This is a genomic window from Cupriavidus consociatus, from assembly GCF_017814975.1.
GTDB lineage: Bacteria > Pseudomonadota > Gammaproteobacteria > Burkholderiales > Burkholderiaceae > Cupriavidus > Cupriavidus consociatus.
This window is the reverse complement of record NZ_JAGIQA010000024.1, coordinates 55910-113580: the sequence shown is the minus strand read 5'-3', so window position 1 is coordinate 113580 and position 57671 is coordinate 55910. Positions and strand designations below refer to the sequence as shown.

The window sequence follows — 57671 nt, the reverse complement described above, 5'->3', positions numbered from 1 at the left end:
GCACCGAATAAGCGATGCCGTTGCCGGCGGGGAGAGAGTCGCGATTCATGTTGTGGTCTGGCGGGCGGCGTACGCCACACGCGCGCCGCCCGCTGCAATGCGGATGGTTCGCTATGTTAGTGAGCCCGCGCGGATCGTGCTGGCGACGGATTTGCGGCCCTGCGGGCGGCGTGGGTATCTCCCGACGGCAAGGATTGAGCCGCGCGCCGCTTGCCCTTACCATTCAGCCCGATGCGAAGGAACGATCGATGACTCTCAAGACACTGGACGGCGCGCTGGCCCTGCTGACTCACTTCACCGTGCGCCAGCCCACCTGGGGCGTGCGCGAACTGGCCAAGCACAGCGGCGTGCATTACGCCGTGGTGCACCGCGTGCTGGCGACCTTTGCCGCCAACGGCTTCCTGGTGCAGGACGCGGCCACCGGCAAGTATTCGCTGGGGCTACGGCTGTTCGAGCTGGGACAGGTGGTGCGCAAGAGCTTCTCGCCGGACGAGATCGTGCGCCCGGTACTCGAAAAACTGGCCGCGCAAAGCGGCGAGACCGTATTCCTGTCGTGGCTCGACGGCCATGAAGGGCTGTGCGTGGGGCTGGTGCAGAGCCAGCACCAGCTGCGTTTCTCGATCGAGCTGGGCGAGCGCTTCGTGCTGTACGCGGGAGCGCATGCCAAGGCGATGCTCGCCTTCCAGGACGATGCCTTCCGCGACGAAGTCTACCGCCAGGGCATGGCACGCATGAGCCCGCACACCACGCTGGACCGCGAGCGCATCGAGCAGCAGCTGGCCGAGGTGCGAGAACGCGGCTGGGCGCATACCCGCGAGGAAGCCGCGGCCAGCGTGGCCGGGCTGGCGCTGCCGCTGTGGTCGCGCGACCGCAGCGCGGTGGTGGGCTCGGTGGCCATTGCCGGGCCGCAGCAGCGCCTGGACGAGGCCGCCGTACCGCGGCTGCTGGAGGCCTTGCGCGACGCCAGCGGCCGGCTGGAGGACGTGATCGGCTTCGTGCGTTGATCCGACGCTATGGCCAACGCTATGGCCAACGTTATCGCCATCATTCAGGCGATTCGATCAGCCCAGCAGCGCCTTGCCCACATCGCCGCCAAGCACGCGCTGGCCGATCGCATGGCCCAATGCGCGATAGCTTTCCCATTGCGCTTCATCGAAGAACTGGTCGATGGTGCCTTCCTGCGGGAAGGCCGGATGCGTGGCGCCATAGTGCCGCACGTCGGCCGGCGCCCATGACACCAGCCGCGGCTTGAGCAGCACGATGCGGCAGACCTGCGCGCGCGGCGCCGCGCAGGCCGGGTCGGTGCTGTACACGTTGAGCAGCACCGCGCATTTGTCGGCGGCAGGGCCGCTGCCCGCCGCGCCCGGCAGGAAATCGTCAGGCACGCCGAAGACGCGGCTCAGCACCGGGTGCGTGGCGGCCTCGGTATCGACGACGATCTCGAGGCCATGGTCGATGCGCGCGAGGCGGATCAGGTTGGCGAGGTCGCCGAAGCGATAGTCCCGGTCGCCGCCACAGTCGCACAGCACGATCAGCGCGACGTCCCGGCCCGGACGCAGCAGTTCGTAGACACCGGTACTGTCGAAATGCCCGCCGTCCGCCAGGTATTGCCAGCCGCGCCGCGTGCCATGGAAGCGGGCGCTCAGCTCGCACCCCAGGTAATACTGCGTGCGGAACATGCCGGCGGCCAGCCACGGATGCGTTGCGCGTTCGGGATGGCGCCACCGCTCGCCCTCGCGTCCGCCCTGGCGCGCATACCTGGCCGGGTACGACGGCCACCACGTGCCCAGCCGCAGGTTGGCCAGGCCCAGCAGCAGCGAGGTCCCGAGGGTGGTGGCCCGGCCCAGCCCCGTTGACACTGCCGCGCCCGAGATGGCGATCCAGTCGCCAACCGTGAGCGATTGCGCCAGCTTGCCCGACGAGGGCCATGACGCATCCGGACAGCACTGCCAGCCGTCGATGGTGAAGCGCGCATAGGCATCCGGCGCGATGGTGGTTGCGGCGCCGGGCTGGGCCACGCTGGCGCCGGGCGCCAGGCACAGCGGCTTGCCTTTGCGGTCGCGCTGGACCAGTTGCTCGGCCGGATCGACGGTCAGTTTCAGCGTCACGTTGATCAGGTGCAGCGGCGCCAGCACGCGCGGATCGTAGTAGGCGTTGAGGCCGAGCTGGTCGCCGGGCACGGGCTCCGCCACGCTGAAGCGCGCGCGCCGGCGGCGGTCCGCGACCGGATCGGGATCGGGCGCGGCAAAGCGCTCGCCATTGGACGCGCCAAGGTAGGCGCGCGTGAGGCGCGCCGCGTAAAAGGGCTGCAGCGTGGAAAGGTTCAGGAACCCGGTAAAGCGGCCGGCGACCAGCGCCAGCACCAGCGCCACGACCGTCAGCGTTGCCAGCGCCGGCCCGGTGTAGGCCGTGCCGTACACCAGCCAGTCGACCGGCTCGCGGCCATCCCAGCGCACCCACAGCACCAGCCACGACCACAGCACGAACAGCAGCAGCGCCAGCACCGCCGCTGCCGTGCCGGCCAGCAGCGAGACCGGCAAGCGTGCCCACAGCGCGCGCCAGGCGGTCTCGGCGCTACCCTTGCGGCCTTCGTCGAGCCAGCGCGCGCCGTAGCGCACCAGCCAGACCAGCACGCCAAGCACACCCGCCGGCAGCGCCGCGCCCCACGGATGATGCGCGGCATGGGCATACAGGTAGGCGGTCCGCGCGGCGGTATCGGCCACGCCCAATGCCGCCAGCCACAGCGTCAGCGTGAGCGCCGTGCGCAGCGCACGCGTGGCGCGCACGCGATAGCCGGACACGGTGCGCGGCTCGCCTTGCAGCATCACCAGGCAGCTCAGGACGCCCAGCCACGTCAGCGCGCCCAGCGCGGCAAAGAGCTGCGCCGGGACCAGGTTCGCACCAAGCCATTCCGACCAGCGCGCGGCGGCCAGCAACAGCAGGCCGAGCAGTGTCGCCACCAGCGGCGCGGGGCTGAGAAAGCGCGCCGGCGCCTGCGGGTCGTTGGCGCGCGGGTAGACCAGCCAGTACGCCAGGCCGGGCGGCACCGCGCCGATCACCGCCGTGGCCAGCGGCAGCCACAGCCAGGGGCTCCACCAGATCGCGCACTCGCCCTGGTTAAAGGCCTGCCGCGCATCGTGCAGTAGGTCCATCTCATAGCGTCCGAAGCCGTACCACGCTCCCGCGGCGCCATGCAGCAGCAGCGCAAGCATGGACAGCAATACCAGCAGCGCGCTCCCGATCACGAAGTGCATGGCCACCCAGTTGCGCATCACCAGCGCGGCGGCATAGAGGTTGTCGCCGGCGCCCGTGGGCGACAGGTAGCGACCGTTCTCGCGCAGCCACGCGACCGCGCCGCGGCCGGGATCGGCGGCATAGGAGGCCGAGGTGTGGATGCGCCCCGGCGGCTCGCATTGGAGCGTGTGGTAGGCCTCGGCCGCAGCCTGGACCGGGCCGGTGTCGCGGCGCAGGCGACCCGGCACGAACAGGCTGACGAAGAAGGCCCCGAGGTAGCCGCCGCCGCTGACGGTGGACAGGTAGTCGAACCGGGCCAGCAGCGAAGCCAGTCCGGGCACGGTCTGCGCCGCGGCAGCGGTGCTCGCTGCGGGAGTTGGAGGCGCCTCGCTGTTCGAGGCGGTGTTCGTGGCGGTGTTCGCGGCGGCGGCGGCGGTGCTGGCCGGCATGGCGGTGCCCGCCATCGCCTGCATCACGCCCAGGCAGAACGTGGCGCTGCGGATGCCGCCGCCCGAAAGCGCCAGCGCCCAGTTGCGCTGGCCCTCGTGCGTGCGCGGCCCGATGCCGAGCTGGCGGCGCCGATGCGCGATGCGGGCCGCTTCGTCGCCGAAACCGTGGTCTTCCGCAGCCATGGGCGCCTCCCCAGTAGCAGTCGGTCTGCGCCAAGTATAGGCAACGGCGCATGGTCGATATTCGCCCAGGCAGCGGAAGCGTCTGCGTGTTAACCCTGATTGTTGCGGGTCCGGGCGAGGCCTAGCATTTCTCTCTATCAGAGACGTTGTCTCTCAAATAGAGACACAAAGCACTCAGTCATGCTCAAGACCCTGGACGGCGCCCTGGCGCTGCTCACCCATTTCACCGCTCGGCAGCCCAGTTGGGGCGTGCGAGAACTGGCGCGCGAAAGCGGCGTGCACCACGCCGTCGTGCATCGCGCACTCGCCACGTTTGCCGCCAATGGCTTCCTGACGCAGGACAGCGTCGGCCGCTATGGGCTGGGGCTGCGCTGGTTCGAGCTGGGGCAAGTGATGCGCAAGACGTTTTCGCCAGCGGAAGTGGTCCAGCCGGCGCTGGAGGCGCTGGCGCAGGAAAGCGGCGAAACGGTTTTCCTGTCCTGGCTGGACGGTCACGAAGGCCTGTGCACAGACATCGCCCAGAGCCAGCACCAGTTGCGCTTTTCGATCGAGGTGGGCCAGCGCTTCGCGCTGGACGCCGGCGCGCATGCCAAGGCGATCCTGGCCTTCCAGCCGGAAGCGTTCCGGCGGCAGCTGACCGGCGCCGCGCCGGCACTGGCCGCGCAACTGGCCCAGGTCCGCGCCGACGGCTTTGCCTATACCTGCGAGGAATCCGCGGCCACGGTGGCCGGGCTGGCATTGCCGCTGCACCACCGTGACACGCGGGCGGTGGTGGGATCCCTTGCCATCGCCGGCCCGCTGCAGCGGCTGACGCGCGACGCCGTGCCCCGGCTGCTGGAAGCGCTGCGCGCGGCGCGCAAGACGATCGGCCCGGTGGCGGGCTTTCTGCGATAGCGGCGCGCCCACGCAACGCGCGCGCACAACACACAAAACCAGACAACACTACGGGGAGCGGTGGAAGACATGACCATGCCAACACAACTGAACGCGCCGGTGGCGGCGCAGCCCGCGACGCGGTCGCGCTTTATGGAGCCTTTGCTGCTGCTGGTATCGGTGGCGCAGTCGGTATTCGGCGCCATGATCGGCATGCAGCTGATCGTGTCGCTCGGGATCTCGGCCAATACCTCGATCATCGGCGCGCTGATCGCGATCGTGTTCTCGCGCATCCCGCTGGAGATCACGCGGCGCTTCCGCGTGCTGGAGCGGCAGAACCTGGTACAGACCGCGATCTCGTCGGCCACCTTCGGCGCCGCCAACTCGCTGATGATCCCGATCGGCGTGCCGTATGCGATGGGCATGCCCGAGCTGGCCACGCCGATGCTGATCGGCGCGGTGATCGCCATGTTCGTCGACGGGGCGATGCTGTACTTCCTCTTCGGCAGCAGGATCTTCCCGGCCACCGGCACCTGGCCGGCGGGCATCGCCACCGCCGAGGCGATCTGGGCCGGCGACCGCGGCGGCCGCAAGGCGGCGTTCCTGGGCCTGGGCATTGCCGTGGGCGTGGGCGGCGCCTGGCTGGGCGTGCCGATGTCGGCGTTCGGCGCGGCGTTCCTGGGCAACCTGGCGGCGCTGACCATGTTCGGCATCGGCCTGCTGGTACGCGGTTATTCGGTGGCGGTGACCGGGATCGATATCGCCAAGGCCTATATCCCGCATGGCCTGATGATCGGCGCGGGCATCGTCGCGCTGTTCCAGGTGGCCATGGAAATCCGCCGTGCGCGCAACGCCCCGGCGGCCGATGCGCGCACCATCGAAGTTCCGGCCTCGCGCGCCAGCCGCATCCTGTCTGGCGGCTTTGTCATCTACCTGGCGATCGCGCTGCTGATCTCGCTGCTGGCCGGGCATGTGTCGGACATGTCGCTCGGCATGCTGGTCGTGTTCGTGCTGTACGCCGCATTTGCCGCCTATGTGCACGAGCTGATCGTCGGCATCGCGGCGATGCACTCGGGCTGGTTCCCGGCCTTCGCGGTGGCGCTGATCACGCTGACCATCGGCATCCTGATCGGCTTCCCGCCGACGGCGCTGGCGGTGCTGGTGGGCTTCTCGGCCGCCACCGGCCCGGCCTTTGCCGACATGGGCTACGACCTCAAGACCGGCTACCTGCTGCGCGGCGAGGGCCGCGACATGGAAGCCGAGATCGCAGGCCGCAAGCAGCAGTTCCTGGCGGCGATGGTCGGCTTCGGCGTGGCCGCGGTGGTGGTGATCGTGTTCCACGGCACCTTCTTCTCGCAGGGCCTGATTCCGCCGGTGGACCGTGTCTATGCGGCATCGATCAAGGCCGGCTCGTCGGCCGAGATCGCGCGCAACCTGGTGATCTGGGCCATCCCCGGCGCGCTGCTGCAATGGCTCGGCGGCTCGAAGCGCCAGCTCGGCATCCTGCTTTCCACCGGCATGCTGATCGCCTCGCCGCTGGCCGGCTGGGCGGTGCTGGCGGGCCTGCTGATCCGCTTCGTGGTGCAGCGCCTGCGCGGCGACAAGCACCTGGCCGAGATGAGCGCCTTTGCCGGCGGCGTAATCGCCGGCGATGCCCTCTTCAGCTTCTTCGGCTCCGTCACCAAGCTGAAGAAGTAAGCCCTGCACCAAGCCATCCCGGGGCGCATGCGCTGCGTCCCGCCTGTCATTACCGAGACGTTTCATGGATATCCAAGCAATCCGCGCCGACACTCCGCTGACGGCTTCCACCATCTATCTCGACACGGCCGCGGCCTCGATTCCGCCCGACACCGTGCTCGACACCGTGCGCAGCTACCTGCTCGATACCGGGCACGTCGGCATCTACCTGCCGGCGTTCCGCAAGGAGACCTATGCACGCGTGGAAGCCGTGCGCGGCAAGCTGGCCGGACTGCTCAACTGCGCGGCCGACGAGATCGCCTTCACCAAGAACGCCACCGAAAGCATTGCCATCGCCGCGCGTGGCATCGCCTGGCAAGCGGGCGATGAAGTGCTGGTGGCCGACACCGAGATGCTGAGCAACCTGCTGCCGTGGCGCCGGCTGGAGCAGTCGCATGGCATCGTGGTGAAGATGGTCGCGGCCAATGCCGAAGGGCTGCTGAGCGCAGAGGCATTCGAGACCGCGATCACCCCGCGCACGCGCCTGCTGACGTTCTCGCACCTGCCCAACTCCACAGGCGCCGTGCAGCCCGCCGCGCAGATCTGCGCGGTCGCGCGCAAGCATGGCGTGCTGTCGCTGGTCAATGCCGCGCAGAGCGTGGGCATGCTGCGTTCCGACGTGGCGCAGCTGGACTGCGACTTCCTCGCCGGCTGCGGGCGCAAGGCGCTGCGCGCGACCGAGGGCTCGGGCTTCGTGTACGTGCGCCGCGCGCTGATCGGGCAGGTCGAGCCGATGCTGGTGGGCTGGTGGAACGGCGCGTACGACCGCAACACCGGCGCGCTGTCGCTGGTGGCGGGCGCAAAGCGCTTCGAAGCCGGCTGCCCGATCGTGCCGGCCATCCTCGGCATGGGCACCGCCATCGACTACGCCACCGCCATCGGCATCGATGCCATCGAGGCGCGCGTGCGCGACCTGACCGAGTACGCGGTGGCGAAGTTCGCCGCGATTCCTGGCTTCGAGCTCTACGGTCCCACCGACGTGACCCAGCGCATCGGCATCGTGCCGTTCAATGTGCGCGGCGTGGACCCGGCGCGCATCGTGGCCGCGCTGGAGACGCAGCAATGCATCATCGAAGCGGGCAACTTCATGGCCGATTCGATCCTGGCGCGCTACGGCGTGTCCACCATGGCGCGCGTGTCGCTGCACTATTTCAACACGCACGAAGAGATCGAACGCGTCGCCGCACTGATCCGCGCCGCCATTGCCTGAACCCAATATCGAACTGACGGAAACCAAGACATGACCCAACGCATCCTCCTGATGAGCAGCTCTCGCAAGGACAACCTCGGCTACCTGGAGCACGCCGGCGAGCAAATCCACACGCTGCTGCAGCGCGAGCCGCGCAAGGTGTTGTTCGTGCCGTTCGCGGGCGTGAGCTTCAGCTTCGATACTTATGAAGGCATGGTCAAGCCGGTGTTCGGGAAGCTCGGCTACGCGCTCGAGTCGATCCATCACAGCGCCGACCCGCTGCGCGCGGTGCAGGAAGCCGAGGCCATCGCAGTGGGCGGCGGCAATACCTTCGCGCTGCTCAAGCGCATTTATGACGCCGGCATCGTCGACGCGATCCGCGCGAAGGTGCGCGCGGGCACGCCGTACGTCGGCTGGAGCGCAGGCAGCAATGTGGCCTGCCCGACCATCCGCACCACCAACGACATGCCCATCGTGCAGCCGCCCTCGCTGCGCGCGCTGGGCCTGGTGCCGTTCCAGATCAATCCGCACTTCATCAGCGGCAAGCCCGCGGGGCACAACGGCGAAAGCCGGGAGGATCGGCTGGCGGAGTTCCTGAACATCAATGCGCCGGAACAGGTGTTCGCGCTGCCGGAAGGTTCGGCGCTGTACTCGGACGGCACCACCGGCACCGTGCTGGGCGAGCGCAATGCGCTGTGGTTCCCGGCCGATGGCAAGGTCGAGGTCATTCGCGAGGGCGAGCCTTTCGCGCTGTCGCAGATCACCGGGCCTGCAGGGATGGAGGACTGGCCGGGTTTTGCGGCTTGAGTGTTTTCTCCCCTCTCCCATTCATGGGAGAGGGGCGGGGGTGAGGGCGGGAGTCTCCACGAAGTGAGACCCTGCGATGCGTGGCAAGCGCCGGCCCTCACCCCCGGCCCCTCTCCCGCAAGCGGGCGAGGGGAGCAAAACAAAAACAGCAACACGGGCGCTCGATCAGCAGCTAGCCATCCCAGGCCGGTCACGGCCACGACAAACAACAAAACCCCGCCCCGCGAGCCGCCCAGCGCCGCCCGCGCGGCCCCCTTTTTTGCCCTTCGGAGGAGAAAACACAATGAGCCAAACCCTTCGCCACGCCGTGCGCCTGGCATTGCCGCTGCTGCTCGGCCTGCCCGCCGCCGCGATGGCGCAGTCGGGCGTGACGCTGTACGGCGTCATCGACACCGCGCTGACCTACCAGACCCATTCCAACCCCGCCGGCGATGCGCAGGTCGGCATGCAGCAAGGCGGCGAAGGCTTCCTGTCGGGCAGCCGCTTCGGCCTGAAAGGCATCGAGGACCTCGGCGGCGGGGTCAAGGCCGGCTTCGTGCTGGAGAACGGGTTCCTGGCCGACACCGGCAAATTCGACCAGCAGGGCCAGCTGTTCGGCCGCCAGGCATACGTGAAGATCGGCAACCAGTGGGGCGAGCTGGCGCTGGGCCGGCAATACACCACGGCCAACACCATGCTGTACTACGTCGATCCGCTCGGCGTGGGCGCGGCGCCGTCGAACTCGTGGATGGTGTACCTGACCGGCCAGCGCTATGACAATGCCGTCAGCTATACCGGCAACTTCGGCCCGGTGTCGCTGATCGCCGAATACGCGCTGGGCGAGACCGCGGGCAACACCCGCGCCACCTCGTCCATGTCGTTCGGCCTGAAGTACGCCGCCGGCCCGATCACCGCGATCGGCGACTTCCAGCAGACCCGCGACAGCCAGAGCCGTACCGCGAACATCTACCTTGCGGGACTGAAAGCCGCGATCGGCCGCGCCAGCCTGTTCGCCAACTACATCCACAGCGACCGCGAAGCAGGCTTCGATTCGTCCAAGGGCGGCACCGACACGGCCACCATCACCAGCATGTCGACCGCCGCCACGCCGACCAACCGCGCGGCGATCAGCTCGGTGTTCGGCAGCAGTCGCCGCGACGACTTCTTCACGCTGGGCGCGAGCTATGCCGTGACCGGCAACGTGACCCTGACCGGCAGCGTGATGCACAACCGCACCCGCGCCGACAGCTTCAGCGGCAACCGCACCACCGCGTATGCCGTGGCCGACTACGCCTTCAGCAAGCGCACCGACACCTACCTGGCGCTGGCCTATGACCGCGTCCACGGCGACTGGTCGGGCCTGTTCGGCAACAACACCACCAGCTGGACCGGCGGCAGCGGCACGCCGCTGGATGGGCGCGACAGCCAGGCCACCGTGATGGTCGGCCTGCGCCACCAGTTCTAACGATTCAACCGACGCCGGGCCCGCGCCACGCGGGCCTGGCACATCATCTGGAGAAAGCCATGGCCCTGCAGCAGACGCTGGTCATTCACGAAGCCCTGGACAGCCCGCACGCCAACGGCGCGGTCGTCAGCGAACTGTTCGCGCCCTACGCCGGCGCCGGCGTGACCGTGCAAGTCACAACGGTCAATAACGCGCCGCCCGAGAACACGGCCAACACCACCGACTTCATCACCATCGTGATCCCCGGCAGCGCCGGCAAGCGTGGCGGCGGCAAGGCGCCGACGCTGGGCGTGATCGGCCGCAACGGCGCCATCGGCGCGCGTCCGGAACTGGTGGGCCTGGTGTCCGATGCAGACGGCCCGATCGGCTGCCTGGCGGTAGCGCTGAAGCTCGCGCAGATGAAGGCGCGCGGCGACCACCTCGCCGGCGACGTGATCGTGACCACGCACCTGTCGACCGATGTCTCGATGCAGCCGCACGACCCGGTGCCGTTCATGGGCATGCCGGTGTCTTCCGACACCATGAACGACTACCAGGTGCTGCCGGAAATGGACGCGATCCTGTCGATCGATGCGTCCAAGGGCAACAGCATCATCAAGCACCGCGGCTTCGCCATCTCGCCGACGGCGATGCAGGGCTATATCCTGCGCGTGGCGCCGGATCTGGTGGCGACGATGGAATCGACCACCGGCTGCCCGGCGGTGACCTTCCCGATCTCGCAGCAGGACATCACGCCGTACCACAACGGCCTGTACCACTTCAACAGCATCATGCAGCCGCACGTCGCGACGGCGGCGCCGGTGGTTGGCGTGGCAGTGACCGCGCAGTCGGTGGTATCGGGCAGCGCCACCTCGGCCAACCACGAGATCGACATCGCCGAGGCGGTGCGCTTCTGCGTGGAAGTGGCCAAGCGCTTCGGCGTCGGCAAGTGCCAGTTCTTCTATGCCGCCGAGTGGGAAAACATCCGCGCGATCTATCCCGACCTGTCGGTATTCCAGACCGCCGGCAAGCGCTGAGGCTTGCGGCTCAACGTGCCGCCACCTTGCCCGGATCCGGATGCGTGACGACAGGCGGCACGGTCTCGCCGTGCCGCCGCTTCCACTCGTCGAAGCCGCCGGCGAGCGCCCAGGTTTTGGGATAACCGGCAACACGCAGGCGTTCGGCCAGCAGCGCCGCGGACATCTCGTTCGGGCAGGCGCAATAGACCACGATGTCGGCCTCGGCAGGCGGCACGCCCAGCGCGTCGAGGCTGTCGAGCGCGCCCTGCATGTCGAGCACCATCGAGCCGGGAATGCGCTCCATCGGCATGTCGCCATGGGCCCGCACGTCGATCACGACGGGCAGCGTGCCGGCCAGGCGGCGCGATTCCAGCTCATCCACGCTCATGCGCGGCACGCGCTTCGTGATGCGCAGCAGCCGGAAGCGGCGCCACGAGCGCCACGCCAGGAACCCCAGGAACGCCACCACCACCGCCACCACGGCCATATGCCCGTAGGTGCTGAAGCCTTCCAGGATGGTATCGATAAAGTCGCTGAACACCACGCCGATCAGCAGGCCGCTGCCGGCCCACACCAGCGCACCGATTGCGTCATAGAACAGGAACACGGGCAGCGGCGTGCCGGTCATGCCGGCCATCGCGGTCGACAGCGCGCCGGCACCGGGCAGCAGTTTCGCGACCACCAGCGAGCGCGGCCCCACGCGCAGGTACAGCGACTGGGTCTGGCGGATGCAGGAATCGGGCGAGATCGATACCTTGCAGATGGTGCGCAGCATCGGCTGCCCAAGCCGGCGGCCGGCGAAGTACCACCCGGTATCGGCAATCAGGCAGGCGACGATCACCGCGGCCAGCACCGCGCCGATCGACGGACCCGTTTCCTGCATGCCGAGCGCGCCGGCGACGAACAGCATCGGGTACGCCGGCACCGGCAGCCCCGCCTGTTCGACCAGCACGTTCAGGAATACCAGCATCAGCCCGTGGTTTTCCAGCAAGGCTTGTAACTCTCCCACCGTCGTTCCCCCGTTGGTTCAGGTTGCCAGTGTGCCAGCCGGAGGCAACCGATGCACGGTTGGCTTTTGCATGGAAGCATCAAAATTACTGATAACACGTCACTTACGTTGTCCTACAACTTGACTGCGCGAATGTACGAGGCATTCTGATGCCCAAAGGTTGCCGAAATCGCACTTCGTCCGGACATTCACTTGGATGGCGGCCCCGGTTCGCCACATGTTCTCCCGGTAAACCCGCGAGTGTCCTTCAAGCCTATTGCCTTCGTATCGCCGTTGTCGTACGATGACTGATAACTCGGATCGCCCGCCAGCTGGCAGGTAACCGCCATCACCACCCAGGGCCGCCGGCCCGATCAGGATTTCGCAATGCTCGCACCCAACGAACTCAAGCAGATCGTCTCCGAAGGCCTGCTCTCCTTTCCCATTACCGACTTCGACGCCAAGGGCGACTTCAACGCGAAGTCCTATGCCGCCCGCCTGGAATGGCTGGCCCCATACGGCGCCACCGCGCTGTTCGCCGCCGGTGGCACCGGCGAGTTCTTCTCGCTGACCCCGGCCGACTACACCGCCGTGGTCGATACGGCGGTCAAGACCTGCGCCGGCAAGGTGCCCATCCTGGCCGGCGCAGGCGGCCCGACCCGCACCGCCATCGCCTATGCGCAGGAAGCCCAGCGCCTGGGCGCGGCCGGCGTGCTGTTGCTGCCGCACTACCTGACCGAAGCCAGCCAGGACGGCATCGCCGCCCACGTGGAAGAGGTCTGCAAGTCGGTCGACATCGGCGTGATCGTCTACAACCGCGCCAACTCCAGGCTGAACGCCGACCAGCTGACCCGCCTCGCCGACCGTTGCCCCAACCTGATCGGCTTCAAGGATGGCGTGGGCGACATCGAGTCCATGGTCAGTATCCGCCGCAAGCTGGGCGACCGCTTCTCGTACCTGGGCGGCCTGCCTACGGCCGAGGTCTACGCCGCCGCCTACAAGGCGCTGGGCGTGCCGGTGTACTCGTCGGCGGTGTTCAACTTCATCCCGAAAACCGCGATGGACTTCTACCGGGCCATCGCCGCGGACGACCAGGAGACCGTGGGCCGCCTGATCGACAACTTCTTCCTGCCGTACCTGGCCATCCGTAACCGCAAGGCCGGCTACGCCGTCAGCATCGTCAAGGCCGGTGCCCGCATCGTCGGCCGCGACGGCGGTCCGGTGCGCGCGCCGCTGACCGACCTGACCGGCGAAGAGATGGAAATGCTGGGCACGCTGATCAACAAGCTCGGCCCGCAGTAATCCGTCCTGCCATAGCACAGCGCCAGGCCGGCCGCGGGGCACCTTGCCCTTCGGCCGGCTTGTCCGCTTATGCCACCCTCTGCCACCCTCAAACGCTGAAAGGAATCCTTCCATGCACATCACCGGCGACATGCTCATCGGCGCGCACGCCGTGCGCGGCGACCAATCTACGCTGCAGGCTATCAACCCCTCCACGGGTGAAGTCCTGGGCCCCGACTTCCACGGCGGCGGCCAGGCCGACGTCGAGCGCGCCTGCGCGCTGGCCGAAGCCGCCTTCGATACCTATCGCAATACCTCGTCCGAGCAGCGCGCGGCATTCCTGGAAGCGATCGCCGCCGGCATCGAGGCACTGGGCGACACGCTGATCGAGCGTGCCCACCAGGAAAGCGGCCTGCCGGACGCGCGCCTGCAGGGCGAGCGCGGCCGCACCGCCGGCCAGTTGCGCCTGTTCGCGACAGTGCTGCGCGAAGGCCGCTGGCAAGAGGCCACCTTCGACGCCGCGCTGCCCGAGCGCACCCCGCCTCGCCCCGACCTGCGCATGCAACGTATCGCCATTGGCCCGGTGGCGGTGTTCGGCGCCAGCAACTTCCCGCTGGCGTTCTCCGTCGCCGGCGGCGACACCGCCTCGGCGCTGGCAGCCGGTTGCCCCGTGGTGGTCAAGGCGCATTCGGCGCACCTGGGCACGTCCGAACTGGTCGGCCGCGTAATCCAGAAGGCCGTGCAGGACGCCGGCCTGCCGGAAGGCGTGTTCTCTCTGCTGGTGGGCGCGGGCAATGTCGTCGGCACGGCGCTGGTATCGCACCCCGCGATCCAGGCGGTCGGCTTCACCGGCTCGCGTTCGGGCGGCATGGCGCTGATGCAGGCAGCCAACGCGCGTCCGCAGCCGATTCCCGTGTATGCCGAGATGAGCAGCATCAACCCGGTGTTCCTGCTGCCCGCCGCACTGCAGGCGCGCGGCGCCGAGATCGGCCGCCAGCTGGTCGATTCTCTGGTGCTGGGCGTGGGACAGTTCTGCACCAACCCCGGCCTGGTGATCGGCATCGAAGGCCCGGCGCTGGACCAGTTCCGTGCCGCGGCACTCGACGCGCTGGGCGGCAAGCCGGCGGCGACCATGCTGACGCCGGGCATCCATGCCGCCTATGAAAAGGGCGTGGCGCAGCTGTCGTCGCTGGATGGCCTGCAGCGCATCGGCGACGGCGTGGCCGCCACGGGTGTCAACCAGGCCTGCCCGGTGATGTTCGAAACCACCGCCGCGCAGTTCCTGGCCGATCACCGCATGCAGGCCGAAGTGTTCGGCCCGTCGACCGTGCTGGTGGTGTGCCGCAACCTGGAAGAGATGCTCGCGCTGGCGCGCCAGCTCGAAGGCCAGCTCACCGCCACCATGCAGCTCGACGACGCCGACCATGAGGCCGCGCGCCAACTGCTGCCGGTGCTGGAGCGCAAGGCCGGGCGCGTGCTGTGCAACGGCTATCCGACCGGGGTGGAAGTGGCTTTTGCGATGGTGCATGGCGGGCCGTTCCCGGCCACGTCGGACGTGCGCTCGACCTCGGTGGGTGCTACCGCGATCGACCGGTTCCTGCGTCCGGTTTGCTACCAGAACCTGCCGCAAGGTCTGCTGCCGGCTGCGCTACGGGGATAAGCGCAACCGCTTGCAGTGACTGGCCCCGCCTTGTGCGGGGCTTTTTGTTTTGAATCGCCGGCGCAAGGACAAACGGCCCGCGTTCAACACGCGGGCCGTTATGACATCGCAGCGCCCCTGCGGGGCGTCGGGGGCAAATATCCCTGCGTATCAAGCCTCCAGCTTGATCCCCGCCTGCTTCACCACCCCCGCCCAGCGCGCCTGCTCGGCAACAAAGAACTTGCCGGTCTCGGCCGGCGTCATCGTCACCACTTCGGCCCCCTGCGCCACCAGTTGCGAACGCAGATCCGGCGCGCGGATGATCTTGATCAGCTCGGCGTTGATCCGTGTCACCAGCGCATCCGGCATGCTGGCCGGCGCCATCACGCCCTGCCACGTGCCCGACTCGAAGTTGGGCACGCCCTGCTCGGCAATGGTCGGCACGTTCTGCAGCAGCGGCATCCGCGTGCGCTTGGACTGGGCGATCAGCTTGAGCTTGCCCGACTGCACGTGCGGCAGCGTGGCCAGCATGCCGTTCATCAGCACCTGCGCGCTGCCGCCGACAGTATCGGCAATCGCCTGCGAACCGCCCTTGTACGGGACGTACTGCCACTTGGCGCCGGTGGCCTGCTCCACGGCCACCCCCGCCAGGTGCGGCGCGCTGCCGATCGCGGTCACGGCAAAGTTCAGCTGGCTGCGCTTGGACAGCTCGACCAGTTCCTTCACGCTGCTGACCTGCACCGACGGATGCACCACCAGCAGGTGCGGCGAGTACGCCAGCATCGTCACCGGCTTCAGGTCCTTGGCGATATTGAAGGTCAGCTTGGTATAGACCGAGGGGCTGATCGCCAGCGCGCCGATGTCGCACAGCATCAGCGTGTGGTTATCGGTGGCCTGCGCAACCAGTGCCGCGCCGACGTTGCCATTGGCGCCAGGCTTGTTGTCGACCACCACGGACTGGCCCAGCGCTTCGCCCAGCTGCTTGCTGATCAGGCGCGCGATGATGTCGGACGAACCGCCAGCGGTGTACGGCACCACCAGGCGGATCGGTCGCGTCGGCCACGCCTGCTGCGCGGCATGCGCGCCGGTGGCCAGGCCGGCCAGCGGGCCGGCGGCGATGCCCGCGGCCAGCGCGGAAGTCTGCTTGAGGAAAATGCGGCGTCCCTGGGTCATGCTATGTCTCCATTGTTGTTGCAAGTGCGCCGGCGCGGCACGGGAGTCGTGCGGCGGCCGGCGCTGTCGGTGTGTTGATCCGGTGCGGTCGATACGTGTTGAGCTCAGTCGAGCACGATGCGGCCCTTCTCGATCACGGTCTTCCAGCGTTGCAGTTCCTGCGCTTCAAACTGGCTGAACTGCTCAGGCGTATTCGCGACCACCTCGAAGCCGTTCTCCGACAGCTTCTGGCGCATTTTTGGATCGTTCAGCGCGCCGACCAGCGCACCGTGCAACCGCGTCTTCACGTCGGCGGGCAGGCCGCGCGGCGCGGCCACGCCCTGCCACGAATAGACCTCGACTTCCTTGACGCCGGCTTCCGCCATGGTCGGCACGTTGGGCAGCACGGCCGGGCGCTTGTCCGCCGTCACCGCCAATGCCTTGAGCTTGCCGGTGCGGATGTGCTGCAGCACCGCGTTGATGTTCTGGAACGACACGTCCACCTGGCCGGCGAGCAGGTCCGAGATGGCGGGCGCGCCGCCCTTGTACGGCACGTGCAACCCGTCGGTGCCGGTCTTCTGCCAGAACAGCGCCGCGGTCAGGTGGTCGGACGACCCCGCGCCGGACGAGGCAAAGCTGACCTTGCCCGGGTTCTTCTTCATGTGCGCCACCAGTTCCTGCACGTTCTTCGCCGGGAACTGCGGATTGACCACCAGCACGTTGGGCGCGCGCACTGCCACCGTCAGCAGGTCGAAGTCCTTGACCGGGTCGTAGCCCAGGTTCTTCTGCAGGAACGGGTTGACGGCGAAGACCCCGATCGACGCCACCAGCATGGTGTAGCCGTCCGGCGGCGCGCGCTTGACGAAGGTCGCGCCGATGGCGCCCGTCGCGCCGGGCTTGTTGTCGACCACGAACGGCTGGCCCAGTTTCTCGTTGAGCGGCGCCGTCAGCATGCGCGCGATGGTGTCGGTGGAGCCGCCCGCTGGGAACGGCACCACCACCGAAACCGGGCGCTGCGGCCAGTCTTGCGCGGCCCGGGCGCTCCCGGCCGTCAGCGCGGCCAGCGCCGCGACGGTCAGCACCGAACCGGCGGCAACCACGCGCAGCCAGTCTTGCAGGCGCAGCGCGCCCGTGCGTTGGAAGGGATACATCGTTGTCTCCTGCTATGCCTTCGATACCGGCGCGCCGCCATCGCGGCGGCACGCCATGCCTGTCAGACCGGACCGTCGTCCGATCAGCGCACCATGCATGGCGCCTTGTTGTTGAACTGCCAGCCGGGAATCAGGAACTGCATGGCGATGGCATCGTCGCGAGCGCCCAGGCCCTTGCTCTGGTACAGCGCGTGGGCGCGGCCCAGCGCGTCCATGTCGAGTTCCACGCCCAGGCCCGGCGTTTTCGGCACCTGCACCAGGCCGTTCTCGATCTTCAGCGGCGCCTTGGTCAGGTTCTCGCCGTCCTGCCAGATCCAGTGCGTGTCGATGGCGGTGACGCGGCCCGGCGCGGCGGCGGCCACGTGGGTGAACATCGCCAGCGAGATATCGAAGTGGTTGTTCGAGTGCGAGCCCCAGGTCAGGCCCCATTCGGCGCACATCTGCGCCACGCGCACCGAGCCCTGCATGGTCCAGAAATGCGGGTCGGCCAGCGGGATGTCGACCGACTGCAGGCGCACTGCGTGGCCCATCTGGCGCCAGTCGGTCGCGATCATGTTGGTCGCCGTGGGCAGGCCGGTGGCGGTACGGAACTCGGCCATCACTTCGCGGCCGGAATAGCCGTCCTCGGCACCGCACGGGTCTTCGGCATAGGCCAGCACGCCGCGCTTGTCGCGGCACAGGCGCACGGCTTCGGCCAGCGACCAGGCGCCGTTGGGGTCAAGCGTGATGCGCGCCTTGGGGAAGCGCTCGGCCAGCGCCAGGATCGCCTGCATCTCTTCGTCGCCGCGCAGCACGCCGCCCTTGAGCTTGAAGTCGTTGAAGCCGTAGCGTTCGTACGCGGCCTCGGCCAGGCGCACGACCGCCTCGGGCGTCATTGCCACTTCATTGCGCAGGCGGAACCAGGCGTTGTCGGCATCGGGTTCGGTGCGGTAGTCCAGCGTGGTGCGCTGGCGGTCGCCGATATAGAACAGGTAGCCCAGCATCTCGACGGCGTCGCGCTGCTGGCCTTCGCCCAGCAGTGCCGCCACCGGCACCTCCAGATGCTGGCCGAGCAGGTCGAGCAGCGCGGCTTCCAGCGCCGTGACGGCGTGGATGGTGATGCGCAGGTCGAAGGTCTGCAGGCCGCGGCCGCCGGCGTCGCGGCTGGCGAAGGTGGCGCGCACGCGGTTCAGGATGGCCTGGTACTGGCCGATGGGCTGCCCGACCAGCAGCGGGCGGGCGTCTTCCAGCGTCTGGCGGATGCCTTCGCCACCCGGCACTTCGCCCACGCCGGTGTGGCCGGCGCTGTCGCGCAGGATCACGATGTTGCGCGTGAAGTACGGGCCATGGGCACCTGACAGGTTCATCAGCATGCTGTCGTGCCCGGCCACGGGCACCACAGTGAGTTCTGTCACCACGGGGGTCTGGCCGGCACCGGCGTGCGTGGCGGGAGCGGCGGAAGTGGCGGGATGGGTCATTCGGGTCTGGTCTCCGGCATTGCTATGTTATCGGTCATCGTATGACTGATAACCCAGTATAATGAGGCCATCTCGAACCGGTCAAGTCCGGGAAACCCCGCCCGTATCCGCCATGCCGCCCGTATCCGCCATGCCTACCGCACGCAACCCTGCCCTGCCCGACCTGCCTGCCGCCGGTGCGCCCAACGTCGCCGCGCCCATGCCATTGCGCCGCCGCGGCCGCACCCTGGCCGAGGAAGTGGTGCAGGCGCTCTCCGAAGAGATCCGACAAGGCCAGCTGAAGCCTGGCGACAAGCTGCCGACCGAATCGGAAATCATGGCGACGCAGGGTGTAAGCCGCACCGTGGTGCGCGAGGCCTTGTCGCGGCTGCAGGCCAGCGGCCTAGTCGAGACCCGCCACGGCATTGGCACGTTCGTGCTGGCGCGCGCGGCGGAAGCGCCCTCGCCGTTCCGCATCGGGCCGGATACGCTGGGAACCGCGATCGATGTGATGGCGATGCTGGAATTCCGCGTCAGCCTGGAGGCGGAGGCTGCCGGACTGGCCGCCGCGCGCCGCAGTGACGCCCAGCTGGCCGCCATGCGCCAGGCGCTTGACGAGCTCAAGCGCAACACCGGCGCTGGCAGCGACGCGGTGGACAGCGATTTTGCCTTCCACCTGGCCATCGCCCGCGCCACCGGCAACCGCTACTTCACTGACATCATGGGCCACCTGGGCACCATGCTGATCCCGCGCAGCCGGCTGCAGGTCAATACGCCGGAGCGCGAACAGTACCTGGAGCGCGTCCAGTTCGAGCACGAGAACATCTACGACGCGATCGAGCGCCGCGACCCGGACGCGGCCAAGGCGGCGATGCGCATGCACCTGACCAACAGCCGGGAGCGGCTGCGCAAGGCCTCGGGCTCCGGCTCCGGCAGCGCGCAGGCCTGAGGGCCCGACGCCCCGCGGGGCGTTTCCGGGCGCGTCGAGTCATACGATGTCCGAACAATCGCCGGCCAATGGCGCTACAAGGCGAGATGGCAGCGGCGCGCGAAGTCGACCAGTTCCACCAGCGATGACACCTGCAGCTTGGCCATGATGCGCGCCTTGTAGCTGCTGACGGTCTTGTTGCTGATAAACAGGCTGGCGCTGATGGCCTTGTACGACATGCCGCGCGCCAGCATCTGCAGCACCACCAGTTCCTTGTCGGAAAGCCGGCGCAGCATCTCGTCGTCGGCGGAAACCGCATGACGCGAGCCGCCGTCCCTGCCCATCGCGGGGAACACGGTATAGCCGGCCAGCACCGACTCGACTGCGCGCAGGATTTCCTTCAGGTCCTGCGTCTTGCTGACAAAGCCCTGCGCGCCGGCCTGCCACGCGCGGCTGACGAACACCGCCGGATCGAGCGCCGTCACCACCAGCAGGCGCACTTGCGGGTGGATCGCCCGCAGGCGCGGCGCCACGTCGAGGCCGCTGGAGCGCGGAATGTCGAGATCGAGCAGCACGAGGTCGGGCATGCGCGTGCGCACCAGCTCGAGCGCGCTTTGCCCGTTGTCGGCCTCGAGCACTTCATCGACGCCGAGCAGCTGCAGCAGGTGGGTCTTGAGAATCAGCCGCATCGCCGGGTGGTCGTCAACGATCAGGATGGTGGTCATGCGTCGGTTCGCGTGAATGGGAATGTCGGGGCATCGGCCGGCGCGATGCAAGGCCAGTATAGGGAGGCAAGGCGGCGCGCAGGATGGGAGGATTCCGCAAGGTATTGCAGCTCGCCCCTAGGCTTGCCTCAGACGCCGGCGCACCGGGCTGCATGCACGGCCATGCGTCGCGCGTACGCGTTCCCCTGCAGGCGGCAGGGACAACGGCAAAGGTCCAGTGGTGCTACTCTATTCGGGAGGTGTTACCCAGGAGAACACTGTGTCCCGCAAGACCCCCATCGAGCGCTACCGCAACATCGGCATCAGCGCGCATATCGACGCCGGCAAGACCACGACGACCGAACGCATCCTGTTCTACACGGGCGTCAACCACAAGCTGGGCGAGGTGCACGATGGCGCTGCCACCATGGACTGGATGGAGCAGGAGCAGGAGCGCGGCATCACCATCACGTCGGCTGCCACCACCGCCTTCTGGAAAGGCATGGCCGGCAATTACCCCGAACACCGTATCAACATCATCGATACGCCGGGACACGTCGACTTCACCATCGAAGTCGAGCGCTCGATGCGCGTGCTCGACGGCGCCTGCATGGTCTACGACGCGGTCGGCGGCGTGCAGCCGCAATCCGAGACGGTCTGGCGCCAGGCCAACAAGTACGCGGTACCGCGCATTGCCTTCGTCAACAAGATGGACCGCGTCGGCGCGGACTTCTTCCGCGTGCACGCGCAGATCGCCGAGCGCCTCAAGGGGCGAGCCGTGCCGATCCAGATCCCGCTCGGCGCCGAAGACCATTTCCTGGGCGTGATCGACCTGGTCAAGATGAAAGCCGTCGTCTGGGACGATGCCAGCCAGGGCGTTCGCTTCGAGTACCAGGAGATCCCGGCCGAGCTGCTGCCGACCGCGCAGGCCTGGCGCGACAAGATGGTCGAAGCCGCCGCCGAGGCCGACGAGGCCCTGCTCGAGCGCTACCTGTCGGGTGAAGCGCTGACCGAAGAACAGATCAAGCGTGGCCTGCGCAAGCGCACCATCGCCAACGAGATCGTGCCGATGCTGTGCGGCAGCGCCTTCAAGAACAAGGGCGTGCAGAGCATGCTCGATGCGGTGATCGACTATCTGCCTTCTCCCGCCGACGTGCCGGCCATCCTCGGCCACACCGAGGACGACCGCGAGGCCGAGCGCCATCCGAGCGACGACGAACCGTTCTCGGCGCTGGCGTTCAAGATCATGACCGACCCCTTCGTTGGCCAGCTGATCTTTTTCCGCGTGTATTCGGGCGTGGTCAATTCCGGCGACACCGTCTACAACCCGCTCAAGTCCAAGCGCGAGCGGCTCGGCCGCATCCTGCAGATGCATGCCAACGTGCGCCAGGAGATCAAGGAAGTGCGCGCCGGCGATATCGCCGCAGCGGTCGGGCTGAAGGAGGCCACCACCGGCGATACGCTGTGCGACCCGAACAAGGTCATCATCCTGGAGCGCATGAGCTTCCCCGAACCCGTGATCTCCCAGGCGGTGGAGCCCAGGACCAAGGCAGACCAGGAAAAGATGGGCATTGCGCTGAACCGCCTGGCGCAGGAAGACCCTTCGTTCCGCGTGAACACCGACGAGGAATCCGGCCAGACCATCATCTCGGGCATGGGCGAGCTGCACCTGGAAATCCTGGTCGAGCGCATGCGCCGCGAGTTCAACGTGGAAGCCTCGGTGGGCAAGCCCCAGGTGGCCTACCGCGAGACCATCCGCCAGCCGGTCAAGGACGTGGAGGGCAAGTTCATCAAGCAGTCCGGCGGCCGCGGCCAGTACGGCCACGTGGTGCTGAACCTCGAACCGATGCCGCATGGCGCCGGGTACGAATTCGTCGATGCGATCAAGGGCGGCGTGGTGCCGCGCGAGTTTATCCCGGCGGTGGACAAGGGTATCCGCGAGACCTTGCAGTCGGGCGTGCTGGCGGGCTACCCGGTGGTCGACATCAAGGCCACGCTGGTGTTCGGCTCGTATCACGACGTGGACTCGAACGAGAATGCCTTCCGCATGGCGGGCTCGATGGCGTTCAAGGAAGGCATGCGCCGGGCCCGGCCGGCGCTGCTGGAGCCGATGATGGCGGTCGAGGTGGAAACGCCGGAGGAATTCACCGGCAACGTGATGGGCGACCTGTCGTCGCGCCGCGGCATGGTGCACGGCATGGAAGACATTGCCGGGGGCGGCGGCAAGATCGTGCGCGCCGAAGTGCCGCTGGCGACGATGTTCGGCTACTCGACCACGCTGCGCTCGCTGACGCAGGGTCGCGCGACGTTCACCATGGAGTTCAAGCACTATGCCGAGGCACCGGCCAACGTGGCCGAAGCGGTGATATCGGCGAAGAAGGGGTAGCCGCTTGGCCGCTCTCCCCAAGCGGGAGAGAGGCCACGAATTGCGGCTCAACACGCCGCCGCGGTCATCCTGAAAATCCCCTGCGCATTGCCCGCATCGAAGCCGAGGTCATAACGCTGCGCCGCGGCATCGGCTTCGACAAAGCGCTCGCGCGTGATGAACTCATAGAACGACCCCGGCACCTCGCGCTCGACGGCCTCGCCCTGCGCGCCGACAAACGTGCGGCGCACGGTATCGGCGCGGAACGCCGTCTGCCTGACGCGTCCGCTGCCCGACACTTCGACCTTGTCCTTCATCGGCCGGCCCAGCTGCTTCTGCTGCTCGGCCAGTGCGAAGACATCGTCGACGCGGTCGGTCGCGTGGTTGAAGGCATTGCCTTCGGTGGCGATCCACGCCATTTCGGCCGATTCGCGCAGCAGCGTTTCGTAGTCGGCCAGCCGCGGCGCCGCGTGCTGGCGCTCGAAGCAAGGCACCAGCAAGCCGACCAGTTCGGCGCCGTCGGCCACTGCCAGCGCGCCGTCGCGCTCCAGTTGCCACAGCAGCGTCTGCGCGCGCGGCGACAGCGGATCGACGGAGTTGCCGGTAACGCGGCTGACCGCCGCGCGGAAGTCTTCGCTGAATCGCTCAGGATGGAATTCGCTGACAAAGAACTGGGCAACGTCCTCGGATGCGTCGGCGTGCGCGTACGAGCGCCCGGTCATGCCGATGCGATCGAGCGGGTACGTGCCGTTGAGCATGTATCCCAGCGGGCGCAGGATGCGGGTAAAGGCGGCCTCGCCTTCGGGCAGCGCGCCGTTGTCACGCCACTTGACCGTGCGCAGCGCGCCGTGGTCGAAGGTGACTTTGCCGCCGGCCGCGGCGACGTCGTCGGTGTAGGCGCGGCCGGTCGGCACGCGTTCCAGGATGCCGCCGAACAGCACCATGTTCAGCGCCTGGGCAATCTCGGCCCGGGTGGCGCGGCCTTGCGGATCCGGGGGCAGGCCGGCCGGCAGCGTGACCAGCGACATCAGTTGCGCGGCGCGGGTGGCGCCGACGTTGGCGGTGAGGAGCGTGGAGATATTGGATGACATGGGCGCTTGGAGGTGGGCTCGCGGACCGGCTTCCGCCCCGGCGGGCGGTATGGCAACGATCCGCGGGGCAGGATAGTGGGCCGCGCCGCCCGCGCACAAGCGCGTATTGCGCACAACGTTGTGCGCGCGGCGCACGACCTCCGCTGCCGCGCCGCTGTTTATACTGTCGCACTTCCTTCCCCGCCGTCCCATGAGAAACGACATCCCCAACCTGGGCGCGCTGCAGGCCTTCGAGGCCTCGGCACGGCTGGGCAGCTTTACCCGCGCCGCGGCCGAGCTCGCGCTGACGCACAGCGCGGTGGGGCGGCAGGTGGCGCAACTCGAGCAGCGCCTGGGCGTGACGCTGTTCACGCGCGTGCGGCGCCGCCTGGAGCTGACCGAGACCGGGCGCGAATACGCCGCGCGCATCCGCCGGCACCTGGACCACCTGCAGCGCGACACGCTGGAAATCAGCACCGGCCGGGCCATGGGCTTCACGCTGGAGCTGGCTGTGGTGCCCACCTTCGCCACGCAGTGGCTGATCCCGCGGCTGCCCGACTTTGCGCGGCGCCATCCCAACGTCACCGTCAACCTGTCGGCGCGCTCGCAGCCGTTTTCGTTCCAGGAATGCGCGTACGACGCGGCGATCTATTTCGGCGACCAGTTCTGGCCCGGCACGCGCGGCGGCGTGATCTTCCGCGAAGGCGGCATGGTGCCGGTGTGCAGCCCGGCCTTCCTCGCTGGCCATCCCGTCACCGATGCCGCCAGCCTGGCACACTGCCGCCACCTGCACCTGAGCACGCGCGCCAATGCGTGGCGCGACTGGTATGCGGCGCAGGGCTGGGACTTCAGCCTGGCGGCCTCGCGCGGGCCGCGCTACGAGCTGTTCACGATGATGACGGCCGCCGCCGCCGCGGGACTCGGCATCGGCCTGGCGCCGCGGCTGCTGATCGAGCGCGAGCTGCAGACCGGCCAGCTGGTGACGCCGCTGGCCGGCATGCTGGACGAGCACCAGGGCTATTACTTTGCCTATCCCGAGGGGCGGCCCGAATCGGAGGCACTGGCGGCGTTCCGCGGCTGGATCCTGGGCCTGTCGCGCGACATGCCGGTCGACGTCCCGGAGGCTGACAAGACTCGTTAGCGCAGGGCCCGACGCGGCACTTCTTCAGTGCCTTCCCGGCGTGCATTTTTGCCAACCCGGCGCGAAAGAATTACGTTTGCACGCACGCGACACGCCAGAACAGCCTTGCGTAGCCCGCCCTGGCCTCGCTTGCGGTGCAGGCATGGTCATTGCGCACGCTCCATGTTCCTGCATTCACTGGCACAAGGAGCCCAACATGCAAACCCAAACTCCCAGCACTCAAGGCGCGGCCATCATCGGTTCGGGCGTGGGCGAAGGCCCCGGCCCGGAAGTCATGGCCGCATCCAGCCTGGACGGCACCAAGGCGTACTCGTCCGACGGCGAACACGTGGGCACGATCTCAGAGATCATGCTGGACGTGCCGCACGGCCGCATCGCCTACGCGGTGCTGAAAGCCGGCGGCTTCCTCGGCATCGGCGATACGCTGCACGCCATCCCGTGGAACGCCCTGGTGATGGACACCGACGAAAAGTGCTTCCGGATTGCCGTGACGGCGGACCGGATCAAGTCCGCGCCCGGCTTCAACAAGGACAGCTGGCCGGCCATGGCCGATCCGCAGTGGGGCAAGTCGCTGCACGAGTACTACGGGCGTGACCCGTACTGGGTGAGCCCGCCGCTGTAGGCCTCGGCGCAGGCTTGCATTGCGCCACCAGGCTAGGCAAAGTCTTGCGAGACGCTCGCGCGGCACAATGTCGGCGCGGCTCGGGAGACCAACATGAGCAGACCCGACGGCACCGTGCCGCCAGCGCCCGATGCGGCCAGCGGCAGTGCCTTCTTAGACGAGCCTGGCTTTCTGAGCGGGGGCGGCGAAATGGGCGCGCTGATCCGCGCGCACGACTGGGCCGCCACCCCGCTGGGGCCGCCACAGGCGTGGCCGCACAGCCTGAAGACCGCAATCCGCATCATGCTCACCTCGCGCCAGCCGATCTGGATCGGTTGGGGCGAGGGGCTGCATTACTTCTACAACGACGCCTACAAATCCATCATCGGGGGCAAGCACCCCGACGCGCTGGGGCAGCCGACCGCAGTGGTCTGGCGTGAAATCTGGCCGGAAATCGGCCCGCTGCTCGACACAGCGATGACCGGTGCTGAAGGCACTTTCGTCGAGCAGAAGCTTTTGATCATGGAGCGCAACGGGTATCCGGAAGAAACCTACTACACCTTTTCGTACAGCCCCGTGCCGAACGACCACGGCGGCACGGGCGGCATCATCTGCGCCAACAGCGACGATACCGAGCGCGTGCTGGCCGAGCGGCAACTGAATGTGCTGCGTGACGTGGCCGCGGCGGCCACCGACGCGCGCTCGTGGCGCGAGGCATGCGAGCGCACCATGGGCGCGCTGGCATCGGACCCGCGCGACATCGTCTTTGCGCTGCTCTACATCGCCGAGCCCGGCGCCATCGACCTGAAGCGCGTGGTCGCCAGCGGCATCGATCCTGCTCACCCCGCCGCACCGCCCGCGATCTCGCTGGAAGACGCAGCGCCATGGCCGGTGGCCGAGGTCCTGCAGCAGCAACAGCCGGCACTGGTCGAGCAGCTGGCAACGCGCTTTGCCGCGCCGCTGCCCGCCGGCGCATGGAGTGTGCCTGCGGATGCGGCCGCGGTGATCCCGGTGGTGCCGTCGGCCAGCGCCTCGCATCGCGGCGTGCTGGTGGTGGGGCTGAACCCGTACCGGTTGTTCGGCGAGCGCTACCGCAGCTTCCTGAACCTGGTGGCAGGCCAGATCGGCGCGGCGATGCATTCGGCGCAGGCCTACGAGGAAGCGCGCAAGCGTGCCGAGGCGCTGGCCGAGATCGACCGCGCCAAGACCACCTTCTTCTCCAACATCAGCCATGAGTTCCGCACCCCGCTGACGCTGATGCTGGGGCCGCTCGAAGAACTGCTGCGGCGCGCCGGCGACGACAGTGCCGACGACGAACAACGCTCGCTGCTGGAGATGACCCACCGCAGCGGCATGCGCCTGCTCAAGCTGGTCAATGCGCTGCTCGACTTCTCGCGCATCGAGGCCGGCCGCATCAGCATGCAGCGCCACCCCACCGACCTCGCAGCTTTCACCGCCGACCTCGCCTCGCTGTTCCGTGCCTGTGTCGAGAGCGCCGGCATGGCGCTGCGCGTCGAATGCGAGCCGCTGCCGCAGCCCGTGGCGGTGGACCGCGACATGTGGGAGACCATCGTGCTGAACCTGGTCTCCAATGCGTTCAAGTTCACCTTTGCCGGCAGCATCACCGTCAGCGTCGCGGCGCAGGGGAACAATGCGGTGCTGTGCGTGCGCGACACCGGCATCGGCATCCCTGCCGGCGAGCTGCCGCGCATCTTCGAGCGCTTCCATCGCGTCGAAGGCGCGCAGGGCCGCTCGATCGAAGGCAGCGGCATCGGCCTGGCGCTGGTGCAGGAACTGGTGCGCCTGCATGGCGGCACCGTCGAAGTCGACAGCGCGCAGGGCCAGGGCACCTGCTTCACCGTCACGCTGCCGGTGGCAGCCGCCGGGGACGTGCCGGCGGATCCGGTGCCGGCGCCCGCGGCCAGCAGTGCGCAGGCCCGCGCCTACGTGGACGCGACCCTGCGCTGGCCGCATGCCGAGGCACCGGCGATGGCCATGGCGGCTGAGGACGCGCAATACGACCGGCACGACCGGCATGCGCCTGCGCCCGACAGCGAAGCGGCTGCCCCCGCCACCGTGCTGGTAGTGGACGACAACGACGACCTGCGCGAATACATGCGCCGGCTGCTGACCGCCGCCGGCCATCGCGTCGAAGTCGCGCCCGATGGCGAAGCCGCGCTCGAGGTGGCGCGCCGCGAGATGCCCGCGCTGATCGTGTCGGACGTGATGATGCCCAGGCTCGACGGCTTTGGCCTGGTGCAGGCCGTGCGCGCGGACCCGGCGCTGCGCGACACGCCGGTGCTGCTGCTGTCGGCACGCGCCGGCGAGGAAGCGCGCGTCAGCGGCCTGGGCTCTGGCGCCGACGATTACCTGGTCAAACCGTTCTCGGCCCGGGAACTGCTGGCCCGCGTGGCCAGCAACCTGCGGCTGTCCGAGCTGCGGCGCGCCACCGAGCGCCGCCTGCAGGACCTCAATGCCTCGCTCGAGCGCCGCATCGCCCAGGCTGTGACCGACCACGACCGGCTGTGGGAACTGAGCGAAGACCTTCTGATCGTGGCCGGCTTCGATGGCACCCTGCAGCGCGTCAGCCCGGCATGGACACGCACGCTTGGCCATGCCCCGCACGAGGCGCTGGGCCGGCCGTACCTGTCGTTCATCTATCCGGACGATCTGGTGCTGGTGACCGCGCAGCTGGCGGCGCTGCGCCACGACGGCACGCCGGTGCGTTTCGAATGCCGCCAGCCGCGCGCTGACGGCGCGTTGCGCTGGCTGGCCTGGACCCTGACGGTGGACCCGGCCAACGGCCATCTCCACGGCGTCGGCCGCGATGTGACCGGCGACCGCGAAGTCCAGGCTGCGCTGCGCCATGCGGACGAGGCCCTGCGCACGGCGCAGAAGATGGAAGCCATCGGCAAGCTGACCGGCGGCGTCGCCCATGACTTCAACAACCTGCTGCAGGTGATCGGCGGCAACCTGCAGCTGCTGGCGCGCGACCTGTCCGGCAACACCGACGCCGCGCCGCGGCTGCGCAATGCGCTGGCCGGCGTGGCCCGCGGCGCCAAGCTGTCGTCGCAGCTGCTGGCATTCGGGCGGCGCCAGCCGCTGGCCCCGCGTGTGGTCAACCTGGGCCGGCTGGCGCGCACGCTGGACGACATGCTGCGGCGCGCGCTGGGCGACGGCATCGAACTCGATACCGTGGTGGCCGACGGCCTGTGGAATACGCTGGTCGACCCGTTCCAGGTCGAGAACGCGCTGCTGAACCTCGCCATCAACGCGCGCGACGCCATGCACGGCCAGGGCCGCCTGACCATCGAGGCACGCAACACGTGGCTCGACGAGGCGCTGGAAGAGCCGCCGCGCGGACGCGCGCCGCGGCCGGCGACGCAGTATGTGCTGCTCGCGGTCACCGACACCGGCGCCGGCATGACGCCCGAGGTGCAGGAACATGTGTTCGAGCCGTTCTTCACCACCAAGCCCGAAGGCCAGGGCACGGGCCTCGGCCTGAGCATGGTGTATGGCTTCATCCGCCAGTCGGACGGCCACGTGAAGATCGTGAGCAAGCCCGGCCGCGGCACCACGGTGAAGCTCTACCTGCCGCGCGTGCACATGGCCGAAGATCCCGATACCGAGCCCGATACAGACCGTGCGCGCGGCGGTGGCGAAACGGTGCTGGTGGTCGAGGACGACCAGGATGTGCGCGCCACGGTGGTCGAGATGCTAGCCAGCCTGGGCTACCACGTGCTGCGCGCACGCGATGCGCAGGCTGCGCTGGCCATTGTCGAGCGCGACACGCACATCGACCTGCTGTTCAGCGACGTGGTGATGCCGGGGCCGCTACGCAGCACCGAACTGGCCGACAAGGTGCGCGAACGGCTGCCGGGCATCGGGGTGCTGTTCACCTCGGGCTACACCGACAGCATCATCGTTCATGGCGGCAGGCTGGATCCCGGCGTCGAACTGCTCAGCAAGCCTTATACGCATGAAGCGCTGGCGCGCAAGGTGCGCCATGTGCTGGCCAACCGGGAACAACGTGCCGCGGGGACAGCGGGTGTGGCGGCGACCAGCCGCGCGCCGATGGATGCGGGCACGCGCGTGCTGTGCGTCGACGACGACGCGCTGGTGCGCACCAGCACGGCGGAACTGCTGCGCGCCTGCGGCGCCGTGGTAACCGAGGCGCAGAGCGACATCGAAGCGCTGGCGCTGCTTGCCGCCGGCACCTTCGACCTGCTTCTGACCGATGTCGCGTTGCACGGCGGCGCCGGCGGCTCGGGCGTGGATCTGGCACTGGCCGCACGCCAGCGCCAGCCGCGGCTGCGGGTGGTGTTTGCCACCGGCTACCCGCTGGCACTGACGCCGGCCCAGCATCAGGCGCTGGGCCACGCGGCGGTGCTGCGCAAGCCGTATGCGCCGCAGGCGCTGCTCGACCTGCTCCAGGGCCCCGCCACCGAAGGCCCTGGTGAAGCCGAGGGCGCGGAAGGCACCACAGCGCTCTCAAGTCGACCGTCATCGACAGCTTGAAGGTGTGCACGCACGGCGGCAACGGCTGCGCGGCAGGCGCAGGTCGAAATGAGAATGCAAGGGGGTGAAGAAATCGGCAAAGATGCGGCGGTGCGTGATGACGCCGCTGACGATCGCCACCAGCATGAACATGGCGCAGAAGCCGGCAATCCAGCGCGCCCACTTGGCGGGCAAGTAGTGCAGGTCGAAATGCAGCCTGAGGATCTCCTGACCTCGTCATCGCAATCGCACTAACGCCGAAGCCCTGGGTGACGCATGGGCTGCTCGGAAGATCTTTGCTCCATTGCTGTGCGGCCTACATACTCCACAAAGGTTGCCAGGAGCCTGAGTGAGCAACGCCATTTCACTCTCGATCCTTCGTGCGCCAAGCAAGTCAGCAAGGTCAGGAGGTCCCCATGCCCTACGTCAACATCAAGATCACCGATCAAGCCACGGCTGAGAAGAAGGCCGAGCTGATAGCAGGCGTGACCAATTTGCTCAGGGACGTGCTCGGGAAGAATCCGGCGACAACCGTTGTTGTCATTGAAGAGCTTTCCACTGACAACTGGGGCATTGGTGGCGAGTCCACCACAGCCCGCAGGAAGCGGGAAGCAAAGTCCTGACGTGCAGCGATAAGGCACTGAGCCCGCGCCGCCGAGCGCTCGACGGTGCCGCCGACGGCGTGGTTCGCGCGACGGACCGACAAGGCAAAACAATGAAGAAGGCCACTGCGCTATTCGCAGACAGCCGAGGCCGGTCTTGCGCTTGCTGACTTCCAGCACGCGCAAGGCCAGCGCTTGACCGCCTGCCGCCTGCGGATCAGGCGGGCATGGGTTCGCGGCCGAACGCTTCCAGTTCGCGCACAAGGCTGTGTGCGGCCAGCCTGACCAGTTCGGCACCCTTTTCCGGCGTCGCCAGTCCGGGATCGGAGCCGATACGGCCATCCGGATAGCGCGCGCGGAAGTCCAGCGCTTCGCGAATCGGGCCCGACGGTGCGATCTTCGGTGCATAGTCGGCAAACTTGATGGCGTCGGGAAAGGCCCACTGGGTGATCGCAATCTCGGAAGGCGTGGCGTGCGAACCGTGGCCGGCCGGGAACTGATTGCGTGCCAGCTCGCCGACGCCTTCGAGGTCCCACCAGTTGCACAGCTTCAGCGCGAATCCCGCGCGGCGCCTGGCAAAGCTTGCTTCGGCGTAGAGCTCGGAGAACGCCGCGTCGATCGATGCCACATTGCCGCCATGGCCGTTCAGGAACAGGATCTTCTCGAAGCCATGCCCCGCCAGCGAGCGGACCCAGTCGCCGATTGCGGCGATAAAGGTCGAAGGGCGCAGGGAAATGGTCCCCGGGAAGGCGAGGTGATGCTGCGCCATGCCGACATTGAAGGTCGGTGCCACCAGGATATCGGCACCCTTCTCCGCTTCATTGGCGATGATTTCCGGGCACAGCCAGTCAGTGCCCAGCAGCCCGGTCGGCCCATGCTGCTCGTTCGAGCCGATCGGGACCACGATGGTACGGCTGCGCGACAGGTACTGCTCGATTTCAGCCCAGGTTGAAAGATGCAAGCGCATTGCTACTCCTTTTTTCTCCGGTACGCCCGGACACGATGCTTGATTCATGCCATCCGGCGCCGGCTCAGCGCTTCGCCGGCAGCTTGTTGGCAAGGACGATCACGGCGGCGAGCAACGGCAGCGACGCCATCAGCAGCACGCCATGACCGAGGCTGCCGGTCGCGCTCTTGGTCCAGCCGATGACAGCAGGCCCCCAGAAACCGCCCGACAGGCCAATGGTGTTGATCAGCGCGATGCCGCCCGCCGCCGCCGGACCCTTGATGTACTCGGCAGGCATGGCCCAGAACACCGTGTAGGCCATCCACAGCCCCATCGTGGCGAGCGTCAGCAGGACCAGCGACACCAGCAGGTTTCCATCCGTCGCAAACGAGGCCGCCAGCAGCACCGCCGCGCCCAGCGCAGGCACCGCGCAGTGGAAGCGCCGCTCCCCCAGCCGGTCAGACCTGCGGCCCATGTAGACCATGCCAAAGGCGGCGGCCACGTAGGGAATGGCCGAGTACCAGCCAAGCTGCACCGTATCGTTCACGCCCTGTGCCTTGATCAGGCTCGGCAGCCAGAAGCTGATGGCGTAGATGGTCGCGATGATGCAGAAGTAGGCGAGCGCCAGCACATAGACGCGCGCGTCCTTCGCCACGGCCTTGAAGGAATGCTTGTGTGCCGCCGCGGGGCTCAGTTCGGCTTCAAGCAGGCGCCGTTCCTGTTCGCTCAGCCAGCTGGCCTGGGCGGGCCGATCCGGCACCAGCCGCAATGCCATCACGCCGAGCAGGATGCAGGGCAGGCCCTCGACCAGGAACATCCACTGCCAGCCCGCGAGGCCGGCCTTGCCGGCGAGCGCGGTCATCAGCCACGCCGACACCGGGCCCCCGACGATGCCGCCGATCGGGCCGGCCAGGAATACGATCGCGATGGCGCGGGCCATGCGTTGCGGGCCGTACCAGCAAGACAGGTAATAGATCATGCCCGGGGCGAATCCCGCCTCGAACACGCCCAGAAGGAAGCGCATGGCGTAGAACGTCGGCACGTTGCGCACGAACAGCATGCAGGCGGAAGTAATGCCCCACAGCACGAGGATGCGGCTGAACGTCTTGCGCGCGCCGACCCGCGGCAGCATGAGGTTGCTGGGCAACTCGAACAGCACATAGCCAATGAAGAAAATCCCCGCGCCCACGCCATATGCGGCGTCCGAGAAGCCCAGGTCACTTTGCATCTGCAGCTTGGCGAAGCCTACATTGACCCGGTCCAGGTAGGCGAACAGGTAGCAGACCAGCAAGAAGGGCAGCAGGCGCCAGTTGATCTTGCTATACAGCGCAGAAGTCTCGTCAACCGCGCTCGCGGTGGGAATTGCCAGCATGCTGCCTGTCTCCTGTGGTTGCTTGTCGTTTGCACGTTTTGTGGCCTGAAGTCTGGCAGCCAGGGAGGTGCCGGCAAAGAGCAACTAAGTCCACGGTTCGTTCCCTTTTGGGCAACGGGCTTCCGCAGAGTGCGGCAGGTGCCGCACAACGGCATCCGGGTTCCTGTATCGTCAGCGGTCAGAAAGCGAAGCGGAGCGTTTCGACATGCGAGAGATCAACCAGCAGCGATTGCGATACTTCCGGGAAGTCGTGGCTCACGGCACCATCCGGGGGGCCGCGGAAGGCCTCAATACCTCGCCGTCCGTGATTACCCGGCAGATCCGGCTGCTCGAAGAAGAGCTCGGCGCGACGCTGTTCGAGCGCGAGCCGCGCGGCCTCAAGCCGACTGCGGCAGCCGCGCACCTGCTCGAGTTCTGGCGGGGCTATCGGTCGCACCAGGAGAAGCTCGAAGACCAGTTGCACTCACTGAAGGGTTTGCAGCAAGGCGAGGTCCGGCTGGTGCTGAGCGAAGGCTATGTCGACCTGCTGGTCAACGAGGTCCTCGCACAGTTCTGCGCCCGGTATCCCCGGCTCGATATCCGCATGGACATCCTGGCGGTGGATGGCGTGCTGCAGGAAGTCGCGGAAAGCCGCGCACATATCGGGCTGGCGTACAATCCGCCACCCCATCCGCGCATCGAGTACCGCGCAAGTGCGGCGCAGCCGGTGGTCCTGCTGGTCCGCCCCGACCATCCGCTCGCCGTGCGCGGCGGCGCGGCCAGCCTCCAGGATTTGCAGGCCTATCCGCTCGCGGTCATGCCGGCATCATTCGGCGTCGGGCATGCACTGAGCATGGTCGAGTTTGCCGAGAACATCTCGATCCGGGCCACGCTCGTCAGCAATTCGCTGACGGCCCTGAAGCAGTTCGTCGGCTACAACAATTTCATGACGCTGATCGGTGAATTTGCCGCTTATCGCGAGATCGCGGCAGGCACCCTCGCCGTCGTGCCGATCGATCACCCACTGTTCATGGGCACCCAGGCCAGGCTGATGGTGAAGGCCGGCCGCCCGTTGCCGGCGGCGGCGCTCGAACTGCTGAGCCATATCAGGCGGCACATGTCGATGTTTGCCAAGGCCGCGCCCGGCGAGGATTAGCCGGATCGCTCATTCTCCAGCCGCAGCATCCGCGTCTGGATCGCCGCTGCAAGCTCCGTCAGCGGTCCTGCCAGCGCGGCCTCGACGGCCCCCGCGCCTTGCTGCGTCGACACACTCACGTTCAATACGTGGACGCCATAGCCGCCAAAGCTACCAGGACGCGACACAGTAACCTTTCTCCCGCACAGACCGGACCGCGGCCTCGATTTCACGGCGCAGCTCCGGCCAGCCTCGGCCCCGGTGCTTGTCGGACATGACCGTCATCATCGCGCCGAAGGCATCGGGTGCTAGCGTGGCAAGGCAGGCGCGCCCGAGCGAGGTCAACAACGCGTCGTACATGCGATCCGCGCCGGCCAGCGCGCCGGTATGCGACACCGCGGCACGCGACAGCAAGGCGCCGAGGCGTTAGCCGGCAATGGATGTTGCGCTGTTGGCTTCCGTCGAAGGCCGCGGCATCGGATAGCATTGCCGGCAGCAGTACGCCAGCATGCGTTCAGCGCCTGGCGCCTCGACCCGCAGCGAGCCTGTTCCATGCCAGACACCGTCCTCAGCACCGGGCGGATCACCATCGATTCAGCAGTTCGGCGAAAATTTCTCTTGTAATGAGATCGATTCCCATTTACTATTCGATCACTGCCTGACGCACGGTGCTTCACCAGCCAGGCAGCCCGGCCAGCACCGAGGCCGCCGCGGCAAGCGGCACTGCTCCGAACCCTGGCAGGCACAGAATTTCCGGACGCCGCAACGTGGCAAACCCACGCGGCATCCGACACCGACTTTTGTGGGGACCGCTCCGTCACGCGGAGCGTTTGGCAGTAGCCAGTCTTCGGAAGATCGGGAAAGCAACCAGACCCCGCTTTCCCGATCGCGTCTTCCGCAGGCAAGCCAGGCCGCCTTTTTATTCAGCGCGACGTGCAGGCACGGCGCGCCGCCAGGGACGCCAGCGCAGCGCGCGGCCGGCCCTGGCGCTCCGGCCTGAATATCCCGCCAAGCCATCGACGCCGCCCGTACGCGGCGCAGGGCACGGTGCCGCCCTGCCCGATGGGGGGCAACAGCAGCATTCCAAAGTCATCCGCCATGTCATCCGAACAGTCCAGCCCGATCCACCTCAAGCGCGCCGGCCTGAAGGCCACGTCGCCGCGGATGCGCATCCTCGAAGTGTTCCGCACCAGCGCACGGCGCCACCTCAGTGCGGAAGATGTCTACCGCATCCTGCTGACCCAGGACGAGGACGCGGGCCTGTCCACCGTGTACCGGGTGCTCAACCAGCTGGTGCAGGCCGACATCCTGCTGCGCCACACCTTCGAGTCCGACCACGCCGTGTTCGAACTCAACGAAGGCGGCCACCATGACCACCTGATCTGCGTTGCCTGCGGCCGCGTGGAGGAATTCCGCGACGAGAACATCGAGCAGCGCCAGCGCCAGGTAGCCGCCGACAACGCCTTTGTCTTGCGCGAGCACATGCTGGTGCTGTACGGCGTCTGCCCTGAGTGCCGTGCCGGTGCGGCGGACGAAACGCATGTGTCCGCGGCGCTGCCCACGCAGGCCTGAGCGCGCCCAAGGTCCGCATAAAAAATCGATGCTACGCCCTGACGGAGCCATCATGGAGCGCCCGACCAAGCCGCTGTCGGAGCTGAAACGCCTGCTCAGCGTGTACCTGCGGCAGGAACCCGCTTGCCATGACTGCCAGCTGCGGGCCGTATGCGTGCACCGACCCGACCACACCGGCTGCAACTGGAGCGCCGAGGTCGATTTCCCCGAACGCACCGAAGCCGACGCCATCCGTCATTGGCGCCAGGCGCGCCGCATCGTGATGATGGTGCGGGAGCAGTACAACGTCGCTGCGGGAACGACTGCAGGAACGGCAGCGCGCTCACGGGCAGCTTGCTGACTGATCAGCGTTTCGCTGCCGCCCTCACCGCCGCAGCCGCCGGCATGTCTGCCGCCACTGGCCGCAGCACCAGCCACACCGCCAGGCCGATCAGCGCGCCGCCCACGGCGTGCGCCCACGACAGCGCTTCGCCCAGGAACAGCGCGCCCCAGACGATGCCGAATGGCGGAATCAGGAAGGTCACGGTCAGCGAACGCACCGGGCCAAGGTCGGCAATCAGCCGGTAATAGAGGATGTAGGCCAGCGCCGTGCAGAGTACGCCGAGGCCCGCCATGGCCCACCACACTCCGGCGCCGGCGTCGGGCAGGGTGTTCTGGCGCCACAGCGCAACCGCGCAAAACGGCAGCAGGAACAGCGTCGCGCCGACCATGCTGCCGGCGGCGACCAGGCGGCTGTCCAGGCCGCCGCGCTCGGTGATCCAGCGTCGCGCCAGGAAGCCGGACAGGCCGTAGCAGGCGGTCGCCACCAGGCAAGCCAGCGCGCCGAGCAGGAGCTCGGTCGAAAACGCGACCGGGCCGGTGCGCGTCAGCACCGCCACGCCGGCCACGCCCAGCATCACGCCCACCGCCTTGGCGCGCGTCAGCCGTTCGGAAAAGGCCAGCGCCCCGATCACGACGCCCATCAGCGGCGTCATGGCATTGAACACCGCCGAATAGCCTGCCGGCAGCCATAGCGCCGCCACCGCGTACATGGCGAACGGTATGCCGGAGTTGATCACGCCCAGTGCGAGAACCGCCGGCCACTTGGCGCGCATGTCCCAGCGCAGCCCCAGCAACGGCAGGCAGACAGCGAGCGTGATGGCGGCAACGAGCACGCGCACGAAAGCCGTCGGCATTGGGCCCAGCACCGGCGCGCCGATGCGGAGAAACAGAAAACTGGCGCCCCAGATGGCGGCCAGCGCGAGCAGGCGTGCGAAATCGGCGGGTTTCATGAGGAGGCGGCGGCGTGGTGCGGCGCCACGGCAATATGAGGGTGTCGCGATTTGACGCCGGTGGCGGCATGGGCGCAAGCCGGATCCGGACATCTGCATCGGGTCACATGCGATTCATGCCGCACATGTGAGTCGCTATTTCGCAGCAGTTGACGGATCTACCTCACAAAAGGCCGCGTTTTTAGGCACAATGGCAGACAATGGCACGGCGTTCACTGTGAACTGCCTCGCCCATACCCCTCCCTCGTAGGGGTGCCGAAACAGACAGGTGACAAGCCGTATTCAATTAAATTAAACTCTGGTCTGCGCCAGAGTTAATTGACCCCTCCGACGCATTCCCGACAAGCCGCCAGGACCCCTGGCGGCTTCTTTTTTGCCGGCCCTGCCTAAAGTGAATTATCCGGCATACCTGGCACGGTAAAATTCCGGCCACCCGGCAGCGTTTCCGCATTTGCCGGCACAACGTCTGCAAACCCAAACATCCAGCATGCCGCCCGCGTCAACCGCCGGGACGGCTGCCGCGTTGCCAGATTTCATGAAACGACAGTTCCTGGGCCTGCTCGCCCGCGTCTACGTCCTGCAATTTGCCCTGGAAGTCCCCGCCACGGTAGCCATGCTCGCCGACATGCTGCTGGAGTACGGCTTCCAGGTGGACATCGGCACCGTGCGTCCCCTGCTGCGCGCCCTGCAGATGGAGGGATATCTCGAAAGCGTGCTGCGCGACGGCATCGGCCGCGTCTACCAGCTGACCGAGCGCGGGCGCGAGGAACTGGCCGCCAGTCGCCAGCGCATCGACGAACTGTACCGCCGCCTGCACGCCGACCTTCCCACCCCCGACACGCCGCGCGGGACCTGACCGGTCCGCGCGTTCCCGCGCCCCCACCGCGACTGAGCGTACCCGTTTCTGCGGGCTTGTTGCCTGGCGAGGGCGGCCTATTGCCGCGGCGCGGCGTGGTCGGCCAGCGGCGTTTCCAAACCTGTCTCCAGCAGTTGGCGCAAGGCCTGCGGCGACACCGCCTGGCAGAACAGGAAGCCCTGCACGCCGTCGCAGCCCTGCGACCGCAGGAACTCGAACTGCGCCGCGGTTTCCACCCCTTCGGCGACCACCTTCAGGTGCAGCTGGTGCCCGAGCGCAATGATCGCGGCAGCCACCGCCTGGTCGTGGCCGGGCGTGGCCACGTCGTCGACGAAGGACTTGTCGATCTTGAGCCGGTCGATCGGCAGCCGGGTCAGGTAGTTCAGGCCGGAATAGCCGGTGCCGAAATCGTCGATCGACAGCGCCACGCCAAGCGCGCGCAGCCGGCGGAAGGTTTCGATGGTGGTCTCGCCGCCGTCGACGACAATGCCTTCGGTAACCTCGATCACCAGTTGCCGCGGCGGCAGGCCGGACTGCTCCAGGCAGCGCGCCACGGTGTCCGGGAAGCCGGCCTGGCGCAGCTGCAGTGGCGAGATATTCACCGCCACTTCGAGGTCGCGGCCCAGCGCCTGGCGCAGCGCCTGGATCTCGCGGCAGGCGGTGGCCAGCGTCCATTCGCCCAGGGGCGCGACCAGGCCACTTTGCTCGGCGATGGGGATGAACTCGGACGGCTGCATCGGGCCGCGTTCGGGGGTTTCCCAGGCGATCAGCGCCTCGACGCCGGTAACCGCTTCCGTGGCGGTATCGACGATGGGCTGGTAGCGCATCCGGAATTCGTTGCCGGCCAGCGCACGGCGCAGCAGCCCTTCGATGGTGAAGCGCGCCAGCGAGGCTTCCGCCATCGACGCCGCAAAGCGGCACAGCTGTGCGCGGCCCCCTTGCTTGGCGGCATAGACCGCGGCGTCGGCGGACTTCATCAGCTCGGTCAGGGAATCGCCGTCGTCGGGGAAAATCGCCATGCCGATCGAAGGGGTCACGCGCAGGCGCTGCCCGCCGGCCAGCAGTTCCTCATTGACCCGCGCCTGGATCTTGGCGGCGATCAGCTCGGCCTCGCTGTCGTCGCGCAGGCCACCCAGCACCACGCCGAATTCGTCGCCGCCCATGCGCGCCACCAGGTCGCCCTGGCGCACGGCGCCCTTGAGCCGATCGGCCACGGTACGCAGGACGTCGTCGCCGACCGGGTGGCCGAGCGAATCGTTGATGTGCTTGAAGTGGTCCAGGTCCAGCAGCAGCAGCGCCACGCGTTCGCCGTGGCGGCGCGCGTGCAGCAGCACGGGTTGTGCGCGCTCGTTGAGCTCGGCGCGGTTGGGCAGGCCTGTCAGCGGGTCATGCAGCGCCAGGTGACGGATGTATTCGTCGACGCGGCGGCGTTCGGTCAGGTCGTAGGCGATGGCCTGGTAGCCTGCTGGCGGCCCTTCCGGCTGCGCGGCCAGCGCCGACACGGATACCTGCACCGGCAGGCGCGAGCCGCCTTTGCGCACCCAGGTCCATTCGCGTTCGTCAGTCAGGGCGAGCCGCGCCTTGGCGACCAGCGCGGGCATTCCGGGCGGCACTGGTTCGTCCAGCTCCTGGCTCAGCGTGCGCGCGTGCGCCGCCAGTTCGTCGGCGAGATGCAGGCCGGTGACCGGCATGCGGCCGACCAGCTCGGCAGTGGCGTACCACAGCATGCGCGTGCCTGCGGCATTGACGCTGGTGATCACGCCGTCGTCGCCAAAGGTGATGACGCCGAAGCTGGCATGGTCGACCAGCCCGGCGTAGCGCGCGGCCTGATGCGCGGCGGCCAGGTGCGCGCGCTGCTGCGGCTCCATGTCCGTGATCGCCCACAGCCACTGGGCGCCCGCGTCGGCGCCGTCCGCGCCGGGCAGTTGCGCGGCGCTGGCGCGCAGCGGGAAACGGCTGCCGTCGCTGCGCACGCCGGTCAGCTCGCGCTGCGCCGCGCCGCGGGCCACGCCGGCGCCATCGACCCCTTCCGCGACACCGGTGGCACCGGGGGCAAGCGTATCGAGGCTACGCCCGACGAGATCGGCCGGCGCGATGCAGAACAGCGTGCCGGCGCGCTCGCTGGCACGCACGACCACGCCGTTGGCGTCGGTGAGGACAAAGCCGTCGGCGGAATGCGCCAGGCATGCCTGCAGCGTGGCATTGTCGTCCTCCCATGCGTGGACGGCCTGCGCCTCGCGTTGCCACGCGGTGCGGCGCTGGCGTGCCAGCGCATAGGCCATGCCGGCCAGCGCCAGCGTGGCCAGCGCGCCCGCGGCCAGCACCACATACCCCTGGCGCGGGCCATATGCCGCTTCGAAGGCGGGACGCGTGGCAGCGCGCAGCGTCCACGCGGCGCCACCATAGGGGAACTGGCGCTCGCCGCGCAGCAGCGGGGCATTGCCGTCATCGCGATGCGCGGCACCAGCCGTATCCGACAGCTGCGGACCGGGCATGGCAGGCGTGCCCTCGTGCAGCGACAGCTCCAGGTCCGCCAGTGCCGGCGCGCCGACCCCGCGCATCAGGTCGCCCAGCCGCAGCGACACATAGACATAACCGACCACCGCCTCGCGCCGCTGCGCCATCGTGCTGGCGGCAACGCCGCCACCGTAGACCGGCAGGAACAGCAGCGCGCCGCGCTGGCGCTCTGGCGCCTCGGCCTCGCGCACCAGTTCCAGCCCGCGCGTCAGGCGGGGTTCGCCGCTGTCGCGCGCCGCTTCCATCGCGGCACGACGGGACGGCTCGGACAGCAGGTCGAAGCCGGCGGCACGGGCATTGCGCCCGGCCAGCGGCTCCACATAGAGGATGGGCGCGTAGAGGCTGCGCGGGCCGGCGGGACGGATCCCGTAGTCGGTCAGGCCATCGGCGCGCGCGGCCGCGATCAGGGGGTCGACCTGCCGCGGTGACGTCAGCGGTGCGTAGCCGATCGATTGCGTGCCCGGCGGCAGTTCGTCGAGCTGGGCCGTATAGAGATAGTTGCGCCATTGCGCGCGCGAAGTTGCCGGATTGGCCGTCATCAGGCCCGCCACGCCGCGCAGCAGCCGCTCGTTCTCGAGCATGCGTTCGCGCAGTGCGCTGCTGGCCTGGCTCAGCTGCGCATCAAAATGCTGCTGGGCCAGCCGCTGCTCGAATTGCTGCACCTGGCGCCACGCCCCCGCGGTCAGCAGCGCCCCGCCTGCCGCGACCAGTAGCGACAGCAAGGCAGGAGGAAGCGCAGTCAGTCTCATGGTCTTCGGTAACGGTCTGGCGCCGGCGACGCGCCTGCCACGGAGCCCGGCAGGCTGACCGGCGCACGGCAAACGGCTGCGTGCCTTGCGATAACGCGGCACTATACCGCGACGGATGCAACAGGCACAGTCCCGTGCGGTACCGATGGCCCGAACGGGTGTAAGGTCCTGGCCCAATGCCTGCCCATGTCCCGCCGGGCCCACATTGCGTGCCAGCCATGTCGCGATGCGCTATGGTAGCTAGTATCCGTGGCGTCGCCGGCCAGGCGCCCGGCATGCCGCGCCCTTCCGCAATCGCGCTGGCGCTTGCGTTGCGCCGCCCTGGCTTGCGAACACCTTGCGCCGAACTTGCGCCCCCACTCGCGCCCACATGCCTGTCTATACGCCCACGCTGAAAGCGCGCATTGCCTTCATCACTACCATCCTGGCCGCGATATTCGGCACCGGCATCGTACTGGCCGCGCTGCATGACGCGCACCGCGACCTGCATGATGCGCTGCAGGACCAGCAGGACTCGGTGGTCAAGCTCACCGCCGACCAGCTCGACACTGCCATGTCCGACCGCATCCTGCTGCTGTCGCACCAGGCAGCGCAGCTCGGCGGCCTGCTGGCGCAGGCACGCGGCGCGCAGGCCGGCCCGGCCCGGCAGCAGGCGCTGCACGCGCTGTCCTCGGCGATCCCCGTACCGGCCGCCTTCAATGCGCTGCTGGTCGCCGATGCGCAGGGCAACATCCTGAGCAATGCCGGTTCCGTCGCGGAAGTGAGCGATCGCGGTTATTTCCGGGAAGCCGCGCGCACGCTCGCGCCGGTGGTCTCGCCGCCGATCCGCTCGCGCACCACCGGCCAGCTCGGCATCATGGTGGCCGTGCCGGTACTGTCGCCGCAGAAAGCCTTCGTCGGGATTGTCGGCGGCTGGCTGGACATGGCGCGCGCCAATTTCCTGGTCGAGATCCTGCATAACCGGCTCGGCACCACCGGCTACTACTGCCTGGTCTCGGCCGGGCGCGATCCGGTCTATATCCGCCATCCGGACCCGGCGCAGGCACGCCAGCCGGCGCTGAGCGTGGGCGATACCTGCGGCGAGGACGACAGCCCCGCGACGCTGGAATTCCTGACGCCGGCGCGCCCGGTGATCGCGCGCTACCTGATGTCGACCACGGGGTGGGAGCTGGTGGCGCTGCTGCCGGCACGCGAAGCCTACGCACCGCTGCGCCAGATGCAGCAGCGCTTCCTGGTCCTCGCCGGCCTGGCGCTGGCGCTGGTGGCCATGCTGATCTGGCTGGCGGTGCGGCGGCTGCTTGGACCGCTGACCCGGCTGCACAAGGTGGTACTGGCCAGTGCCAACGACCTGTCGGCGTTCGAGCGGCTGCCGGCGCGGCCGCAGCGCGACGAGATCGGCGACCTGTCGCGTGCCTTCGCCAGGCTGATGCGCGACGTGCGCGAGCGCCGCCAGGCGCTGGACCGCAGCGAGCGGCGCCTGCGCGCCGTGACCGACACGCTGCCGTCGCTGCTGGCCTTTATCGATCCCGACGAGCGCTACGTCTACAACAACATCGCCTACGAGCACGTGTTCGGCCTGAAGCTCGACGAACTGCGCGGCAAGACCGTGCGCGAAGTGCTGGGCGAGACGCGCTATGCGCGCGCGCAGCCTTTCCTGCAGCGCGCGCTGGCCGGCACCGCGGTGACCTTCGAGTCGGAGGACCAGGAGCCGGAATACCACTGCATGGAGACCAGCCTGCGTCCGGAATGGAGCGCGGACGGCAGCGAAGTCGTCGGCGTGCATATCCACGTGCAGGACATCACCCAGCGCAAGCTCGAAACGCAGCGACTGGCGCGCATGTCCCGCACCGATCACCTGACCCAGCTGCTGAACCGCAGCGCTTTCGAAGGGCAACTGCAGGCCGCCATGGCGCGCAGCCGCGAGCACGGGGGCCTGATGGCGCTGCTGTACCTGGACATGGACCGCTTCAAGGCAGTCAACGATATCCACGGCCATGCCGCCGGCGACCAGCTGCTGCAGGCCTTCGCGCAACGCGTGCGCGCCTGCGTGCGCGCAGCCGACACCGTCGCCCGGCTGGGTGGCGACGAATTCGCGGTGGTGCTGGAAGATCTGGCCCGGCCGGCGGCGGCGCGCCGCGTGGCGCAGGCGATCCTGCAGGCGATGGACGAGCCGTTCAGCGTCGAAGGCGTGTCAGCGGACGTCGACGTCAGCATCGGCGTGGCGCTCTACCACGGCGGGCCGGTGCAGGACCGCGAGCTGATGCGGCTCGCGGATGTGCTGCTGTACCGGGCCAAGGGCGCCGGGCGCGGACGCTACGAAATCGGTCCGCCGGAACTGGCCGGCGAACTCAGCCACCAGTAGGCGTGCGGGGCCGCTGCCGAGCCTGCCGGCCCCGAGGGCCGGCGGCCCGTCAATGCAGCGTGCCGCCGGGCTTGCCGGACAAGGCGTCGGTAGTTGCCGCACCGCTGCCTTCCGGCTCGAACGGGACATGGCGCCCGTCGCTGGACTGGTAGCCAAGCTGGGCGTCGGCGCCCAGCATTTTTTCCCAGGCGATCATGGCTTGCGCCACCGCCTCGGGCGCGCCCTTGAACACCACCACATCGTTGCCGCAGCCGGGGCATTCCCCGCCGAACACGGCGTCGATGCCGGGCAGCCCCGGCACGTTGAGGGTGTCGAACTGCTTGAACGCAGTCTTGCAGTGCCCGCAGACCAGCTGCGCCGGACGCAAGGCCTCGATCTTCGCGCGTGCCTGTGCCGCACGCTCTTCGGGGGTGCCCCGTTTCTTCGCCTCGCCCATGATGTCCTTCCTTCCCGTGCTGCCGGTGTGCTTGCCCCGGCGCGGCCACGGCGGCCGCGCGGTGCGGTGTGTTGTTGGGTGGCCGTCTGGCGGCCTGTCGCGTGCCCGGCCGGAGCCTGGGCATGCGTCATGTTGTTTGCGGCTTCCTGTTAGATGCGGTTGGGGGGACAGTGGTGCCCGACGACCGCGCCGGGTGCCGGGCACGATACCCGCGCCATCTCATTCGGAACGCCTGGCGCAGGCGGCATTGTAACCAGCGCGGCGCTGCAAGTACCGGGCCCGCAGGATCGACTTTCGCCTGCTATTGTGGATAACGATGCCCCGTGGCGGCGCCTTTGCGGCGCCCGCATCACCGCGGGCATGCCACGGGACCGCGCTTGCCGCCGCCAGGGAGGCGCGTCGCGGGTCCGCCCGCCGGCCACGCGCCGGCATTCACGGTCCCATCCACCTACCCCCGAAGGAGGACGCTCGATGATCCGACCCACCGTGCAGGAAAACGCCGCCCGCTACGCCGACTGCATCGCCGCGTGCAACGCCTGTGCCGCCGCCGCGCTGAAATGCGCCGCGGCCTGCCTGGAAGAGCAGGACGTGCGCAAGATGGCGCGCTGCATCGCGCTGGACATGGATGTCGCCGGCATCGCGCAGTTGGCTGCGTCCTACATGCTGCGCAACAGCGAGTTCGCGCCACTGGTCTGCGAGGACTGCGCCGAAGTCTGCAAGTGGTGCAAGGAGGAATGCGAGCGCCATGACGCCGAACACTGCCAGGAGTGCGCCCGGGCCTGCGCGGTCTGCATGGAGCAGTGCCTCAAGATGACGGCGTAAGCGGGTCCCGGCCCGCCGCGTCGACCGCGCTTCATAGCGGTTAACCCGGCGGGCAGCATGGACTTGAGCGCACCCAGCGCGCCTGCGGCGTAATCTGGCGGACTGCACGCACGGTCGGCGCGCGGCCCGGCTTCAGACGGCATGACTTGCCGGCGCCCGCGTTTCGCCACGTTCCCTTCCATCCGGCAATACCGGCGCCCGCTGCGCCGTCCCTTGCCTTGCAAAGGAGAGTGTCCATGTCCAGCGCTTCCGCCAGCAACACCCGCATCGAGAAAGACAGCCTGGGTGATGTCCCGGTGCCCGCCGACCACCTGTGGGGCGCGCAAACCGAACGCTCGCGCCAGAACTTCCGCATTGGCGACGAGAAGATGCCGCCCGCGCTGGTCGAGGCCTTTGCCATCCTGAAGCTGTGCGCGGCCCGCGCCAACCGTGAGCTGGGCGTACTCCCGCCCGAGCTGGCGCAGGCCATCGAGCAGGCGGCCACGGAAGTGATCGAAGGCCGCTGGCCGCAGGAGTTCCCGCTATCGGTCTGGCAGACCGGATCTGGCACGCAGACCAACATGAACCTCAACGAGGTCATCGCCAACCGCGCGATCCAGCTGCTTGGCGGCGAAGTCGGCAGCAAGAAGCCGGTGCATCCGAACGACCACGTCAATGCCAGCCAGTCGAGCAACGACAGCTTCCCGACGGCGATGCACATCGCCGCGACGCGCGCGATCCAGCAACAGCTGCTGCCGGCGCTGGAACAGCTGCAACAGACCTTCGCGCGCAAGGTGGAAGCCTTCGCCGATATCGTCAAGGTCGGCCGCACGCACCTGCAGGACGCGGTGCCGCTGACGCTGGGCCAGGAGTTCTCGGGCTACATGACGCAGGTCGCGGATGCGCAATCGCGGCTGCAGCAGGCCATGCTGCGCGCCATGCCGGTGGCGCAGGGCGGCACCGCGGTCGGCACCGGGCTGAACGCGCCGCATGGCTTTGCTGCGGCCTTTGCGCGCGCGCTGGCCGACTACACCGGCCTGCCGTTCGAGCCCGCGCCCAACCGCTACGCGCTGCAGGCCTCGCATGACGCGCTGGCCGACCTGTCAGGCGCGCTCAACACCACCGCCTCGTCATTCCTGAAGATCGCGCGCGACTTCATGCTGCTGGGCTCGGGGCCGCGCGCGGGCTTCGCCGAGCTGATCCTGCCGGCCAACGAGCCGGGTTCGTCGATCATGCCGGGCAAGGTCAACCCGACCCAGGCGGAGGCGCTGGCCATGGTTTGCTGCCGCGTGATCGGCAATCACACCACGGTGACGCTGGCCAATGGCCTGGGCACGCTCGAGCTGAATGCGTACAAGCCGGTGATCATCTACAGCCTGCTGCAGTCGGTCAGCCTGCTGGCCGGGGCGGCATCGAGCTTTGCCGAGCATATGGTCGAGGGCCTCGAGGCTGACCGCGAGCGCATTGCCGAGCTGCTGGAACGCTCGCTGATGCCGGTCACGGCGCTGAACCCGCATATCGGCTACGACAAGGCCGCCGAGATCGCCAAGCTGGCGGTGCAGCGCAACCTGTCGCTGCGGGAAGCGGCGATCGCATCCGGACATGTGACCGAGGACCAGTTCCGCGAGTGGATCGACCTGGCTGGAATGACGCGCGAAGTGTGAGCCGCGCAATGTGAGCCATCTACGCGGCGGCTGGCTGATGCCAGCCGTGTGGCTCAGCCGGGCGCGCCGTCCGGTGAGGTGCAGCGCTGGCGCGCCAGCGCTTCGCGAGAATAGCCATGGCGAACGCGCAACTGGTGCTCGACCGCATCCGCCTGATCCAGGCATGCGAATATCAGGTCGTCCTTGAAGCGCTGCGATACGCCTTTGAGCCGTGGCGCTTCGTAGGCAACATGGCGCGCGCGGCAGCGCAGGAACAGCAGCGTTTCCTGGGTGGCGGCAATCAGCTGGTCATGCTCGATCCGCTTGCATTCGACCAGGTCCTGGGCAGAGACACTGGCGCCGGCAATGAACAAAGGCACGCACAGCCAGCGGCGCATCAAGCGGTGCATGGCAAACGGGGGCGCGTCGGGGCCGGTTGACGGTGTGGATCGCATCATTGCCCAGAGTCGGGTTCGTTGCAAGCGATGGCCAGCCTGATAAGCCGTCCCGGGCGGCCAGTTCGCGGGACACACTGTCCCGTTGACTGGGCAATCCCCCGCAAACCCCGGCCGAGGTCAAGCTGCCGCGCGGGCGCGCCAGCATGGCAATATACGGGGCCGGCACCCGCCACGCGGCGGGGCCGGCCCTTTTTCTTTCCTTGTAGCCAATGGATCTCAACGCCTTGCGCCTGTTCGTCGACATCGTCGACGCCGGCAACCTGAGCGCGGCCGCGCGCAAGCTCAAGATGACGCGCGCCAATGTCAGCTACCGGCTGAAAGCGCTGGAAGAAGAGCTGGGCGTGCAGTTGCTGCGGCGGACCACCCGCCATGTCGAACCCACGCCGGTAGGGGCCGGCCTCTACGAGCACGGGCGCAATATCCTCGGCGAGGTGGCGGCTGCCAATGCGCTGATCAGCAACATGGGCAAAAGCCTGCAGGGCCATGTGCGGCTTTCGGTCCCCACCGGCCTCGGCCACACGATACTGTCGCCCCTGCTGGTGCAGTTCAAGCAGCGCTATCCCGACATCACCCTCGATGTCGTCTTCGACAACCGCGTGCACAACCTGGTATCCGAGGATGTGGACGTGGCGCTGCGCATCATATCCACGCCGCCCGATTCGGTCATCGCCACGGAGATCGGCACGGTGGACTGGGTCATCTGCGCTTCACCCGCTTACCTGGCAAACCATCCGGCGCCCCAGGTACTCGCCGACCTGCAGGAGCATGCGATCGTTTGCGCCTCGCCAGTCGGGCAAAAGCTGAAGGTAGCGGGAACGCGGCCCGGCAGCGAAGCGCAGGAAACCCGCGACCAGGTGGTGCTGGAACCGACACTCAGTTCCGATAACTTCGGCTTCCTGAAGGAAGGGGTGGTGGCCGGCCTGGGCATCGGCATCACGCCGATCTACGCGATCGGCGAGGAACTGGCGAGCGGCGGGCTGGTGCAGCTGCTGCCGGATTACCGCATCAGCGTGTTCGGCAGCCGGCTATACATGCTGACCATGCCAAACCGCTACCAGACGCTGGCTACGCGCTACCTGCTGAATTTCCTGAAAACGGAGCTGCAGGCGGTGTGGCCGCGGCTGCACGGCTAGCGGGCAAGGCGGATCGGGGGCCGTTGGGCACGGCGCCAGGCACTATATTAGGAGCACAAGGATAACCGTAGCGTATCCCTGTCCTGAGGAGCAACCATGGCCCTGTCTAGCACGCTCGCAAACTGCCTGAGCAGCAAGAATACCCAGTACGACATCATCCGCCACCCCTACACCCTCAGCAGCATGGCCACTGCCGAGGCGGCGCACGTTCCCGGAGACCGTCTGGCCAAGACCCTTTTGCTCGAGGACGAGCGCGGCTATGTTGCCGCCGTGATCCCTTCGAGCCATCACCTGCAGCTGGCTGCCATCTGCGAGCAGACCGGCCGCGACCTGGTGCTCGCGCATGAGGATGAAATCCGCGAGATCTTCAAGGATTGCGACCTTGGCGCGATTCCGCCGGTCGCCATGGCGTATGGCATGCAGACTTATGTGGACAACAGCCTGATGCAGCAGCCTGAGGTGTATTTCGAAGGCGGCGACCACCAGGAACTGGTGCACATGACACGGGACCAGTTCATGGACCTGATGTCGGATGCCACGCCGGGGCATTTCTCGCGCCGCATGATGTAGGCGCAGCGACGCTGCGCTGCGGCCACCGCGGGATATGATCCCGCGGTGGCCGTTTTCATTCGAGGTCCGGCAATGCCGCTGCCGGCGGCGCCTCGCCGGCCAAGGCGTGCTCGCTGTCGTCCTTCAGGTCCACGCCCGAGCGCCCGAGTGCCACGGCACCGCGCAGCAGGAAGACCAGACGTTGTGCGGCCTGCGCATAGGAGAGTCCTTCGGGCCGCACATTGGAAATGCAGTTGCGCTCGGCATCGGTACGGCCCGGTTGCGGAGCGTAGGTCAGATAGATGCCGAGGCTGTCGGGCGAACTCAGTCCGGGCCGTTCGCCGATCAGCATCACCACCTGGCGCGCGCCAAGCACGGCGCCGATATCGTCGCCGAGCGCAACGCGCGATTGTTCCGCCACCACCACCGGTCCGATACGCCATTCCTGCGGCAAGCGCTGGCGCGTCGCCTCCAGCACCGCCACCGCGTGCGTTTGCGCGGCCAGCGCCGAAAGTCCGTCGGCAATCACGAACACGACATCGGGCGCCTGCTGCGGCCGCGCCGCGGCCAGGCGCGCCCTGCTCTCGTCATCCAGGCCCCGGCCGAGGTCAGGGCGCCGCAGGTAATAAATGCGGTCCGGCGCTGCGCTGTGGACAAGCACGTGGCCGAGCCCGGCCTGGCGCAGTGCGCCGGCGACGGCATCGGCGTCCAGCGGCAGGTGCACGGCGTCGCGCGCCTGCGCATGGGCCAGGCCGAACGCCAGCACGGCATCGGTGGTCTGGCTGTGGCCGGTGCGGCCCAATGCAATGCGCGCGCGCGTGAACCGGCGCAGGCGCTGCCATGGATCGGCGTCGTGCACAGCGGCGGGATCGGCAGGGGGCGAAGGAAGGTCGGACATGGCGTTCCTGATGAATGGCTCGGGGCCGGCGTTACAGGCCGTGCGCCATCTGCAGCAGCGGCTGGCGTTCGGACGGCTCCAGCAGCCGGCCGGCGCCATCGGCGATGCCCATGCGCTGCAACCATTGCTCGAACTCCGGCGCGGGGCGCAGGCCCAGCACTTCGCGCAGGTACAGCGCATCGTGGAAGGAAGTGCTCTGGTAGTTCAGCATGATGTCGTCGGCGCCGGGCACGCCCATGATGAAATTGATGCCGGCCACCCCGAACAGCGTCAGCAGCGTATCCATGTCGTCCTGGTCGGCCTCGGCATGGTTGGTGTAGCAGACGTCGCAGCCCATCGGCACGCCCATCAGCTTGCCGCAGAAGTGGTCCTCGAGCCCGGCGCGGATGATCTGCTTGCCGTCGTACAGGTATTCCGGCCCGATAAAGCCCACTACCGTATTCACCAGCAGCGGCGAGAACGCGCGCGCCACGGCGTAGGCGCGCGCCTCCATGGTCTGCTGGTCGACGCCATGGTGGGCGTTGGCCGAGAGCGCGCTGCCCTGCCCGGTTTCGAAATACATGACGTTGTCGCCGACGGTGCCGCGCGCCAGGCCCTGCGCGGCGTCGTGGGCTTCGGCCAGCAGCGCCAGGCTGATGCCGAAGGCCATATTGGCGCGTTCGCTGCCCGCCACCGACTGGAACACCAGGTCGACCGGGGCGCCCTGCGCAATCGCGCGCAGCGTGTTGGTGACGTGGGTCAGCACGCACGACTGCGTGGGGATATCGAAGCGGCAGCGCAGCGCATCGAGCATATGCAGCAGCGAGACAATGGCGCCCAGGTTGTCCGAGGCGGGATTGATGCCGATGGTGGCGTCGCCGCACCCGTACAGCAGGCCGTCGATGACGGCGGCGGCGATGCCCTTGGGATCGTCGGTAGGATGGTTCGGCTGCAGCCGCACCGCCAGCCGCCCCGGCAGGCCGACGGTATTGCGAAAGCGCGTCACCACCTGGCATTTGCGCGCCACCGACACCAGGTCCTGGTTGCGCATCAGCTTGCTGACCGCGGCCGCGATCTCGGGGGTGATGCCCGGCGCGACGCGCGCCAGCGTGGCGCTGTCGGTTTCGTGCCGCAGCAGCCAGTCGCGCAGGTCGCCGACGGTCGTGGCACCGATCGCGGCAAAAGCGGAAGCATCGTGCCGGTCGACAATCAACCGCGTGATTTCGTCCTCCTCATACGGCACCAGCGCCTCGTTGAGGAACTGCGCCAGGGGCACCTCGGCCAGCGCCAGGCGGGCGGCCATCCGCTCCTGTTCGCTGGCGGCGGCAATGCCGGCGAGCGCATCGCCGGAGCGCGCCGGGCTGGCCTTGGCCAGCAGCGTGCGCAGATTGTCGAAGACATGGCGCTGACTGCCGATGGTGTGGGTATATGCCATGGGGAATGCCGTTCCGATGTCGGGGCCGATGCCCCTAATATAGTCACCGTTGCAGCACCTGGCTGGCGCGGTGATACGAAAAGCGCAGCAATTCCCATGCCGGCTGGCACGCAGCCGGCGCCACTCCTAGCGAATGCCGGCGAAGACTTCTACCCGGCGGTTCAGCAACCGGCCCTTGGCAGTCCGGTTGTCTGCAGCAGGCTGCGCGGCGCCCCGCCCGATAGATTCGATCTGCACCGGCACCAAGGCGCGTGCCTGCAGGTAGCCGGCCACCTCTGCTGCGCGCGATTCCGACAAGGCCTGGTTGGACCGATACGCGCCGCGGGCCATTGGCGAATCGTCGGCATGCCCGACCACCGTGATCCAGTCGGCCCGGCCGTCCAGCAGGTCAGCCAGCTTGTCGAGCTGTTCGGCCAGCGCTGGCGGCAGTTGCGCCTGCCCGGGCGGAAACGACAGGCCGTCTTGAAAGACGAGGTGCAGGCGGCCGCTACGCACATCGGCACGGATGGCCGCGCTGGCGAGTTGCCGGGCGAAGGCCTGTTCGATGTCCCGCTCCAGCGTATCTGCCGACGGGAACACGGCTTGTGGCAGCCGCTCTAGCCGCGCCAGCCGCAGCGCCAGCGCATCGGTGGCGGCGTTCTGGCGCGTCGCCTGGACCACCACGACGGCAGCGACAAGGAAGACCGCTGAGGCAACGGCAAGCAGCGGCCGGGCGCCGAAACTCGGCACTTGCGGCAGCGCCTCGGGCTGCGCTTGCCATGGCGGGGCCGGTCTCAGCGCCACGATCTCTTGGGTCGTCGGCCGGATCGGCGGCACCAGTCCTGCCGGTGGCCGCCCGCTTTCATCCGTGAGTCCGCGCCCGATCAGGTATGCAATCACTTCAAGCGCGTCAGCATGAGCGCCGGCTCGCTGCTGCAGCCTGGCGACCAGTGCGCGGCAGCGGCCGCCGCGATCCGCTTCGCCATAGTGCGCCGCAAGCAGGCCGTGCCGCAGCCAGGCCCCACGGCACGCACCGGACCGTCCCTGCACGCGGCGGCCCGCCTGGTCCAGCGCCGCGCACAGGCAATAGTGGACTGCCTCCACATCCTCCGCCGGCAACGCCGCCGCGCGACAGGCCTGGCGAAAGCTCGCCAGGCGCGAGTGCGCAGCTTCCTGCAGGGTCTCCAGGCGCGCCGCGGAATCGAGTTCCGGCGTCAGTTCGTCGAGCACCCGGATCACGGGCTGCGCCAGCCGCAGCAGGTGGTTGCCGCTACCCATCGCGGTGGGCGTCATCGTCACGAACGCCCCGGGCATTCGAAGCCCTGCAGCAAGCCAGTCGTCCACGGATTGGCCAGGCTGCCGGTATTGATATCCAGCCGCGCCTTCCGGCCGTCGAAGTCGTACTCCGCCACGAAATGGCTGGCGCTGGCCGATCCGGCCAGCTTTCCCATTGCCACCACCCGCATCAGTGCCCACGGGCCGCTGGCGGCCAGTGCAGAAGTATCCGGGCGGATGCGCGGACTGGCGCTGATCTGTGCGCCCTGGCCGCCGCGCGGACCAGGCCAGGTGATCTTGAGCGGCACCACCGGGCCATGCACGTAGCGCTGCCCTTGGCCGTCGAAGTCCAGGTTCAGCTCGACGATCTCGGGATCGAGCCCGACGACCTTCAGGTCGACCTTCCACGCCAGCCGCTTCGCGCCCGGATCGCGGAAGAACACCTCGCGGATGTCCCGCGCGCGCTGGAACGGCACCAGGCTCGGCCCGGCCACCGGCGGCACATCCGGCGCGGTCAGCTTGTAGCGCCAGGGAGAGATGGTGGTATCGACGTGCGGCGCCAGCACTTTCTGGAAAAAGTCGTCGAGCACGCCGCCGGCGGCGAAAATCCGCGCGAAGTCTCCCGGATCGACGTCCTGTGCCGTCGCGAGGGCGAAAGGGTACTTGCCCTCAATGGCGCTGCGGCAGCTTTCGCCGATCATGGCATCCATCTGCGCCACCAGGATCTCGCCGATGCCCTTGTTGACATCGCGCGTGCCCTGCACCACCAGGTCGGCCAGCACCGCGGCGAACGGCGCGGGCAGCCTGGCCGCTTCCATGCGCAACTGCGCGCCGCTGTCCGCTGGCGGCGGCAGGGTGCGGGTATTCAGGGCGTTGTTGGCCACCACCTGGGTGGTGTAGTAGGCATTGACCATGCCGGCAATCGCATCCAGCCGCGGCTTGGCGCCTGCTGCCTGCACGTCCGGCGCCGCGGCATCGGCCTGGCCGGTCACGACCTCGCGCAGCGCGGCAAAGCGGTTGTCGACCAGTTCGCGCTCCTGGCGCGCTTCGGCGCGCGCATTCAACGCCTGTACCAGTCCGGCAGTCTTGTCGGGCACGGACAACGCCTTCTGCGCCAGCGACGGGTCTTGCTGCGCGAGCGGCCGGCTCAGCGTGGTCTCCTGCACCGCGGCGCGGCCGAGCCGGGCCAGCGGCGAGTCCGGCGCGGCGAAATTGCGAAGGATCTCCAGGTCAAAGCCAAGGTTGCCGCCGGTCACCGTGCGAATATCGGCAAGGAACGCGCTCCAGCGGCGTGCATACTCCTCCAGGTACAGGCGGCGGATCTCGCGCGTCAACTGACCGTTATCGCCCGGCTTGCCGGCTGCGGCCTCAAGCGTTTTTTTTTGAGCCCCATCATGGGCCGTGCGCCCCATCACCCAGGCATCGACGGCCTGCGCCTTGCCGACAAACTCGGGCAAGCGCGCACTGAAGAGATCGTGATAGCCGGCATAGGTAAAGAGCCCGGGAATGCCCCGCTCCAGCGGCTCGCCGCTGGCCCGCGTAAAAACCGTTCCGGCCTGCGGCCCGACCGCCCGCACCAGCGTGAAGTCCTGCGGCGCGGCTTCCAGCATGGCGGCCCTGGCGCGGTCGTAGAGCCGCTCGATCGAGGTGTTGCCGTCGAGGAAATCCCGTGCCGAATGGATCAGTGCTTCGTTCCTGGCATAGGGCGATTGCACCGGACGGCTGCCGTCCAGCAGGACATCCAGGTGTTCCAGCACGCCGACCCTGCCGCCGAAGGCGGCTGCGCCGTTGCCAGTGGCCCAGTCGCTCTGCACCCATGCCTGCACTTCCGGCGCGCTAAACCTGTCCTTCTCGTGCAGCATCAGGTAGACGCGCAGCGTGTCGTAAGCCTGCCTGGCATCGCGCGCGGCAACCGCGTTTTCGAGCACCGCTTCGACCCGTCGCACCAGGTACGGCACCAGCAAGTTGTCCTGCAGCCTGACGCGGGTCCGGACCGAAGCATCAAGGACCGGTGGCACGCTGTAGAGGCCGTAGCGCCATGCCAGCGGCGGATCGGCCAGTGCCAGTCCGGCATAGGCAGTCAGGTCGCGCGCGGCCGACAGCACCTCCGGCATCGTGCCCGGCTGCGGCGCCTTGTAGAAGGCGGCGACGGTAGCGGCCAGCGCGCCGGCCTTCTGCCGCACCGAGTGCAGGTAGGCGCGGTTATGCCCATCGCTGGTATAGAGCGCACCGGCCAGCCACAGGAAAATCACCACGGCCAGCGTGTGCCCGAGCAGCCGCAGCAGGCGGAAGCGGAGTTCCCAGCGCAGGTTCGGCTTTACCAGATGGGCTTCGGGCACGATCACGCGCTTGAAGACGTCCTGCAGAAAATAGCTGCGATGCCCCGTCTCCTGCGCCGCCGCGGAAGCGGCAATGGCTTCGTTCGTGGCAGGGAAGACGTGCTCCGGCGTCTCCATGGTGTCGGCCTGGTTGCGCTCCAGGCGCCTGAGCACGGTTTCGTGGTCCGCCATCACCGTTGCCGAGGTCTGGGCCGCACTCGTGAAATACACGCCGCGCAGCATGTGGGCGCTCTCGGTATCGTCAAAGCGGGATTCGAGGAACACCTGCGCCAGCATGTCGACGATCGGCTCGGCCAGGCCGGCAAACTCCTGCGGCAGCGCGAACAGGTCCTTGCGGCGCTGCGGGTCATACTCTTCATAGAGCCGCGCATCGAGTCCCGCCTGCAGCCGCTCGACCAGCAGCGCCAACTCCGTGCGGCAGCGTTGCACGAAGGCATCGGGCACATCGGAGCGCCTGGCCTTGCGGTCGTCATGCGGGAAGGCAAAGCCCCACGGCTGCGCGCGGCCCTCGCTGCTCAGGTACTGGAAGTAAGCGCCGAAGCCCGCCAACTGGTCGAGCTTGGTGACGATCACATAGACCGGGAACCGGATACCCAGGTCCGTGCGCAGGTCGGCCAGCCGGGCACGCAGGCTGGCCGCCTGGCGCATGCGCGCTTCGGGCGACTGCGTCAGCAGGTCCCTGGTGCTGATGGCAAGCACCGCGCCATTGATCGGCGCCCGGCTGCGATACCTGCGCAGCATCGCGAGAAACCCGGTCCACTCGGCCTGGTCTACCTTCGGGTTCTGGCCATGGCTGGTATAGCGGCCGGCCGTGTCGATCAGCACAGCCTCATTCGAGAGCCACCAGCTGGCAGCCAGGGTGCCTCGATCCTTGCCGGCCATCGCGCCGGCGCTCATCTGCTCCGGCAACGGGAACTGCAGGCCGGCGTTGAGCAAGGCGGTGGTCTTGCCCGCGCCGGTGACGCCGACAATCATGTACCACGGCAGTTCGTACAGATAGCGCCTGCCTTCCAGGACGCGGCCGATCCCGCCACCGCTGCGCATCCCCTTGAGCTGCCTCAGCGCCTTCTGCACCGTCTCGTGCACGATGGCGAGCTCGTTCCTGGCAACGACTTCAGGAGGCTTGCCGCCAAAGTTCAGCAGCTTCTGCAGCAATGAATCGTTCCCCTGCGAGCGACGCAGGAAGCGGAACACTTCATAGGCCGCGAGGAGAAAGACAAGCACCGCGATGGCGACGACCCGCACGACGTCCGAAGCGAGCGGATGCGCGGTGCCGACAGCAAGCAGCGGCCCGGCATGCCAGATCGCCAGGCAAAGCACGGCGACCCCGATCACCGCCACCGACCAGCGCAGCACCAGCAGCAATGCCAGCGCCAGCAGCAGCAAGATGGCAGCCACCCGCATGCCGGTCTCCGCCAACGGCCGCAAGCCATTGAACGCCAGCAGCGGACCAGTGAACCAGGTCGCGGCCGTGGCAAGCGCCAGTGCCACGTACACCAGCGCCTGGCGCGAGAACAGTACGGCCAGGCAACGTTTCAGCAATTCCATACCGGACTCTCTCTCAATGCGTCACCACGATTTCCACGCGGCGGTTCTGCGCGCGCGCAGCGGGCGACCCATTGCCCTTAACCGGCTCGCTATCGCCCTTGCCCACCGCCGCCAGCCTGCCCTTGGCAACGCCCTTGCCGGCGAGGTATTCGGCGACGACGGCCGCGCGCTCTTCGGACAACACCTGGTTGGAGGGAAAGCGCGCGGTCTTGATCGGGACGTTGTCGGTATGACCGACGACGGTGACCTGTCCGGCGACCTTGCTGATCTCTCCGGCCACCTTGTCGAGCACCGGCAGGACCTTGTTGCTGACATCCACCTGGCCGGCGGCAAACATGTCGTCGCCGCGGAACGTGACCGCGCTGCGCCTGTCGTCTTCGCTGACGCTTACGATGCCGCGGGCGATCTCCGCCCGCAGCAGCATCGCCAGCCGCAGTGCCTTCGGCGGATCCGGTGGCGCGGCATGGCCGATGGCGACGATCTGCTGCACAAGCGCATGCGTGCCGTCGAGCAGCTGATACTTGTACCAGCCGAACAATGCCGCAATGCAGAGCGACAATATGCAGGCCGTGATCCACACCGGCACTGAGCGCAGCAGCCGCAGCTTGCCGGGCGCTGCGCCACGCCAGTGCGGCGAGAGCTCGCGCGGAACGCTTTCGCGCGCGCCGGCGATCAGGTTCAACAGCTGCTGGCGGATCGCGTCGAGTTCGCGCGGTCCTTCGGACCGCTTGCCGTAGCGCCCGCGAAAGCCCAGCGACAACACCTGGTAGACCAGCTCGATGACATGCATGTGCTCCTGCGGCGATGCCACCAGCCGGCCCAGCAGCTGGAACATTTTCTCGCCGCCGTCCCCCTCCTGGTGGCACTGGATCAGCAGGCTGTACGTCGCCCAGTCGCCAGCTTCGCCCCAGCGGGTCGCGTTGGCGGCCTCGTCCAGTGCGGTGCAGAGCGTGTAGCGCGCGGCGAGCACATGCTCGCGGCGCAGGTTGGCGCGCTCGCAGACCGCCTGGAATTGCCGGATCTCCTCCATCAGCATCTGCTTCAGCGCTTGCACCGTGCCAACACCGGGCAAGTCCGCCGGCATGTCTGCCAGCGTGCGCAGCAGCGGTTGCGCCGCGGCAAGCAGGGGATTGGCGCTGGCCACGATGCGCGCGGCGCGCTGCTCCGGCGTTTCAGGCGCGTTCCAGCGCCATGCGCAACGCCCTGGCGCGGTGGTGTCCGCGGATGCCGATGCGGCGCCGTAGACGGTGTCCGCCATGCCGGGACCGGTGTTCTCGACTGCGTCTTCCATCAGCTGCGCACTCCCCACAACTCAAGACGGATTTCCGGAAAATGGCCGGCCACGTGCAACGCCAGGCCGCCGTAGCGCTGGACCTGTTCCCACAGCGGATGGTCCTGGGCCAACTCGAAGTAGACCTGCCCTGCGTTGAACGGAATCTGACGCGGCGGCACGGGCAACGGCCGCAGCGGGATGCCGGGAAGGTGCGAGCGGATCAGTTCGGCAAGGCGCTCCGAAGGTCCCGCCTTGGCCTGGGCCGGAAATTTCTGCTGCAGCACGTCAGGCGGCATCTGCGCGCCAACGGCCAGCACGAAGGTATGGAAGCGCCCGAACTCGTTCGGCTCCAGCACCGCGAGCCGGATGCCGTGGGACTGGTCCCGCAGCTCGATGCGCTGTGCACTGCGCTCCAGCACCACGTTGAGCAGGAATCGCAGGTCATCGACCACCGGCTTCAGGCAGGTATGCGGCTCGTCATGGCGATAGGCGCCAAACGGCTTCGGACGCCGGGTTGCGGTGCGGACAAAGGTAGAGAGCTCGCCGGCCAGCGCGGTCAGCAAGACATAGAGTTCCTCGGGCGATGCGGCCTTGGCCTCGAGCATATGCGTCAGCACCGGCTCATGCCGGTTCAGCAACTGGAGGATGAGGTACTCCGACACCTCGGCGGCATCTCCGCCGCGGGTGCCGGCCGCGG

The 57671-nt window shown here is 68.1% G+C and carries 46 protein-coding genes and 1 pseudogene (2 of these 47 running past the window's edge); 24 read left to right on the top strand and 23 right to left on the bottom strand.

Features of this window, described 5'->3' with window-relative positions:
• Positions 1-49 carry the 5' end (the start) of an LLM class flavin-dependent oxidoreductase gene (locus J8I82_RS27520; RefSeq protein ID WP_209762000.1) on the bottom strand. 992 nt of this gene lie to the left of the window's left edge, so only the first 49 of its 1041 coding nucleotides appear in the window; the start codon lies at positions 47-49; its stop codon lies beyond the left edge, outside the window.
• A gap of 199 nt (positions 50-248) precedes the next feature.
• Here J8I82_RS27520 and J8I82_RS27515 point away from each other — a divergent pair, with 199 nt between their 5' ends.
• Entirely contained in the window at positions 249-1004 is a 756-nt protein-coding gene (locus J8I82_RS27515) for an IclR family transcriptional regulator (protein WP_209761999.1), read from the top strand.
• Positions 1005-1061: 57 nt separating this feature from the next.
• On the opposite strand, the gene J8I82_RS27510 is transcribed toward J8I82_RS27515, so the two are convergent.
• The gene (locus J8I82_RS27510; RefSeq protein ID WP_209761998.1) at positions 1062-3866 is read right to left on the bottom strand and encodes a hypothetical protein; all 2805 of its coding nucleotides are present in this window, start codon (positions 3864-3866) and stop codon (positions 1062-1064) included.
• 180 nt (positions 3867-4046) lie between these two features.
• Between J8I82_RS27510 and J8I82_RS27505 the strand changes: the two genes are divergently transcribed.
• The 6 genes from J8I82_RS27505 to J8I82_RS27480 all read left to right on the top strand — a co-directional run bounded on the left by J8I82_RS27505 (position 4047) and on the right by J8I82_RS27480 (position 10932).
• On the top strand, positions 4047-4760 hold the full coding sequence (locus J8I82_RS27505; protein WP_209761997.1) for an IclR family transcriptional regulator: 714 nt from the start codon (positions 4047-4049) through the stop codon (positions 4758-4760).
• A gap of 69 nt (positions 4761-4829) precedes the next feature.
• Positions 4830-6437: an OPT/YSL family transporter gene (locus J8I82_RS27500; protein WP_209761996.1), complete on the top strand. Its 1608-nt coding sequence runs from the start codon at positions 4830-4832 to the stop codon at positions 6435-6437.
• 64 nt (positions 6438-6501) lie between these two features.
• Entirely contained in the window at positions 6502-7686 is a 1185-nt protein-coding gene (locus tag J8I82_RS27495; protein WP_209761995.1) for an aminotransferase class V-fold PLP-dependent enzyme, read from the top strand.
• A 30-nt stretch (positions 7687-7716) separates the two neighbouring features.
• The gene (pepE, locus tag J8I82_RS27490; protein WP_209761994.1) at positions 7717-8472 is read left to right on the top strand and encodes a dipeptidase PepE; all 756 of its coding nucleotides are present in this window, start codon (positions 7717-7719) and stop codon (positions 8470-8472) included.
• A gap of 283 nt (positions 8473-8755) precedes the next feature.
• A complete protein-coding gene (locus tag J8I82_RS27485; RefSeq protein ID WP_209761993.1) occupies positions 8756-9916 on the top strand; it encodes a porin in 1161 nt (386 codons plus the stop codon).
• Between the two features lie 59 nt (positions 9917-9975).
• Entirely contained in the window at positions 9976-10932 is a 957-nt protein-coding gene (locus J8I82_RS27480) for a DUF1177 domain-containing protein (protein ID WP_209761992.1), read from the top strand.
• A 10-nt stretch (positions 10933-10942) separates the two neighbouring features.
• On the opposite strand, the gene J8I82_RS27475 is transcribed toward J8I82_RS27480, so the two are convergent.
• On the bottom strand, positions 10943-11923 hold the full coding sequence (locus J8I82_RS27475; RefSeq protein ID WP_209761991.1) for a DedA family protein/thiosulfate sulfurtransferase GlpE: 981 nt from the start codon (positions 11921-11923) through the stop codon (positions 10943-10945).
• A gap of 366 nt (positions 11924-12289) precedes the next feature.
• On the opposite strand from J8I82_RS27475, the gene kdgD reads away from it, so the two are divergent.
• Both kdgD and J8I82_RS27465 read left to right on the top strand, forming a co-directional pair.
• Positions 12290-13204 (top strand): 5-dehydro-4-deoxyglucarate dehydratase, encoded by a 915-nt coding sequence (kdgD, locus tag J8I82_RS27470; protein WP_209761990.1) that lies wholly within the window; start codon positions 12290-12292, stop codon positions 13202-13204.
• Between the two features lie 112 nt (positions 13205-13316).
• Positions 13317-14843, top strand: a complete 1527-nt coding sequence (locus J8I82_RS27465) for an aldehyde dehydrogenase (NADP(+)) (RefSeq protein WP_209761989.1) — start codon at positions 13317-13319, stop codon at positions 14841-14843.
• A 150-nt stretch (positions 14844-14993) separates the two neighbouring features.
• Here J8I82_RS27465 and J8I82_RS27460 read toward each other — a convergent pair whose 3' ends face one another.
• The 3 genes from J8I82_RS27460 to gudD all read right to left on the bottom strand — a co-directional run bounded on the left by J8I82_RS27460 (position 14994) and on the right by gudD (position 18582).
• The gene (locus tag J8I82_RS27460) at positions 14994-15995 is read right to left on the bottom strand and encodes a Bug family tripartite tricarboxylate transporter substrate binding protein (protein ID WP_209761988.1); all 1002 of its coding nucleotides are present in this window, start codon (positions 15993-15995) and stop codon (positions 14994-14996) included.
• Positions 15996-16099: 104 nt separating this feature from the next.
• Positions 16100-17125 (bottom strand): Bug family tripartite tricarboxylate transporter substrate binding protein, encoded by a 1026-nt coding sequence (locus J8I82_RS27455; protein ID WP_209761987.1) that lies wholly within the window; start codon positions 17123-17125, stop codon positions 16100-16102.
• Positions 17126-17208: 83 nt separating this feature from the next.
• Positions 17209-18582 carry a glucarate dehydratase gene (gudD, locus tag J8I82_RS27450; RefSeq protein WP_209761986.1) on the bottom strand — a complete coding sequence of 458 codons (1374 nt, stop codon included), beginning with the start codon at positions 18580-18582 and terminating at the stop codon, positions 17209-17211.
• Between the two features lie 130 nt (positions 18583-18712).
• On the opposite strand from gudD, the gene J8I82_RS27445 reads away from it, so the two are divergent.
• Positions 18713-19510: a FadR/GntR family transcriptional regulator gene (locus tag J8I82_RS27445; RefSeq protein WP_431831585.1), complete on the top strand. Its 798-nt coding sequence runs from the start codon at positions 18713-18715 to the stop codon at positions 19508-19510.
• Positions 19511-19584: 74 nt separating this feature from the next.
• On the opposite strand, the gene J8I82_RS27440 is transcribed toward J8I82_RS27445, so the two are convergent.
• Positions 19585-20214 carry a response regulator transcription factor gene (locus J8I82_RS27440; RefSeq protein WP_209761985.1) on the bottom strand — a complete coding sequence of 210 codons (630 nt, stop codon included), beginning with the start codon at positions 20212-20214 and terminating at the stop codon, positions 19585-19587.
• A 259-nt stretch (positions 20215-20473) separates the two neighbouring features.
• Here J8I82_RS27440 and fusA point away from each other — a divergent pair, with 259 nt between their 5' ends.
• Positions 20474-22579: an elongation factor G gene (fusA, locus tag J8I82_RS27435; protein WP_209761984.1), complete on the top strand. Its 2106-nt coding sequence runs from the start codon at positions 20474-20476 to the stop codon at positions 22577-22579.
• A gap of 47 nt (positions 22580-22626) precedes the next feature.
• Here the strand turns inward: fusA and J8I82_RS27430 are convergent, their stop codons facing one another.
• On the bottom strand, positions 22627-23649 hold the full coding sequence (locus tag J8I82_RS27430; RefSeq protein WP_209761983.1) for a DUF1338 domain-containing protein: 1023 nt from the start codon (positions 23647-23649) through the stop codon (positions 22627-22629).
• Between the two features lie 190 nt (positions 23650-23839).
• On the opposite strand from J8I82_RS27430, the gene J8I82_RS27425 reads away from it, so the two are divergent.
• From J8I82_RS27425 to J8I82_RS27415, 3 genes are all read left to right on the top strand, one after another.
• Positions 23840-24769: a LysR substrate-binding domain-containing protein gene (locus J8I82_RS27425; protein ID WP_209761982.1), complete on the top strand. Its 930-nt coding sequence runs from the start codon at positions 23840-23842 to the stop codon at positions 24767-24769.
• Positions 24770-24965: 196 nt separating this feature from the next.
• A complete protein-coding gene (locus J8I82_RS27420; RefSeq protein WP_209761981.1) occupies positions 24966-25391 on the top strand; it encodes a PRC-barrel domain-containing protein in 426 nt (141 codons plus the stop codon).
• A gap of 93 nt (positions 25392-25484) precedes the next feature.
• The gene (locus J8I82_RS27415) at positions 25485-29888 is read left to right on the top strand and encodes a response regulator (protein ID WP_431831584.1); all 4404 of its coding nucleotides are present in this window, start codon (positions 25485-25487) and stop codon (positions 29886-29888) included.
• Positions 29889-29951: 63 nt separating this feature from the next.
• Here J8I82_RS27415 and J8I82_RS27410 read toward each other — a convergent pair.
• Positions 29952-30101 (bottom strand): annotated as a pseudogene (locus J8I82_RS27410) (PepSY-associated TM helix domain-containing protein); the annotation flags it as partial.
• Between the two features lie 182 nt (positions 30102-30283).
• Here J8I82_RS27410 and J8I82_RS27405 point away from each other — a divergent pair.
• The gene (locus J8I82_RS27405; RefSeq protein ID WP_209761980.1) at positions 30284-30490 is read left to right on the top strand and encodes a tautomerase family protein; all 207 of its coding nucleotides are present in this window, start codon (positions 30284-30286) and stop codon (positions 30488-30490) included.
• 196 nt (positions 30491-30686) lie between these two features.
• Here J8I82_RS27405 and J8I82_RS27400 read toward each other — a convergent pair whose 3' ends face one another.
• Both J8I82_RS27400 and J8I82_RS27395 read right to left on the bottom strand, forming a co-directional pair.
• A complete protein-coding gene (locus tag J8I82_RS27400; protein WP_209761979.1) occupies positions 30687-31436 on the bottom strand; it encodes a creatininase family protein in 750 nt (249 codons plus the stop codon).
• 64 nt (positions 31437-31500) lie between these two features.
• Positions 31501-32787 (bottom strand): MFS transporter, encoded by a 1287-nt coding sequence (locus J8I82_RS27395; RefSeq protein ID WP_209761978.1) that lies wholly within the window; start codon positions 32785-32787, stop codon positions 31501-31503.
• 205 nt (positions 32788-32992) lie between these two features.
• On the opposite strand from J8I82_RS27395, the gene J8I82_RS27390 reads away from it, so the two are divergent.
• Complete coding sequence (locus J8I82_RS27390; protein WP_209761977.1) at positions 32993-33922, top strand: LysR family transcriptional regulator; 930 nt, start codon at positions 32993-32995, stop codon at positions 33920-33922.
• Here the strand turns inward: J8I82_RS27390 and J8I82_RS39145 are convergent.
• Both J8I82_RS39145 and J8I82_RS38530 read right to left on the bottom strand, forming a co-directional pair.
• Positions 33919-34041, bottom strand: a complete 123-nt coding sequence (locus tag J8I82_RS39145; protein ID WP_280908306.1) for a hypothetical protein — start codon at positions 34039-34041, stop codon at positions 33919-33921. The genes J8I82_RS27390 and J8I82_RS39145 overlap by 4 nt on opposite strands.
• A gap of 31 nt (positions 34042-34072) precedes the next feature.
• On the bottom strand, positions 34073-34315 hold the full coding sequence (locus J8I82_RS38530; protein ID WP_245180157.1) for an IclR family transcriptional regulator: 243 nt from the start codon (positions 34313-34315) through the stop codon (positions 34073-34075).
• Positions 34316-34999: 684 nt separating this feature from the next.
• On the opposite strand from J8I82_RS38530, the gene fur reads away from it, so the two are divergent.
• Positions 35000-35473, top strand: a complete 474-nt coding sequence (gene fur / locus J8I82_RS27380; RefSeq protein ID WP_209761976.1) for a ferric iron uptake transcriptional regulator — start codon at positions 35000-35002, stop codon at positions 35471-35473.
• 52 nt (positions 35474-35525) lie between these two features.
• Entirely contained in the window at positions 35526-35813 is a 288-nt protein-coding gene (locus tag J8I82_RS27375; RefSeq protein WP_209761975.1) for a hypothetical protein, read from the top strand.
• Positions 35814-35817: 4 nt separating this feature from the next.
• Here J8I82_RS27375 and J8I82_RS27370 read toward each other — a convergent pair whose 3' ends face one another.
• Entirely contained in the window at positions 35818-36744 is a 927-nt protein-coding gene (locus tag J8I82_RS27370; protein ID WP_209761974.1) for a DMT family transporter, read from the bottom strand.
• A 535-nt stretch (positions 36745-37279) separates the two neighbouring features.
• On the opposite strand from J8I82_RS27370, the gene J8I82_RS27365 reads away from it, so the two are divergent.
• A complete protein-coding gene (locus J8I82_RS27365) occupies positions 37280-37600 on the top strand; it encodes a PadR family transcriptional regulator (RefSeq protein WP_209761973.1) in 321 nt (106 codons plus the stop codon).
• Positions 37601-37677: 77 nt separating this feature from the next.
• On the opposite strand, the gene J8I82_RS27360 is transcribed toward J8I82_RS27365, so the two are convergent.
• Entirely contained in the window at positions 37678-40866 is a 3189-nt protein-coding gene (locus J8I82_RS27360) for a bifunctional diguanylate cyclase/phosphodiesterase (protein WP_209761972.1), read from the bottom strand.
• Positions 40867-41236: 370 nt separating this feature from the next.
• Here J8I82_RS27360 and J8I82_RS27355 point away from each other — a divergent pair, with 370 nt between their 5' ends.
• Positions 41237-43228, top strand: coding sequence for a sensor domain-containing diguanylate cyclase (locus J8I82_RS27355; RefSeq protein ID WP_209761971.1), 1992 nt, complete (start codon positions 41237-41239; stop codon positions 43226-43228).
• A gap of 49 nt (positions 43229-43277) precedes the next feature.
• Here J8I82_RS27355 and J8I82_RS27350 read toward each other — a convergent pair whose 3' ends face one another.
• Positions 43278-43664: a hypothetical protein gene (locus tag J8I82_RS27350; protein ID WP_209761970.1), complete on the bottom strand. Its 387-nt coding sequence runs from the start codon at positions 43662-43664 to the stop codon at positions 43278-43280.
• Between the two features lie 471 nt (positions 43665-44135).
• Here J8I82_RS27350 and J8I82_RS27345 point away from each other — a divergent pair, with 471 nt between their 5' ends.
• Positions 44136-44486, top strand: coding sequence for a four-helix bundle copper-binding protein (locus tag J8I82_RS27345; RefSeq protein ID WP_209761969.1), 351 nt, complete (start codon positions 44136-44138; stop codon positions 44484-44486).
• A gap of 236 nt (positions 44487-44722) precedes the next feature.
• Positions 44723-46129 (top strand): class II fumarate hydratase, encoded by a 1407-nt coding sequence (fumC, locus tag J8I82_RS27340; protein WP_209761968.1) that lies wholly within the window; start codon positions 44723-44725, stop codon positions 46127-46129.
• Positions 46130-46182: 53 nt separating this feature from the next.
• Here the strand turns inward: fumC and J8I82_RS27335 are convergent, their stop codons facing one another.
• A complete protein-coding gene (locus J8I82_RS27335; RefSeq protein ID WP_209761967.1) occupies positions 46183-46566 on the bottom strand; it encodes a hypothetical protein in 384 nt (127 codons plus the stop codon).
• 209 nt (positions 46567-46775) lie between these two features.
• Here J8I82_RS27335 and J8I82_RS27330 point away from each other — a divergent pair, with 209 nt between their 5' ends.
• On the top strand, positions 46776-47699 hold the full coding sequence (locus J8I82_RS27330) for a LysR family transcriptional regulator (protein ID WP_209761966.1): 924 nt from the start codon (positions 46776-46778) through the stop codon (positions 47697-47699).
• Positions 47700-47795: 96 nt separating this feature from the next.
• On the top strand, positions 47796-48269 hold the full coding sequence (locus tag J8I82_RS27325; RefSeq protein ID WP_209761965.1) for an aminoacyl-tRNA deacylase: 474 nt from the start codon (positions 47796-47798) through the stop codon (positions 48267-48269).
• 55 nt (positions 48270-48324) lie between these two features.
• Here the strand turns inward: J8I82_RS27325 and eutC are convergent, their stop codons facing one another.
• From eutC to tssK, 6 genes are all read right to left on the bottom strand, one after another.
• Positions 48325-49146, bottom strand: coding sequence for an ethanolamine ammonia-lyase subunit EutC (eutC, locus tag J8I82_RS27320; protein ID WP_209761964.1), 822 nt, complete (start codon positions 49144-49146; stop codon positions 48325-48327).
• Positions 49147-49177: 31 nt separating this feature from the next.
• Positions 49178-50560: an ethanolamine ammonia-lyase subunit EutB gene (locus tag J8I82_RS27315; protein WP_209761963.1), complete on the bottom strand. Its 1383-nt coding sequence runs from the start codon at positions 50558-50560 to the stop codon at positions 49178-49180.
• Positions 50561-50686: 126 nt separating this feature from the next.
• Positions 50687-51832: a DotU family type IV/VI secretion system protein gene (locus tag J8I82_RS27310; protein ID WP_245180167.1), complete on the bottom strand. Its 1146-nt coding sequence runs from the start codon at positions 51830-51832 to the stop codon at positions 50687-50689.
• 2 nt (positions 51833-51834) lie between these two features.
• Entirely contained in the window at positions 51835-55701 is a 3867-nt protein-coding gene (tssM, locus tag J8I82_RS27305; protein ID WP_209761961.1) for a type VI secretion system membrane subunit TssM, read from the bottom strand.
• Positions 55702-55714: 13 nt separating this feature from the next.
• A complete protein-coding gene (tssL, locus tag J8I82_RS27300; protein WP_209761960.1) occupies positions 55715-56992 on the bottom strand; it encodes a type VI secretion system protein TssL, long form in 1278 nt (425 codons plus the stop codon).
• On the bottom strand, positions 56992-57671 hold the 3' portion of the coding sequence (gene tssK / locus J8I82_RS27295) for a type VI secretion system baseplate subunit TssK (RefSeq protein ID WP_209761959.1). It continues 664 nt past the right edge of the window; only the last 680 of its 1344 coding nucleotides appear in the window; the start codon falls outside the window, past its right edge; the stop codon is at positions 56992-56994. Before tssK ends, tssL begins: the two co-directional genes overlap by 1 nt.

Bases quoted from the DNA above. Each gene is read 5' to 3' on its own strand.
- J8I82_RS27515 (WP_209761999.1), top strand. From the start codon at position 249: ATGACTCTCAAGACACTGGACGGCGCGCTGGCCCTGCTGACTCACTTC.
- J8I82_RS27510 (WP_209761998.1), bottom strand. From the start codon at position 3,866: ATGGCTGCGGAAGACCACGGTTTCGGCGACGAAGCGGCCCGCATCGCG.
- J8I82_RS27505 (WP_209761997.1), top strand. From the start codon at position 4,047: ATGCTCAAGACCCTGGACGGCGCCCTGGCGCTGCTCACCCATTTCACC.
- J8I82_RS27500 (WP_209761996.1), top strand. From the start codon at position 4,830: ATGACCATGCCAACACAACTGAACGCGCCGGTGGCGGCGCAGCCCGCG.
- J8I82_RS27495 (WP_209761995.1), top strand. From the start codon at position 6,502: ATGGATATCCAAGCAATCCGCGCCGACACTCCGCTGACGGCTTCCACC.
- pepE (WP_209761994.1), top strand. From the start codon at position 7,717: ATGACCCAACGCATCCTCCTGATGAGCAGCTCTCGCAAGGACAACCTC.
- J8I82_RS27485 (WP_209761993.1), top strand. From the start codon at position 8,756: ATGAGCCAAACCCTTCGCCACGCCGTGCGCCTGGCATTGCCGCTGCTG.
- J8I82_RS27480 (WP_209761992.1), top strand. From the start codon at position 9,976: ATGGCCCTGCAGCAGACGCTGGTCATTCACGAAGCCCTGGACAGCCCG.
- kdgD (WP_209761990.1), top strand. From the start codon at position 12,290: ATGCTCGCACCCAACGAACTCAAGCAGATCGTCTCCGAAGGCCTGCTC.
- J8I82_RS27465 (WP_209761989.1), top strand. From the start codon at position 13,317: ATGCACATCACCGGCGACATGCTCATCGGCGCGCACGCCGTGCGCGGC.
- J8I82_RS27460 (WP_209761988.1), bottom strand. From the start codon at position 15,995: ATGACCCAGGGACGCCGCATTTTCCTCAAGCAGACTTCCGCGCTGGCC.
- J8I82_RS27455 (WP_209761987.1), bottom strand. From the start codon at position 17,125: ATGTATCCCTTCCAACGCACGGGCGCGCTGCGCCTGCAAGACTGGCTG.
- gudD (WP_209761986.1), bottom strand. From the start codon at position 18,582: ATGACCCATCCCGCCACTTCCGCCGCTCCCGCCACGCACGCCGGTGCC.
- J8I82_RS27445 (WP_431831585.1), top strand. From the start codon at position 18,713: ATGCCTACCGCACGCAACCCTGCCCTGCCCGACCTGCCTGCCGCCGGT.
- J8I82_RS27440 (WP_209761985.1), bottom strand. From the start codon at position 20,214: ATGACCACCATCCTGATCGTTGACGACCACCCGGCGATGCGGCTGATT.
- J8I82_RS27430 (WP_209761983.1), bottom strand. From the start codon at position 23,649: ATGTCATCCAATATCTCCACGCTCCTCACCGCCAACGTCGGCGCCACC.
- J8I82_RS27425 (WP_209761982.1), top strand. From the start codon at position 23,840: ATGAGAAACGACATCCCCAACCTGGGCGCGCTGCAGGCCTTCGAGGCC.
- J8I82_RS27420 (WP_209761981.1), top strand. From the start codon at position 24,966: ATGCAAACCCAAACTCCCAGCACTCAAGGCGCGGCCATCATCGGTTCG.
- J8I82_RS27415 (WP_431831584.1), top strand. From the start codon at position 25,485: ATGAGCAGACCCGACGGCACCGTGCCGCCAGCGCCCGATGCGGCCAGC.
- J8I82_RS27405 (WP_209761980.1), top strand. From the start codon at position 30,284: ATGCCCTACGTCAACATCAAGATCACCGATCAAGCCACGGCTGAGAAG.
- J8I82_RS27400 (WP_209761979.1), bottom strand. From the start codon at position 31,436: ATGCGCTTGCATCTTTCAACCTGGGCTGAAATCGAGCAGTACCTGTCG.
- J8I82_RS27395 (WP_209761978.1), bottom strand. From the start codon at position 32,787: ATGCTGGCAATTCCCACCGCGAGCGCGGTTGACGAGACTTCTGCGCTG.
- J8I82_RS27390 (WP_209761977.1), top strand. From the start codon at position 32,993: ATGCGAGAGATCAACCAGCAGCGATTGCGATACTTCCGGGAAGTCGTG.
- fur (WP_209761976.1), top strand. From the start codon at position 35,000: ATGTCATCCGAACAGTCCAGCCCGATCCACCTCAAGCGCGCCGGCCTG.
- J8I82_RS27375 (WP_209761975.1), top strand. From the start codon at position 35,526: ATGGAGCGCCCGACCAAGCCGCTGTCGGAGCTGAAACGCCTGCTCAGC.
- J8I82_RS27370 (WP_209761974.1), bottom strand. From the start codon at position 36,744: ATGAAACCCGCCGATTTCGCACGCCTGCTCGCGCTGGCCGCCATCTGG.
- J8I82_RS27365 (WP_209761973.1), top strand. From the start codon at position 37,280: ATGAAACGACAGTTCCTGGGCCTGCTCGCCCGCGTCTACGTCCTGCAA.
- J8I82_RS27360 (WP_209761972.1), bottom strand. From the start codon at position 40,866: ATGAGACTGACTGCGCTTCCTCCTGCCTTGCTGTCGCTACTGGTCGCG.
- J8I82_RS27355 (WP_209761971.1), top strand. From the start codon at position 41,237: ATGCCTGTCTATACGCCCACGCTGAAAGCGCGCATTGCCTTCATCACT.
- J8I82_RS27350 (WP_209761970.1), bottom strand. From the start codon at position 43,664: ATGGGCGAGGCGAAGAAACGGGGCACCCCCGAAGAGCGTGCGGCACAG.
- J8I82_RS27345 (WP_209761969.1), top strand. From the start codon at position 44,136: ATGATCCGACCCACCGTGCAGGAAAACGCCGCCCGCTACGCCGACTGC.
- fumC (WP_209761968.1), top strand. From the start codon at position 44,723: ATGTCCAGCGCTTCCGCCAGCAACACCCGCATCGAGAAAGACAGCCTG.
- J8I82_RS27335 (WP_209761967.1), bottom strand. From the start codon at position 46,566: ATGATGCGATCCACACCGTCAACCGGCCCCGACGCGCCCCCGTTTGCC.
- J8I82_RS27330 (WP_209761966.1), top strand. From the start codon at position 46,776: ATGGATCTCAACGCCTTGCGCCTGTTCGTCGACATCGTCGACGCCGGC.
- J8I82_RS27325 (WP_209761965.1), top strand. From the start codon at position 47,796: ATGGCCCTGTCTAGCACGCTCGCAAACTGCCTGAGCAGCAAGAATACC.
- eutC (WP_209761964.1), bottom strand. From the start codon at position 49,146: ATGTCCGACCTTCCTTCGCCCCCTGCCGATCCCGCCGCTGTGCACGAC.
- J8I82_RS27315 (WP_209761963.1), bottom strand. From the start codon at position 50,560: ATGGCATATACCCACACCATCGGCAGTCAGCGCCATGTCTTCGACAAT.
- J8I82_RS27310 (WP_245180167.1), bottom strand. From the start codon at position 51,832: ATGACGCCCACCGCGATGGGTAGCGGCAACCACCTGCTGCGGCTGGCG.
- tssM (WP_209761961.1), bottom strand. From the start codon at position 55,701: ATGGAATTGCTGAAACGTTGCCTGGCCGTACTGTTCTCGCGCCAGGCG.
- tssL (WP_209761960.1), bottom strand. From the start codon at position 56,992: ATGGAAGACGCAGTCGAGAACACCGGTCCCGGCATGGCGGACACCGTC.